The organism is Microbacterium sp. NPDC089321 (genome assembly GCF_040684935.1).
Lineage (GTDB): Bacteria > Actinomycetota > Actinomycetes > Actinomycetales > Microbacteriaceae > Microbacterium.
The window spans coordinates 228,514-282,413 of record NZ_JBFBGX010000003.1; the positions used below are offsets into that span (position 1 = coordinate 228,514).

The 53,900-nt window shown below is 69.7% G+C and carries 55 protein-coding genes, 1 tRNA gene and 1 riboswitch (1 of these 57 running past the window's edge); of the genes, 47 read left to right on the top strand and 9 right to left on the bottom strand.

What is annotated here, in order from left to right:
- Together AB0N59_RS14595 and AB0N59_RS14600 are read right to left on the bottom strand one after the other, a co-directional pair.
- Nucleotides 1-429, bottom strand: the 5' portion of a protein-coding gene (locus tag AB0N59_RS14595) for a VTT domain-containing protein (RefSeq protein WP_363484860.1). 336 nt of this gene lie to the left of the window's left edge; 429 of the gene's 765 nt are visible here — the first part of the coding sequence; the start codon lies at nucleotides 427-429; the stop codon falls past the left edge of the window.
- Between the two features lie 58 nt (nucleotides 430-487).
- A tRNA-Leu gene (locus tag AB0N59_RS14600) sits at nucleotides 488-569 on the bottom strand.
- 126 nt (nucleotides 570-695) lie between these two features.
- On the opposite strand from AB0N59_RS14600, the gene AB0N59_RS14605 reads away from it, so the two are divergent.
- The 7 genes from AB0N59_RS14605 to AB0N59_RS14635 are packed head-to-tail and all read left to right on the top strand — an operon-like array spanning nucleotide 696 to nucleotide 5,149.
- Nucleotides 696-1,838 (top strand): ATPase, T2SS/T4P/T4SS family, encoded by a 1,143-nt coding sequence (locus AB0N59_RS14605; protein ID WP_363484863.1) that lies wholly within the window; start codon nucleotides 696-698, stop codon nucleotides 1,836-1,838.
- Nucleotides 1,835-2,692: a type II secretion system F family protein gene (locus AB0N59_RS14610; protein WP_363484866.1), complete on the top strand. Its 858-nt coding sequence runs from the start codon at nucleotides 1,835-1,837 to the stop codon at nucleotides 2,690-2,692. The genes AB0N59_RS14605 and AB0N59_RS14610 overlap by 4 nt, the downstream gene beginning before the upstream one ends.
- A complete protein-coding gene (locus tag AB0N59_RS14615; protein WP_363484869.1) occupies nucleotides 2,689-3,627 on the top strand; it encodes a type II secretion system F family protein in 939 nt (312 codons plus the stop codon). The genes AB0N59_RS14610 and AB0N59_RS14615 overlap by 4 nt, the downstream gene beginning before the upstream one ends.
- A gap of 49 nt (nucleotides 3,628-3,676) precedes the next feature.
- Nucleotides 3,677-3,862, top strand: coding sequence for a hypothetical protein (locus tag AB0N59_RS14620; RefSeq protein ID WP_363484872.1), 186 nt, complete (start codon nucleotides 3,677-3,679; stop codon nucleotides 3,860-3,862).
- 12 nt (nucleotides 3,863-3,874) lie between these two features.
- A complete protein-coding gene (locus AB0N59_RS14625) occupies nucleotides 3,875-4,276 on the top strand; it encodes a TadE/TadG family type IV pilus assembly protein (protein WP_363484875.1) in 402 nt (133 codons plus the stop codon).
- Complete coding sequence (locus tag AB0N59_RS14630) at nucleotides 4,245-4,718, top strand: TadE family protein (RefSeq protein WP_363484878.1); 474 nt, start codon at nucleotides 4,245-4,247, stop codon at nucleotides 4,716-4,718. The genes AB0N59_RS14625 and AB0N59_RS14630 overlap by 32 nt, the downstream gene beginning before the upstream one ends.
- Complete coding sequence (locus tag AB0N59_RS14635; RefSeq protein ID WP_363484881.1) at nucleotides 4,715-5,149, top strand: hypothetical protein; 435 nt, start codon at nucleotides 4,715-4,717, stop codon at nucleotides 5,147-5,149. The genes AB0N59_RS14630 and AB0N59_RS14635 overlap by 4 nt, the downstream gene beginning before the upstream one ends.
- Nucleotides 5,150-5,162: 13 nt before the next feature.
- On the opposite strand, the gene AB0N59_RS14640 is transcribed toward AB0N59_RS14635, so the two are convergent.
- Entirely contained in the window at nucleotides 5,163-6,386 is a 1,224-nt protein-coding gene (locus tag AB0N59_RS14640; protein WP_363485016.1) for an MFS transporter, read from the bottom strand.
- Nucleotides 6,387-6,519: 133 nt separating this feature from the next.
- Between AB0N59_RS14640 and prfB the strand changes: the two genes are divergently transcribed.
- The gene (gene prfB, locus AB0N59_RS14645; protein ID WP_204974083.1) at nucleotides 6,520-7,629 is read left to right on the top strand and encodes a peptide chain release factor 2; all 1,110 of its coding nucleotides are present in this window, start codon (nucleotides 6,520-6,522) and stop codon (nucleotides 7,627-7,629) included.
- An 82-nt stretch (nucleotides 7,630-7,711) separates the two neighbouring features.
- On the opposite strand, the gene AB0N59_RS14650 is transcribed toward prfB, so the two are convergent.
- A complete protein-coding gene (locus tag AB0N59_RS14650) occupies nucleotides 7,712-8,752 on the bottom strand; it encodes a DUF2510 domain-containing protein (protein WP_363484884.1) in 1,041 nt (346 codons plus the stop codon).
- Between the two features lie 167 nt (nucleotides 8,753-8,919).
- Between AB0N59_RS14650 and ftsE the strand changes: the two genes are divergently transcribed.
- The 3 genes from ftsE to smpB all read left to right on the top strand — a co-directional run bounded on the left by ftsE (nucleotide 8,920) and on the right by smpB (nucleotide 11,402).
- Nucleotides 8,920-9,948 carry a cell division ATP-binding protein FtsE gene (gene ftsE, locus AB0N59_RS14655; protein WP_363484887.1) on the top strand — a complete coding sequence of 343 codons (1,029 nt, stop codon included), beginning with the start codon at nucleotides 8,920-8,922 and terminating at the stop codon, nucleotides 9,946-9,948.
- Nucleotides 9,945-10,859, top strand: coding sequence for a permease-like cell division protein FtsX (gene ftsX, locus AB0N59_RS14660; protein WP_363484890.1), 915 nt, complete (start codon nucleotides 9,945-9,947; stop codon nucleotides 10,857-10,859). The genes ftsE and ftsX overlap by 4 nt, the downstream gene beginning before the upstream one ends.
- Before the next feature lie 66 nt (nucleotides 10,860-10,925).
- On the top strand, nucleotides 10,926-11,402 hold the full coding sequence (gene smpB, locus AB0N59_RS14665) for an SsrA-binding protein SmpB (RefSeq protein ID WP_363484893.1): 477 nt from the start codon (nucleotides 10,926-10,928) through the stop codon (nucleotides 11,400-11,402).
- Between the two features lie 4 nt (nucleotides 11,403-11,406).
- On the opposite strand, the gene AB0N59_RS14670 is transcribed toward smpB, so the two are convergent.
- Nucleotides 11,407-13,272: a prolyl oligopeptidase family serine peptidase gene (locus AB0N59_RS14670; protein WP_363484896.1), complete on the bottom strand. Its 1,866-nt coding sequence runs from the start codon at nucleotides 13,270-13,272 to the stop codon at nucleotides 11,407-11,409.
- A gap of 116 nt (nucleotides 13,273-13,388) precedes the next feature.
- Here AB0N59_RS14670 and AB0N59_RS14675 point away from each other — a divergent pair, with 116 nt between their 5' ends.
- Together AB0N59_RS14675 and metE are read left to right on the top strand one after the other, a co-directional pair.
- Nucleotides 13,389-14,339 (top strand): methylenetetrahydrofolate reductase, encoded by a 951-nt coding sequence (locus AB0N59_RS14675; protein ID WP_363484899.1) that lies wholly within the window; start codon nucleotides 13,389-13,391, stop codon nucleotides 14,337-14,339.
- Nucleotides 14,336-16,648: a 5-methyltetrahydropteroyltriglutamate--homocysteine S-methyltransferase gene (gene metE / locus AB0N59_RS14680; RefSeq protein WP_363484902.1), complete on the top strand. Its 2,313-nt coding sequence runs from the start codon at nucleotides 14,336-14,338 to the stop codon at nucleotides 16,646-16,648. The genes AB0N59_RS14675 and metE overlap by 4 nt, the downstream gene beginning before the upstream one ends.
- 82 nt (nucleotides 16,649-16,730) lie before the next feature.
- Here metE and lexA read toward each other — a convergent pair whose 3' ends face one another.
- Nucleotides 16,731-17,417 carry a transcriptional repressor LexA gene (gene lexA / locus AB0N59_RS14685; RefSeq protein ID WP_363484905.1) on the bottom strand — a complete coding sequence of 229 codons (687 nt, stop codon included), beginning with the start codon at nucleotides 17,415-17,417 and terminating at the stop codon, nucleotides 16,731-16,733.
- A gap of 304 nt (nucleotides 17,418-17,721) precedes the next feature.
- On the opposite strand from lexA, the gene AB0N59_RS14690 reads away from it, so the two are divergent.
- Genes AB0N59_RS14690 through hisH form a run of 4 tightly spaced genes read left to right on the top strand, consistent with a single transcriptional unit; the run spans nucleotide 17,722 to nucleotide 20,461 of the window.
- Complete coding sequence (locus AB0N59_RS14690) at nucleotides 17,722-18,102, top strand: LysM peptidoglycan-binding domain-containing protein (protein ID WP_363484908.1); 381 nt, start codon at nucleotides 17,722-17,724, stop codon at nucleotides 18,100-18,102.
- 48 nt (nucleotides 18,103-18,150) lie between these two features.
- Complete coding sequence (locus AB0N59_RS14695; RefSeq protein WP_363484911.1) at nucleotides 18,151-19,233, top strand: histidinol-phosphate transaminase; 1,083 nt, start codon at nucleotides 18,151-18,153, stop codon at nucleotides 19,231-19,233.
- Nucleotides 19,230-19,832: an imidazoleglycerol-phosphate dehydratase HisB gene (gene hisB / locus AB0N59_RS14700; RefSeq protein ID WP_363484914.1), complete on the top strand. Its 603-nt coding sequence runs from the start codon at nucleotides 19,230-19,232 to the stop codon at nucleotides 19,830-19,832. Before AB0N59_RS14695 ends, hisB begins: the two co-directional genes overlap by 4 nt.
- Entirely contained in the window at nucleotides 19,829-20,461 is a 633-nt protein-coding gene (gene hisH, locus AB0N59_RS14705) for an imidazole glycerol phosphate synthase subunit HisH (protein WP_363484918.1), read from the top strand. The genes hisB and hisH overlap by 4 nt, the downstream gene beginning before the upstream one ends.
- 45 nt (nucleotides 20,462-20,506) lie before the next feature.
- Here the strand turns inward: hisH and AB0N59_RS14710 are convergent, their stop codons facing one another.
- Nucleotides 20,507-21,688, bottom strand: a complete 1,182-nt coding sequence (locus AB0N59_RS14710) for an AAA family ATPase (protein WP_363484921.1) — start codon at nucleotides 21,686-21,688, stop codon at nucleotides 20,507-20,509.
- Between the two features lie 182 nt (nucleotides 21,689-21,870).
- Here AB0N59_RS14710 and priA point away from each other — a divergent pair, with 182 nt between their 5' ends.
- Both priA and AB0N59_RS14720 read left to right on the top strand, forming a co-directional pair.
- Nucleotides 21,871-22,617, top strand: coding sequence for a bifunctional 1-(5-phosphoribosyl)-5-((5-phosphoribosylamino)methylideneamino)imidazole-4-carboxamide isomerase/phosphoribosylanthranilate isomerase PriA (priA, locus tag AB0N59_RS14715; protein ID WP_204974071.1), 747 nt, complete (start codon nucleotides 21,871-21,873; stop codon nucleotides 22,615-22,617).
- Nucleotides 22,601-23,404 carry an SseB family protein gene (locus AB0N59_RS14720; protein WP_363484924.1) on the top strand — a complete coding sequence of 268 codons (804 nt, stop codon included), beginning with the start codon at nucleotides 22,601-22,603 and terminating at the stop codon, nucleotides 23,402-23,404. Before priA ends, AB0N59_RS14720 begins: the two co-directional genes overlap by 17 nt.
- Nucleotides 23,405-23,568: 164 nt before the next feature.
- Here the strand turns inward: AB0N59_RS14720 and AB0N59_RS14725 are convergent, their stop codons facing one another.
- Nucleotides 23,569-24,000, bottom strand: a complete 432-nt coding sequence (locus AB0N59_RS14725; RefSeq protein WP_363484927.1) for a DUF1844 domain-containing protein — start codon at nucleotides 23,998-24,000, stop codon at nucleotides 23,569-23,571.
- Nucleotides 24,001-24,200: 200 nt separating this feature from the next.
- Between AB0N59_RS14725 and infC the strand changes: the two genes are divergently transcribed.
- The 28 genes from infC (at nucleotide 24,201) to AB0N59_RS14865 (ending at nucleotide 52,459) form a co-directional block, all read left to right on the top strand.
- A complete protein-coding gene (gene infC, locus AB0N59_RS14730) occupies nucleotides 24,201-24,824 on the top strand; it encodes a translation initiation factor IF-3 (RefSeq protein WP_204976633.1) in 624 nt (207 codons plus the stop codon).
- Between the two features lie 74 nt (nucleotides 24,825-24,898).
- Nucleotides 24,899-25,093 (top strand): 50S ribosomal protein L35, encoded by a 195-nt coding sequence (gene rpmI / locus AB0N59_RS14735; RefSeq protein WP_204974068.1) that lies wholly within the window; start codon nucleotides 24,899-24,901, stop codon nucleotides 25,091-25,093.
- A 33-nt stretch (nucleotides 25,094-25,126) separates the two neighbouring features.
- On the top strand, nucleotides 25,127-25,513 hold the full coding sequence (rplT, locus tag AB0N59_RS14740; protein WP_204974067.1) for a 50S ribosomal protein L20: 387 nt from the start codon (nucleotides 25,127-25,129) through the stop codon (nucleotides 25,511-25,513).
- A gap of 85 nt (nucleotides 25,514-25,598) precedes the next feature.
- Nucleotides 25,599-26,405: an RNA methyltransferase gene (locus AB0N59_RS14745; protein WP_363484932.1), complete on the top strand. Its 807-nt coding sequence runs from the start codon at nucleotides 25,599-25,601 to the stop codon at nucleotides 26,403-26,405.
- Nucleotides 26,406-26,415: 10 nt separating this feature from the next.
- Entirely contained in the window at nucleotides 26,416-27,090 is a 675-nt protein-coding gene (locus AB0N59_RS14750; protein WP_363484935.1) for a response regulator transcription factor, read from the top strand.
- Between the two features lie 3 nt (nucleotides 27,091-27,093).
- Entirely contained in the window at nucleotides 27,094-28,476 is a 1,383-nt protein-coding gene (locus AB0N59_RS14755; protein WP_363484938.1) for a HAMP domain-containing sensor histidine kinase, read from the top strand.
- Nucleotides 28,473-29,432 carry a TAXI family TRAP transporter solute-binding subunit gene (locus AB0N59_RS14760; RefSeq protein ID WP_363484941.1) on the top strand — a complete coding sequence of 320 codons (960 nt, stop codon included), beginning with the start codon at nucleotides 28,473-28,475 and terminating at the stop codon, nucleotides 29,430-29,432. Before AB0N59_RS14755 ends, AB0N59_RS14760 begins: the two co-directional genes overlap by 4 nt.
- A gap of 170 nt (nucleotides 29,433-29,602) precedes the next feature.
- The gene (locus AB0N59_RS14765; protein ID WP_363485019.1) at nucleotides 29,603-30,331 is read left to right on the top strand and encodes an amino acid ABC transporter ATP-binding protein; all 729 of its coding nucleotides are present in this window, start codon (nucleotides 29,603-29,605) and stop codon (nucleotides 30,329-30,331) included.
- A 41-nt stretch (nucleotides 30,332-30,372) separates the two neighbouring features.
- A complete protein-coding gene (locus AB0N59_RS14770; RefSeq protein WP_363484944.1) occupies nucleotides 30,373-31,278 on the top strand; it encodes a glutamate ABC transporter substrate-binding protein in 906 nt (301 codons plus the stop codon).
- Between the two features lie 61 nt (nucleotides 31,279-31,339).
- Nucleotides 31,340-31,996 (top strand): amino acid ABC transporter permease, encoded by a 657-nt coding sequence (locus tag AB0N59_RS14775; RefSeq protein ID WP_363484947.1) that lies wholly within the window; start codon nucleotides 31,340-31,342, stop codon nucleotides 31,994-31,996.
- Nucleotides 31,993-32,931 (top strand): amino acid ABC transporter permease, encoded by a 939-nt coding sequence (locus AB0N59_RS14780; RefSeq protein ID WP_363484950.1) that lies wholly within the window; start codon nucleotides 31,993-31,995, stop codon nucleotides 32,929-32,931. Before AB0N59_RS14775 ends, AB0N59_RS14780 begins: the two co-directional genes overlap by 4 nt.
- A gap of 119 nt (nucleotides 32,932-33,050) precedes the next feature.
- Nucleotides 33,051-34,100 carry a phenylalanine--tRNA ligase subunit alpha gene (pheS, locus tag AB0N59_RS14785; protein ID WP_363484953.1) on the top strand — a complete coding sequence of 350 codons (1,050 nt, stop codon included), beginning with the start codon at nucleotides 33,051-33,053 and terminating at the stop codon, nucleotides 34,098-34,100.
- Nucleotides 34,100-36,598, top strand: coding sequence for a phenylalanine--tRNA ligase subunit beta (gene pheT, locus AB0N59_RS14790; RefSeq protein ID WP_363484955.1), 2,499 nt, complete (start codon nucleotides 34,100-34,102; stop codon nucleotides 36,596-36,598). The genes pheS and pheT overlap by 1 nt, the downstream gene beginning before the upstream one ends.
- Nucleotides 36,599-36,691: 93 nt before the next feature.
- The gene (locus AB0N59_RS14795) at nucleotides 36,692-37,276 is read left to right on the top strand and encodes a pyridoxamine 5'-phosphate oxidase family protein (protein ID WP_363484958.1); all 585 of its coding nucleotides are present in this window, start codon (nucleotides 36,692-36,694) and stop codon (nucleotides 37,274-37,276) included.
- On the top strand, nucleotides 37,273-37,701 hold the full coding sequence (locus AB0N59_RS14800) for a cupin domain-containing protein (RefSeq protein WP_363484961.1): 429 nt from the start codon (nucleotides 37,273-37,275) through the stop codon (nucleotides 37,699-37,701). The genes AB0N59_RS14795 and AB0N59_RS14800 overlap by 4 nt, the downstream gene beginning before the upstream one ends.
- A gap of 64 nt (nucleotides 37,702-37,765) precedes the next feature.
- On the top strand, nucleotides 37,766-38,737 hold the full coding sequence (locus tag AB0N59_RS14805) for an NAD-dependent epimerase/dehydratase family protein (RefSeq protein ID WP_363484964.1): 972 nt from the start codon (nucleotides 37,766-37,768) through the stop codon (nucleotides 38,735-38,737).
- 51 nt (nucleotides 38,738-38,788) lie between these two features.
- A riboswitch (TPP riboswitch) is annotated at nucleotides 38,789-38,882 on the top strand.
- Nucleotides 38,874-39,737 carry a hydroxyethylthiazole kinase gene (gene thiM, locus AB0N59_RS14810; protein WP_363484967.1) on the top strand — a complete coding sequence of 288 codons (864 nt, stop codon included), beginning with the start codon at nucleotides 38,874-38,876 and terminating at the stop codon, nucleotides 39,735-39,737. Its footprint overlaps the riboswitch before it by 9 nt.
- A complete protein-coding gene (locus tag AB0N59_RS14815) occupies nucleotides 39,734-41,860 on the top strand; it encodes a bifunctional hydroxymethylpyrimidine kinase/phosphomethylpyrimidine kinase (protein ID WP_363484970.1) in 2,127 nt (708 codons plus the stop codon). The genes thiM and AB0N59_RS14815 overlap by 4 nt, the downstream gene beginning before the upstream one ends.
- 269 nt (nucleotides 41,861-42,129) lie before the next feature.
- Entirely contained in the window at nucleotides 42,130-43,182 is a 1,053-nt protein-coding gene (argC, locus tag AB0N59_RS14820; protein WP_363484973.1) for an N-acetyl-gamma-glutamyl-phosphate reductase, read from the top strand.
- Entirely contained in the window at nucleotides 43,179-44,336 is a 1,158-nt protein-coding gene (argJ, locus tag AB0N59_RS14825) for a bifunctional glutamate N-acetyltransferase/amino-acid acetyltransferase ArgJ (RefSeq protein WP_363484976.1), read from the top strand. The genes argC and argJ overlap by 4 nt, the downstream gene beginning before the upstream one ends.
- Nucleotides 44,333-45,235, top strand: coding sequence for an acetylglutamate kinase (gene argB / locus AB0N59_RS14830; protein WP_204974050.1), 903 nt, complete (start codon nucleotides 44,333-44,335; stop codon nucleotides 45,233-45,235). Before argJ ends, argB begins: the two co-directional genes overlap by 4 nt.
- Nucleotides 45,228-46,451, top strand: a complete 1,224-nt coding sequence (locus AB0N59_RS14835) for an acetylornithine transaminase (RefSeq protein ID WP_363484979.1) — start codon at nucleotides 45,228-45,230, stop codon at nucleotides 46,449-46,451. The genes argB and AB0N59_RS14835 overlap by 8 nt, the downstream gene beginning before the upstream one ends.
- Nucleotides 46,448-47,416: an ornithine carbamoyltransferase gene (gene argF / locus AB0N59_RS14840; protein WP_363484982.1), complete on the top strand. Its 969-nt coding sequence runs from the start codon at nucleotides 46,448-46,450 to the stop codon at nucleotides 47,414-47,416. The genes AB0N59_RS14835 and argF overlap by 4 nt, the downstream gene beginning before the upstream one ends.
- Entirely contained in the window at nucleotides 47,413-48,852 is a 1,440-nt protein-coding gene (gene argH, locus AB0N59_RS14845) for an argininosuccinate lyase (RefSeq protein WP_363484985.1), read from the top strand. Before argF ends, argH begins: the two co-directional genes overlap by 4 nt.
- A 77-nt stretch (nucleotides 48,853-48,929) precedes the next feature.
- A complete protein-coding gene (locus AB0N59_RS14850) occupies nucleotides 48,930-49,574 on the top strand; it encodes a SatD family protein (protein ID WP_363484988.1) in 645 nt (214 codons plus the stop codon).
- Nucleotides 49,571-50,320 carry a hypothetical protein gene (locus tag AB0N59_RS14855; RefSeq protein ID WP_363484991.1) on the top strand — a complete coding sequence of 250 codons (750 nt, stop codon included), beginning with the start codon at nucleotides 49,571-49,573 and terminating at the stop codon, nucleotides 50,318-50,320. The genes AB0N59_RS14850 and AB0N59_RS14855 overlap by 4 nt, the downstream gene beginning before the upstream one ends.
- A gap of 28 nt (nucleotides 50,321-50,348) precedes the next feature.
- A complete protein-coding gene (gene tyrS, locus AB0N59_RS14860) occupies nucleotides 50,349-51,650 on the top strand; it encodes a tyrosine--tRNA ligase (protein ID WP_363484994.1) in 1,302 nt (433 codons plus the stop codon).
- A gap of 2 nt (nucleotides 51,651-51,652) precedes the next feature.
- Nucleotides 51,653-52,459: a DUF4184 family protein gene (locus AB0N59_RS14865; RefSeq protein WP_363484997.1), complete on the top strand. Its 807-nt coding sequence runs from the start codon at nucleotides 51,653-51,655 to the stop codon at nucleotides 52,457-52,459.
- Between the two features lie 27 nt (nucleotides 52,460-52,486).
- Here the strand turns inward: AB0N59_RS14865 and AB0N59_RS14870 are convergent, their stop codons facing one another.
- A complete protein-coding gene (locus AB0N59_RS14870) occupies nucleotides 52,487-53,764 on the bottom strand; it encodes a CoA transferase (protein WP_363485000.1) in 1,278 nt (425 codons plus the stop codon).
- Between the last annotated feature and the right edge of the window lie 136 nt (nucleotides 53,765-53,900).

Sequence of the window (53,900 nt, forward strand, 5' to 3'; positions counted from 1 at the left end):
TGCCGCCACGGGCGCGAAGGTGCGCACGATGGGTACGAACCGGGCCAGGATGATCGTGATGCCGCCGAAACGCTCGAAGAACGCGTTCGTGCGCTCGACGTTCTTGACGCTGAACAGGCCGGATTCCCTGCGCTCGAACACCGCCGGCCCGCCCTTGTGGCCGATCAGGTAGCCGACCTCTCCGCCGACGAAGGCCGCGAGGGCGATGAGCAGCGAGACCGCCCAGATGTTGACGCCGAAGATGTCGTTGGTGTGCGTGAGCAGGCCCGAGATGATCAGCAGCGTGTCGCCCGGCAGCAGGAAGCCGACGAGCAGCCCGGTCTCGGCGAACACGATGAAGCAGACGACGGCGAGCGCCCAGGCGCCCGCACCGTGGATGATGTTCGCCGGGTCGAGCCACGGGATCAGCGCGGTCGGCGCCTGAAGCATGGTGTGAAGCAAGAGTGTTCCCGTCGTTCGATTTCGGCGGAGTGCATGGGGGATGCTGTGCGGAAGATGGGACTTGAACCCACACGCCCAGGGGCACAGGAACCTAAATCCTGCGTGTCTACCAATTCCACCACTTCCGCGCGCTTCTGAGTCTAGCGATGGGGTCGGTCTGGTTTTCCGTAGATCTGCCCTGTGCTCGGCCTGGTCGGCGAGCCGGCTGTGGATAACTTCCGAGCCCGTTCTCGGATCTCTGTCAGGATGCCCGCGTGAGAGACCCGTCCCCTGCCGTCGCCGAGAGAGTGCGACGTCGCCTGCGTCTCGAGAACACCGACCCCGGTGCACAGCCCGACGAGGCGCGACGCATCGCCCAGCTCGAGGTACGGCGGCATAACGACCTCGCGCTGCAGCGCGGCGAGGCTCTGATCGACGACGAGCAGGCGCTCGTCCGCGACGTGCTGGCGTCCGTGTCGGGCTTCGGGGCGCTGCAGCCGCTGCTCGACGACCCGGAGGTCGAGGAGATCTGGCTCAACGGACCCGACCGCATCTTCGCCGCGAAGGGCGGTACGTCGCACCGCGTCGACCTGCAGCTGACGGATGCCGTCATCCGCGACCTCGTGGAGCGCATGCTGCAGACCACGGGGCGGCGGGTCGACATCAGCCAGCCGTTCGTCGACGCCTCGCTGCCCGACGGGTCGCGCCTGCACGTCGCGATAGCCGATGTCGTGCGCGGGTCATGGGCCGTCAACATCAGGAAGTTCCTGAAGCGACACCGCACGCTCGAGGCGCTGATCGCCCAGGGATCGGTGCCACAGCACGTCGCGGACATGCTGCTCGCCGCGCTGCGCGACGGCCGAAGTATCATCGTCTCGGGCGCGACGCATGCGGGCAAGACGACTCTGCTCGGCGCATTGCTCGCGGCGACCGCTGCCGGGCAGCGGATCATCACTGTCGAGGAGACGTTCGAGCTCGCGGTCGACGGGCCCGACGTCGTCGCGCTGCAGGGGCGTCAGGCGAGCCTCGAGGGCACGGGGGAGATCACTCTGCGGCGCCTCGTGAAAGAGGCGCTGCGCATGCGCCCCGATCGCCTCGTGGTCGGCGAGGTGCGCGACGCCGAAGCGCTCGACCTGGTGCTGGCGCTCAACACGGGGGTCCCCGGCGCCGGAACGGTGCACGCCAACTCGGCCGTCGAGGCGCTCGAGAAGCTCGCGCTGCTGCCGCTGCTCGCGGGGCGCAACATCGACCGCGCGTTCATCGCTCCGGCGCTCGCCTCGTCGATCTCGTTCGTCGTGCACTGCCGTCGCGCCCCCGATGGGACGCGAGGCATCGGAGAGGTGATCGCACCGACTGGCGAGGTGGTCGATGGGCGAATTCTGAGCACGTCGGTCTACCGGGCCGAGGTGTCGGCGTGACCCTCCTCGTGGGTGCCCTGCTGGGTGCGGGGCTGCTGCTGTGCGCGTCGCCGTGGCTCTGGCCGCCGCGAGAGAAGCTCGCCCGCGAGGTGCGCAGCACCCGACTGCGTCGCCTGCTCGACGAGGCCGGGCATTCCCGCACGGCGACGCGCACGCTCGTGTCGGTGATGGTGGCGCTCGCTGCGGGGGCCGCAGCTCTGACGTGGCTTCTCACCGGCATCCCGGTGCTGGCCCTGCTCGCTTCCCTCGCCGCAGCCGCGACTCCCGTCATGTTCCTGCGGGGACGTCGCCTGCGGCTGCGCAAGGCGCGTCGACAGGTCTGGCCGGATGTGTGCGATCTGCTGGTCGCGGCCATCAGAGTGGGCCTGTCGCTGCCGGATGCCGTGGCAAGCCTCACCGAGTCCGCTTCGCCATCCGTGCGCCCGGCGTTCGCGGTGTTCGCGCGCGATCTGCAGCAGACCGGCCGTTTCGAGTCGAGCCTCGACCGGCTCAAGGCCACCCTCGCGGACCCGATAGCGGATCGCATCGTCGAGACGCTGCGGATGGCCCGTCAGGTCGGCGGCACCGAGCTGACCGGAGTGCTGCGCGCACTGTCGGCGTCGGTGCGCGCGGATGCGGCGCTGCGCGGAGAGGTCGAGGCTCGCCAGTCATGGATCCGCGGCGCAGCGGTGCTCGGTGCGGTCGCCCCGTGGGTGATCCTCGCTCTGCTCGCCATGCGACCCGAGGGCCGCGACGCGTACGGGAGCACGGAGGGCGTGCTCGTCATCCTGGTGGGTGCGGTCGTCTCGGTGATCGCATTCCGCATCATGCTGCGCATCGGGCGCTTGCCCGAACCCGAACGGTGGTTCGGATGACAGGGGTGACCGATGCCGCGATCGCGGTGCTGCTGGGCGGCTCGCTGGCGCTCGGGCTGCTCGGCGTGCTCTCAGCCCTGCCTCGATGGAGCGGACCGTCGCTCGAGCGTCGCATCGCGCCGTACGTGCGAGATGTCGTCGCTGACGATGCGCTGCCCTCCGGCGTCCTTCCTGCTGTCGGAGTCATGCCCGTCCGCGGGCGACGGCTCTGGAGCCGTCTGCAGGAGCTCTTCGATCGGATGCTCGGCGGAGGCGACACACTTCGGCTGCGCATCGCACAGGCCGGTATCGCCCAGAGCCCTGCTGCCTTCCGCGGCCGTCAACTCGCGTGGGGCGTGGGCGGTCTGCTGGCCGGTGCAGTCATCGTCGTGGTCATCGCGGTCTCGGGACGGATGACGCCACCGGCCGTCCTGCTGCCGGTCATCGCCGCCGCCGGGACCACGGTGGGCTATGACATGCAGCTCACCGGCCGCGCTCGTGCACGCCGCGCGCGGCTCGCCGACGAACTGCCCACGACTCTCGAATTCCTCGCGCTGTGCCTGTCGGCGGGCGAGTCACTGCTCGATGCGCTGCGTCGCGTGTCGGCGATCGGCACGGGCGAGCTCACGGAAGAGCTGCGTCAGACCGTGCTCGCCGTGCGCACAGGGTCTCCGCTCGCCGACGCGCTAGGCGAGACCGCCACGCGACTGCAGCTGCCCGGCCTCTCGCGGGCCACCGACCAGATCATCGCGGCACTCGAGCACGGCGCGCCGCTCGCCGCAGTGCTGCATTCTCAGGCGGCCGACGCGCGAGACGAGGCGAAGCGCGTGCTCATCGAGCAGGCGGGTCAGAAGGAGATCCTCATGCTGCTGCCGCTCGTGTTCCTGATCCTGCCGTTGAGCGTGCTGTTCGCGGTCTACCCCGGTCTGTTCATTCTGCGACTGGGGCTGGGCTGAGCGCGGTCTCGACGCACACACGATCCGCTATCCAATTGGGGGAGAAGAGATGAAGACGCTGAAGCAATGGCTCGCCGACGGTCGTGAGCTGGTCGACGACGAACGGGGGGACGTGCCTGGCTGGGTTCTGGTGACGCTCATGACGGCCGCACTCGTCGTGGTGATCTGGGCTGTCGCCGGCCCTGCCCTCGTCGACCTGTTCGAGCAGGCGATCTCGCGCGTCTCCGGCCTCTGAACCGAGCTGAGGATGCACGCGCGATCGGCCGAGGACGATGAGCGAGGGTCCAGTCCCGTCGAGTTCGTGCTCGTCGGCGCGCTGCTGACCGCCCTGACACTCGCGGTGCTGCAGGTGGCCCTGGCCGTGTACGTCCGCAACGTCGTGCACGACGCCGCGGTCGAAGGAGCGCACTATGCCGCGCTCGCCGACACGTCCCTCGATGAGGGCGCTTCGCGCACGAAGGCGGTGATCACCCGAGCGGTCGGGCCGGACTACGCCGGCGACGTAGCGGTCGGCGAAGACGACAGCCTCGGCTATCCCACCGTGAGAATGCGGGTACGCACCGCCCTGCCCGTTCTGGGGCTCGTCGGTGTGCCGCTCGGATTGGAGGTGGAGGCCCGTGCGCCCGTCGAATCGTTCGGAGACGAGTGAATCGCTGATCGGCGACGAGAGGGGCTCCGCGGCCCTGGAGTTCATGGTGGCGGGCGTGCTCATGCTGGTTCCGCTCGTCTATCTCGTGCTCGTGCTGGGCGCGGTGCAGGAGCAGACGCTCGGCGCCGAGGCCGCTGCCCGTCACACCGCTCGGGTGATCGGTCAGGCGCCGGACGCCGGCGCCGCGGCCGAACGCGGCGACGCGGTGCTTGCCGGGATCGTCCGCGAGTACGGGATGGATGCGGATGCCGTCGAGGTGAGGATCGCGTGCAGGCCTTCCGCGCGGGAATGCCCGACGGCCGGAGCCACCGTGGTCGTCACCGTGCGCACGCAGGTGCCGCTGCCCTTGCTGCCGCCGATACTCGGGCTCGACGACCTGACGGCGATCCCCGTCGAGGCGCAGTCGGCGCAGAAGGTGTCGCGCCAGTGGGGGAGCGGATGAGAACCCTCCGACGGATTCGCGTCGCGTCGACCGACGACGAGGGCAGCGTGCTGCCCATGATCCTGGGGTACGCGCTGCTCGCGGCCGCGCTCGTCTTCGTATGCGTGTGCGCCACCGACCTGTACATCGCGCAGAAGCGCCTCGACTCGCTTGCTGATGCGGCCGCGCTCGCCGGAGCAGACGGTTTCACCCTGCACGCCGAAGGAGCACAGGTGCGGGCAGAACTCACCGATGACGGAGTGCGGGATCAGGCCGACGCGGTGGTCGGTGCGATGGATTCGGAGGCGACTCTCGTGTCGGCGGACACTCCCGACGGCGTCTCCGCCCGGATCACGGTCGCCGCGGCCTGGCACCCGCCGCTCTTCTCGGCGTTCGTGCCCGACGGCGTAGCACTTGAAGCCACCGCGACGAGCCGAACCGCGCTGCGCTGAGACAGCAGAGAGCTCAGTCGTCGTGCCGCGACAGGAAACGCGGCGTCCACACGGCGAAGCCCGCCGCACCCAGCAGCGCCACGCCGCCCATCACGCCGGTCGCGAGCGGCAGCGAGGCCAGGGCGACGATAGACGCGATCACCACGGGGGCGGCCGCGCCGCCGGCATCCGTCAGCGTCCGCCATGCGCCGAGGAAGGTCGCAGGATCGTTCTCGGGCGCGAGATCGGCCCCGTAGGTGAGCAGGATGCCGCTCGAGAGGCCATTGCCCAGGCCCAGCACAGCGGCCATCAGCGCGAACCACATCGACGCCTGGTCGAGATCGTGCGTGAGGGAGAGGGCGATCAGACCGACGCCCATGAGCAGCATGGCGGGCAGCGCCGCCCAGATGCGACCGAAGCGGTCCATCACCTGACCGCTCGCGTAGAACAGAGCGAAGTCGATCGCGCCCGACACGCCCACGACGATCGCGATCGTGCTCGCATCGAGCCCCAGCGACACACCCCACAGCGGCACGATCACCTGGCGCGCAGAGCGCACGGCCGACAGCGCCGCCGCTGCGGTGCCGAGGCGCATCAGCACACCGCGGTAGTACGAGATGGTGGCGAGCACGCCGTACCGGTCGCGTGTCGGGATCGACCCCGTGACCACCTCTCCGGAATCCTCGGCGACGGCGGCACCGGTCGGCTTCAGCAGCACGGGGCTGCTCTTCTCGGGGTCGGGGCCGAACAGCACGAGCGGCACGATCGCCGCGCAGCACACGATGAGGGTCCAGATCGTCGACTGCTCAGAGCCGGTCAGCTGGATGAGCGCCGCCGCGACGAAAGGCCCGATGAAGATCCCGAAGCGGAAGCTGCCGCCGAGCAGCGACAGGGCCCGGGCCCGGAACCGCGGCGGCACCCTGGTGGTCATGAACGCGTGCCTCGCGAGACCGAACGCGGCGGCGCAGAAGCCGAGCACGAACACCGAGACCGCGAACAGCGCGAGAGCGTCGGCCAGCAGCATCACGACACCCGCCGCGATCGACAGCGCGCCCGCGACGACCATCGTGTAGCGCTCGCCGATCTTCGCCACCAGCGCGCCGGCCGGCAGGTTGCCGCACAGCTGGCCGATCACGAGCGCTGACGCCACGAGGGCGGCGAGCGACACGTCGGCGCCGAGACGGGTGGCGATCACCGGGATCAACGGAATGACCGCGCCCTCGCCGAGCGAGAAGAGCACGGTGGGCGCGTAGACCATCGGTCCGAACCGTCTCAGAACACTCGCCGCGCTGTCGCTCACAACGCTCACGCTAGCCCCGACGGCATACGACGGACGGCGGGACATACCGCGGTCAGAGAAGCAGGGCCGGGGCGCGATAAGGTTGACTGCCATGTTCGAACTCGATCTCTCCGCCGACATACAGGCCCTGCGACACACCTTCGGCGACATCCGCGAGGTCGTCGACGTCGATTCTCTGCGCGAAGACATCGCGCGACTCAGCGAGGAAGCGGGCGCCCCCGACCTCTGGGACGACCCCGAGAAGGCGCAGAAGGTCACGAGCGCGCTCAGCCACAAGCAGGCTGACCTCAAGCGCGTCACCGAGGTCGAGCGCCGTCTCGACGACCTCGACGTTCTCGTCGAGCTCGCGAACGAGATGCAGGACGAGGACTCCGCAGCCGAAGCGCGCGCTGAACTCGAATCGCTGACCCAGACCATCAACCAGCTCGAGGTGCAGACGCTGCTCGACGGCGAGTACGACGAGCGCAACGCGATCATCACCATCCGCTCGGGCGCGGGCGGCGACGACGCCACCGACTTCGCCGAGATGCTCATGCGCATGTACCTGCGCTGGGCCGAGCAGCACGGCTACCCCGTGAAGGTGCTCGACACCTCGTACGCCGAGGGAGCAGGCATCAAGTCGGCCACGTTCGAGGTCACCGCCCCGTACGCGTTCGGCACGCTGTCGGTCGAGGCCGGGACGCACCGCCTCGCGCGCATCAGCCCGTTCGGCTCCGCCGACAAGCGCCAGACGTCGTTCGCCGCGGTCGAGGTCATCCCGCTGATGGAAGAGGCGACCGAGGTCGAGATCCCCGAGAACGACATCCGCGTCGACGTGTTCCGCTCGTCGGGGCCGGGCGGGCAGTCGGTCAACACCACCGACTCGGCCGTGCGCCTCACCCACCTGCCGACCGGCATCGTCGTGTCGATGCAGAACGAGAAGTCGCAGATCCAGAACCGCGCGGCCGCCATGCGCGTGCTGCAGACCCGCCTTCTGCTGCTGCAGAAGGAAGAAGAGGCGGCGAAGAAGAAGGAGCTCGCGGGCAACATCACCGCCAGCTGGGGCGACCAGATGCGCTCGTACTTCCTCTACGGCCAGCAGCTGGTCAAGGACCTGCGCACCGGGCACGAGTCGGGAAACCCGGCCAGCGTGTTCGACGGCGACCTCGACGACTTCATCTCCGCTGGCATCCGCTGGCGCAAGCGCAAGGAAGAGGACTGACCCTCACTCCGACGCGCGAGACGCGACACGACAACGGGCCCGGGAGCAGTGCTCTCGGGCCCGTTGTCGTGTCTGCCTCGGATCAGCTGCAGGCGGATGCCGAATCCGTGAACGTCTTCGCGAAGTCGAGCGCATCCATGGGATCGGCGAAGTCGGTGCTGCCCTCGGCGACGGTCTGCAGGGCCTCGTCGCTCATCTCGGATGCGTAGAACTCATCGCTGAGGCACACGATCACCTCATCCGGGAACGGGCTGGAGCCGGTGTCGGCGACGATCGTCTCGATACCGGGAGCGAGCTCCTCAGGCGTCGGGCGCTCGGCGCTGCCCTCGGGCGCGGACGACTCGTCCGGCCACGGCTCCTGGCTCGAGTAGGGGCTCGACGGCGAGTTCCACGAGTTGTCGGCGTAGCTGGCGAAGAAGGTGACGGCGAGCACGATCGACGCGACGATGCCCATCACGACCGACAGGATCAGGCCGACGATGCCGGGCCACTTCGCGGTGTTCTTGATGAACAGGGCGATGATCGACACCACGAAGGCGGCGAAGAGCAGGAACGAGCCGATGCCGAACGTCACAAGGTTCGGGATGCACGCGATGATGCCGCCGACGACCGCGAGGCCGAGGCCGATGTAGCCGAGAACCGGCGTCTTGCGGGGTCCGGGCTCCGGTGCGGCGTACGCGCCGTAGCCGGCGTCGGTGCCGTACGGGGCCGGAGCGGAGTAGGGGCTCTGGGCGTCGTAGGCGCGGGCGCCGGGGTAGCCCGCCTGGCCGTAGGGGGCCTGCCCGTACGGCTCCTGCCCGTATGGGGCCTGCCCATACGGAGACTGGCCGTATGCGCTCTGCGGGTAGCCGTCGTCCGAGACCGGCGGGTAGGCGGCGGTGGGCTGCGCATCCTGCTGCGCTGCCGGGCTCTCCTGCGCGCCGGGTGCGACCGGAGGCTCGTAAGAGGCGGCGGATGCCTCGGCATCCGGTGCCTCGCCGGCCGTGTCGCCACCGGCGAGAACCGTGCCGCCCTCTTCGGGCTGGTCGGGCGTCTCAGGCGCGAAGTGATCGGTCCACTGCTCGCCGTCCCACCAGCGCTGCCGCCCCGATCCGTCGTCGTACCATCCTGCGGGAACGCTCATGGCGCCTCCTCGTCTGCGTGTGCGTCTGCGCCGCCGGCGGTGAGCCTGCGACATCCCCTCATGGCGCATCAGCGCCTCTACGTGTATATCAGTCGCCCTCGACGGGAAAGACACGGGGGAGTGTCGCTGAGCATCGGCGACGACCCCGCGCATAGGCTCGTATGGCCATGATCCGGTTCGAGAACGTCACCAAACGCTACCGCGGCACCACACGACCCGCTCTGTCAGAAGTCGACTTCGACGTCGAGGCGGGCGAGTTCGTCTTCCTCGTCGGGGCTTCCGGCTCGGGAAAGTCGACGTGCCTGCGGCTGATCCTCCGCGAGGATGTCCCCACCAGTGGACGGGTGGCCGTGCTCGGCCGCGACCTGCGCTCGCTCGCGAACCGCAAGGTGCCGTACTTCCGCCGGCACATCGGATCGGTGTTCCAGGACTTCCGCCTGCTGCCCTCGAAGACGGTCGCGCAGAACGTCGCCTTCTCGCTGCAGGTGATCGGATCGTCGCGCGGATTCATCCAGCAGGCCGTGCCCGAGGCGCTCGCACTCGTGGGCCTCGACGGCAAGGCCAAGCGGATGCCGCACGAGCTCTCGGGTGGTGAGCAGCAGCGCGTCGCTATCGCACGCGCCATCGTCAACCGTCCGAAGGTACTGCTCGCCGACGAGCCCACCGGAAACCTCGACCCCGCGACCTCGGTGGGCATCATGCAGCTGCTCACCCGCATCAACGCCGGCGGCACGACCGTCGTCATGGCCACGCACGAAGCGGCCTTCGTCGACCAGATGCAGCGCCGCGTCATCGAGCTGAAGAACGGCGAGATGGTGCGAGACGAGGTCGGTGGCGGCTACGGCGACACCTCCAGCATCCCTCGCCTCATGCCCGAAGCGGTGCCCGGCGCCGCCGCTGCGGCCGCCCTCACCGCCGTGCAGGAGGTGCAGCGCGAGACGGTCACCGCGGCCACCGTCGCGACTCCGCCCGTCGAGACGGCGTCCGCGCCGCCGTCCGGTGCGGATGCCCGAAAGGCGGCCCAACCCGTCGACCAGCAACCGCCTGCCGTGCCCACACCCCCCGAGGAACCGGCGACGGTCGGCCCCCGCACCAACCCGATCGTGATCCCGGAGGTGGAGGTCGCCGAGCTCGGCATGGCCGACCGCCTCGGACTCTCAGGCGACGACGACGAGGAAGTGGGCCCGACCTCATGAACTTCGGACTCATCGTCGGCGAGGCCCTGATCGGCCTTCGCCGCAACATCTCCATGGTCATCTCAGTGGTGCTCGTCACCTTCGTCTCGCTGACCTTCGTCGGCGCGGCCATCCTCATGCAGACGCAGATCCAGACGATGCGCGGCTACTGGGGCGAGAAGGCCGAGGTGACCATCTACATGTGCTCGCCGCTGTCGACCTCAGACAACTGCACGGCCGCCGAGGCGACCGAGGACCAGATCAAGACGGTGAAGGACGACCTGGCCGGGCCGGCGCTCAAGCCGCTCATCAGCGAGGTCGGCTTCGACGACAAGGAGACCACCTACGATAACTGGGTGGAGCGATTCGGTCAGGAGCAGGCCGATGCCTTCGGCGTCGAGAACATGGGGGTCGCGTTCCGCGTGACCATGAAGGACCCGCAGCAGTCCCGCGTTCTCACCGAGGCGTTCTCGGGCAAGGCCGGCGTCGACGAGGTGCAGGATCAGCGCCGCCTCCTCGACCCCCTGTTCTCCGCCCTCACGGTCGCGACCTACATCGCCGTCGGCGTGGCGGCGCTCATGCTCATCGCCGCCGTGCTGCTCATCGCGACCACCATCCGGCTGTCGGCATACGCGCGTCGCAAGGAGATCGGCATCATGCGCCTGGTGGGCGCGTCGAACCGGTCGATCCAGACGCCGTTCGTGCTCGAGGGCGTCTTCGCGGCGTTCCTCGGGTCGGTGTTCGCGAGTGCCGCCGTGCTCGCGGGGGTGAAGTGGGGCGTCGAGGGGTATCTCGCCGAACGGGTGCCCTTCATGCGACCGCTGGTCGACATGCAGGATGCCCTGTTCGTCGTGCCCGTGCTGATCGGCATCGGCGTCGTGCTCGCCGCCCTGTCGGCCGGGTTCGCGATCCGTCGCTGGCTGCGCACCTGACCGGTTCGCACTTCGGACGCCCGGCAGACGTTATGCTGGTGGGCTGTCTGTCGTCAGGAGAAGAACATGCCCAGGGAACGCGGGGAGAAGGTCGTCGCGACCAACCGTCGCGCACGTCACGACTACAACCTCGAGAAGTCGTTCGAGGCCGGCCTCGTGCTCACCGGCACCGAGGTCAAGTCGCTGCGCCAGGGGCGTGCCAACCTCAGTGACGGGTACGCCTACGTGAAGGGCGGCGAGGCGTACCTCGACGCCGTGCACATCCCCGAGTACTCCCAGGGGCACTGGACGAACCACTCGGCCAAGCGCATCCGCAAGCTGCTGCTGCACAAAGACGAGATCCGCAAGCTCGAGCACGCGGTGTCGGCGGGCGGCTACACGCTCGTCCCGCTGAAGCTGTACTTCTCCGACGGCCGCGCGAAGGTCGAGATCGCCCTCGCGAAGGGCAAGAAGGAGTACGACAAGCGGCAGACTCTGCGCGAGCGTCAGGACACGCGCGAAGCCGAGCGCGCCATGCGCCTGCGCAACCGCATGGGGGAGTGAGCGCTCAGACGTCGGCGGTGGGCTCCGGCTCGAAGCCGAACGTCCGTCCCAGGAAGCGCAGCTCCGCCTCGAGCGATGCGATGATCGTCTCTGCGGCGCGGAATCCGTGGCCCTCGCCCTCGAACAGCAGGTACTCGTGGGGCACCCCTCGGGCATACAGAGCGTCCCTGATCGCCTCCGACTGCGACGGCGGCACGACCCGGTCGTCCGAACCCTGCTGAAGCAGCACGGGAACGTCGATCCGGTCGACGTGCGACAGCGGCGAGCGCTCGATGTACACGCTCTCCGCCTCGGGAAGCGGCCCGACCAGGCCCTCGAGGTAGTGCGCCTCGAAGTCGTGCGTCTCAGCCGCCAGCATCCGCAGGTCGGCCACCCCGTACCGTGAGATGCCGGCGCTGAAGGTGCCACCGCGCACGAGCGCGCACAGCACCGTCCACCCGCCGGCCGATCCGCCGCGGATCGCTATCCGGTCGGGATCGGCGAGACCCGCGTCGGCCATGCCGCGAGCCGCGGCGATGACGTCATCGACGTCGACGAGACCCCACTGCCCGTCCAGGCGCTCGCGATACGCGCGGCCGTATCCCGTCGAGCCGCCGTAGTTCACGTCGAGCACGCCGATGCCACGGCTGGTCCAGTACGCATACGCGGTGGATGCCGCACCCGCGACGTGCGAGGTCGGACCGCCATGGACCATCACCACATACGGCGGCAGGTCGCCTGCAGGGGCCGAGGCGTCAGGATTCGTCGGCGGGTAGTCGAAGGCGTGCACGGGCCCGTGCGGCCCGTCGAATGTCACCGGGCGAGCACGCGGCACCCATCGGGCGTCGGCCTCGGCGCCGCCGGTGACCGTGGTGATCGTGCCGTCGTCGAGATCGACGCACCAGAGCCCTGCGCCCACCGTGCGCCCCGCACCCGAGATGAGCACTCGCGAACCCTGCGCGTCGTCGATGCTCGCTCCTGCCGTGATCGGCAGCGTCAGCAGCTCGACCGATGCGCCGTCGGCTGAGATCTGCACGATCTCGTCTGCCCCGTTCGTGCGAACCGCCACGGTGCGGCCGTCGTCGAGGCGCTGGTACCAGCGGTTGCCGAGCACCCACAGCCCACCGCCGGTGTCTGCGTCAGCTGCGGCAAAGGCGGTCGCGGTTCCGCCGAGGCGCACCCGCTGCAGGTTCCAGCGGCCGGACGGATCGTCGAGGTACAGCAGCTCGTCGTCGCTCACCCACTCGGGCTGGAGGGCCGCGCGCGTCGGCATCGACTCGACCTCGTCGCCGTCGACCCGGGCGACATGCAGCAGCGCCTGCTCCCAGGGCATCTGCACGGTGCTCCACTGCACCCACGCGAGACGCTCGCCGTCGGGGGAGAGCGCGGGATGCGCCACGAAGCCGCTGGTCGAGACGAACGTGCGCACAGCGGACTCGTCGTCGGCGGCAGTGCCGTCGAGGGGGATCTCGACGATCGCACGCTCATGCTCAGCGGGGCGAAGATCCTCACGCACGGCGAGCAGCCGCCCGTGCTGCAGCCGGAGACCGCCGTAGGAGACGCCCGCCGGAGTCAGCGGCTGGGGCTCACCACCGCGCGGCATGCGGTACACGCGCTGATCGGCGCCGTGCACGAAGCAGAGGGCGCCATCGGCGCCGGCAGTCCATGCGCCGCCGCCGTACTCATGAACCCGCGAACGGGCGTTCCACGGAGCGGGGAGCACCTCATCGCCGCTGGAGCTGCGCACCGTCACGCGACCGCCCTCGGCCGGCACCGATTCTCCCCACCAGATCTCGTCGCCGACGAAACGGGCTCCGTCGATGCGAGGCGACGCCTGCGCGATCATCTGCGCGGTGAACGGAGAGGGCCACGAGCCATGAGGTGCCGTCATGCCTCGAGCCTAACCAGCCCCGTACTCGACACACGGCGTCACACAGTGTGCGTCGCGATGAGGGGCTGTCCTACCTTCTGAGAACACCCCCGCCCCGAGCATCGAAGGAGAACACCGTGAGCACCACCCCCTTCTCCTTCGAGCTGTACCCGCCGCGCACGGCCGAGAGCGCGCGAGCGCTGCACGACACGATCGACCGCCTCGCGGAGGCCTGTCCGGAGTTCATCTCCGTGACCTATGGAGCGGGCGGCTCGACCGGCGGCCGCTCGCTCGAGGTGCTCAAGTACATCCGCAGCCACACCTCCACCGAGCCGCTCGCGCACCTCACCTGCGTGGGCAACACCTACGCGGGCGCCGCACGGCTGATCCGGGAGTTCCTCGACGCCGGAGTGCTGAGCTTCCTCGCGCTCCGCGGCGACCCGCCGGCCGGCCAGAGCGAGAACGACGTCTTCCTCGGCGACCTCGAGAGCTCGGCCCAGCTCGTGCAGCTGATCGACCGTGTGCAGGCAGAGCGCGCGCCGTACGAGGAGTCGCCGGTGCGCGGCAACCCCGGCGCCGTGCGCGTCGCCCCTCGGCGCAAGGTGAACATCGCCGTCGCCGCCTTCCCGAACGGGCACCCGCGTTCTGCCTACAGCAGTCAGCACGTCGATGCGCTGCTCGCCAAGCAGGCGGCCGGAGCCACGGTGGCCATCACCCAGCTGTTCTTCCACGCCGATCACTACCTCGCGTTCGTCGAGCGCGCCCGCCGCGCCGGTGTGACGATCCCGATCCTCCCCGGCATCATGCCGATCACCTCACCCGCCCGCCTCACCCGCGTGCTCGAGCTGACCGGCGAGGAGCTGCCGGGCGAGCTCGCGATCGAGCTCGAGATCGAGCCGACCACAGAGGGCCGCCGGCAGATCGGCATCCGCTGGGCATCAGACCTCATCCGCGCGGTCGTCGACGGCGGTGCGCCCGGGGTGCATCTCTACGCGTTCAACCAGCACGAGACCGTGCTCGACGTCCTCCAGTCCGCCGGGGTCATCCCCGGGCGCCAGCTCTCCGCAGCATCGAAAGGAATCTCATGACCGCTTTCCCCGCAGGGACGATCCTCGGCTACCCGCGCATCGGCCGTCGTCGCGAGCTGAAGAAGGCCGTCGAGGCCTTCTGGGCCGGCCGCACCGACCAGGCCGAGCTCGAGCGCACCGCCGCCGAGTTGCGCGCCGCGACCCGCGCGCGCCTGACCGAACTCGGCCTCGGTCGCGACGACTCGTCGATCCCCGAATCGTTCTCGTTCTACGACCAGGTTCTGGATGCCGCCGTCACCGTCGGCGCGATCCCCACCCGCTTCGACGATCTGCGCGACGCCGACGGCTCGATCGGGCTCGGCGCGTACTTCACCGTCGCCCGCGGAGAGGGCGAGCGCGCACCGCTCGAGATGACCAAGTGGTTCGACTCGAACTACCACTACCTCGTGCCCGAGATCGGCCCCGAGACCGTGTTCTCGCTCGCGAGCGAGCACCTCGTCGAGCAGGTCGCCGAGGCTGCCGACGCCGGGTACGTCACCCGGCCCGTGATCGTCGGACCCGTCACCCTGCTGGCGCTGGCGAAGGCCTCTGACGACGCGCCCGAAGGCTTCGACCCCCTCAGCCGCCTCGACGACGTGCTCCCGGTCTACGCGGAGCTGCTCGCGAGACTTCAGGCTGCCGGAGCGCAGTGGGTGCAGCTCGACGAGCCGGCGCTGGTCAGCGAGTCGCTGCCGGTCGACGTCGCCGCGCTCGCCGATGCCGTCACCCGGGCACTCGCCGTGCTGGGCGCAGCCGAGCAGCGCCCGGCGATCTTCGTCGCGGCTCCCTACGCCGCGCTCGGGGCGACGCTCGACGTGCTCGCCGCGGCGCCTATCGAGGCGATCGGCCTCGACCTGGTCCGTGGCGAGGTGCCGGCCGCACTCCCGGCGCTCGAGGGGAAGACCCTCGTCGGCGGCGTGATCGACGGGCACAACATCTGGCGAGGCGATCTCGACGCCGCCTTCGCGAAGCTCGAGACCCTGCGGGAGCTCGGCGCGGGTCCGGTCGCAGCATCCACCTCCACCTCGCTGCTGCACGTGCCGCACGACGTCGACGACGAGACCGCTCTCGACGAGCGACTCGTCTCATGGCTGGCCTTCGCCGACCAGAAGGTCGGACAGGTGGTCACCCTGGCCGCCGGTCTCGCGGAGGGGCGGGATGCCATCGCCGACGCTCTGGATGCGGCATCCGCCGCACTCGCCGACCGCCGCAGCGCACCCGGTGTGCGCGACGGGGCCGTGCGCGGCCACGCTGTCACCGAGGAGGAGTTCTCGCGCGTCGCGTACGAGGAGCGCGAGAGCGCTCAGCAGGCGCTGAACCTGCCCGCTCTGCCGCTCACCACGATCGGATCCTTCCCGCAGACCGGCGATATCCGCCGTGCGCGCGCGCAGTTCCTGCGCGGTGAGCTGCCCGCCGACGACTACGACGACTTCCTCCGCCGCGAGATCGACCAGGTCGTGGCGCTGCAGGAGGAGCTCGGCCTCGACGTCCTCGTGCACGGAGAACCCGAGCGCAACGACATGGTGCAGTACTTCGCCGAGCACCTCGACGGATTCGCGGTCACGCAGCACGGCTGGGTGCAGTCGTACGGATCGCGTGCGACCCGCCCGTCGATCCTCTGGGGCGATGTGTCGCGTCCTGCGCCGATCACCGTCTCGTGGGCCACGTACGCCCAGTCGCTGAGCGTGAAGCCGGTCAAGGGCATGCTCACCGGCCCGGTGACGATCCTCGCCTGGTCGTTCGTGCGCGACGACCAGCCGCTGGGCGAGACGGCCAACCAGGTGGCGCTCGCGCTGCGCGACGAGATCACCGACCTCGAGGCTGCGGGCATCGCGATCATCCAGGTCGACGAGCCGGCGCTGCGCGAGCTGCTTCCGCTGAAGATCGCAGACCAGGCCTCCTACCTCGACTGGTCGGTGCGCTCGTTCCGTCTCGCCACCGGCGGCGCTGCGCCGGGCACGCAGATCCACACGCACCTCTGCTACTCGGAGTTCGGCGTGGTGATCGATGCCATCCGCGCTCTGGATGCCGATGTCACCTCGATCGAGGCCGCTCGAAGCCGCATGGAGGTCGTCGCCGACATCGCCCGCTTCGGATTCGACCACGGCGTGGGACCCGGCGTCTACGACATCCACTCTCCCCGCGTGCCGAGCGTCGAGGAGGTCGAGGCACTGTTGCGCCGCGCGGTCGACGAGCTGCCTCTGCGCCAGCTGTGGGTCAACCCGGACTGCGGCCTGAAGACCCGCGCGTACGAGGAGACGGTGCAGTCGCTGCGCAACATCGTCGAGGCCACGCGCCGCGTGCGTGAGGACGTCGTCGTCCCGGCCTGATACCGGATGCCGAAGGGGCTCCCCGTCCAGTGGACGGGGAGCCCCTTCGTCGTGCGTTCGCGCTCGAACGCGCGGGTGGGCGTCAGACCGCGCGCAGCACGGCGACGACCTTGCCCAGGACGACGGCCTCGTCGCCGAGGATGGGCTCGAATGCGGAGTTGCGCGGCAGCAGCCAGGTGTGGCCGTCGCGGCGTCTGAAGGTCTTGACCGTCGCCTCGCCGTCGATCATGGCTGCGACGATCTCGCCGTTCTCGGCGTTGTTCTGGGTGCGCACTACGACCCAGTCGCCGTCGCAGATCGCCGCGTCGATCATCGATTCGCCGTTCACCTTCAGCATGAAGAGGTCGCCCTTTCCGACCAGCTGCCTGGGGAGAGGGAAGATCTCCTCGACCTGCTGGTCGGCGGTGATGGGGATGCCGGCCGCGATCTGACCGACGAGGGGAACCAGAGCCGCATCCCCGACCGCGGGGGCGCTGTCGGCCGGGTTCTCTGCGCTCGTGCCGGGCAGGTCGATCAGCACCTCCATCGCGCGGGTCTTGCCGGGGTCGCGACGCAGATAGCCGCTGAGCTCGAGCTGGCCGAGCTGGTGGGTGACGCTGGAGAGCGACTTGAGCCCGACGGCGTCGCCGATCTCCCGCATGCTCGGCGGGTAGCCGTGGCGGGCGATCGAGGTCTGGATGACCTCGAGGATTGCCATCTGCTTGGGGCTGAGGTTCCTGCGGCGCCGCGTGCGGGGAGCCTCGGCTGCCGTCTCGGGGGTCTCGCTCATCGGTGGCTCCTTCATGCCCTCATGCGGTGCGATCCGCGTCATCGCGGGGATCGGATTCGAATGTCGGTGGCCCGTGGTGGGCTGACTTCATCGAAACCGTATCCGAGTTCTCTCGGAAATCGGAAGATCTGTTCGAGCGTGTCTGCGAAGTCGCGCCCGAGTATTCGAAGAATCCTTGACAGATGTTCGATATCGAAGATACATTCGGAACGTAGCTTCGCATCCGGCGTCCCCGGCCGGATGCCGGATGCGAAAGCTGCACCACTTCCGCCCGACGGGCGGGGAGAGTGAAGAGGAGCATCACATGAGCACCATCAGCATCCAGGCCCCCCTGACCGTCCCGGTCGCGGCCGCTGCCGGGCGTTCTGTCTCGACGCGGCTGCGCCTCACCGCGCGAGGCCGTCGCCTGCTCGTCGCCCTCGCCGCCGCGCCCGTCCTCGGCGCCATCGCGTTCTCGCTGCTCGCGGGCGGCTCGGCCGTCGCGTCCGGAGAGAGCGCCGAACCGGTCGCGTTCGAGACCGTCACCGTGCTTCCCGGCGACACTCTGTGGTCGATCGCCGCCGATGCCGCGCCCGGGGTGGACCCGCGCGAGGTCATCGACGACATCAAGAGCCTCAACAACCTGAGCTCGGGCATGATCCAGGTCGGCGCCTCGATCGCCATCCCCACCGCGTACTCCGACTGAGTCGTCATCCGCGACGGTGCCGGCGATGCGCGGCCTACGATGGATCATGTGACATCCCTCGATGAGCTGCCCCTCCGCGACGATCTGCGCGGGCTCACACCGTACGGCGCGCCGCAGGCGCCGCTGCCGGTCGCTCTGAACGTCAACGAGAACACGCATCCCGTTCCCGACGAGGTCGCGAGTGACATCCTCGACGACATCGCCCTCGCGCTGCGCGACGTGAACCGCTATCCCGACCGGGAGTTCACGGCCCTGCGCGAAGGCTTCGCCGAGTACCTGGGCCACGGTCTGACGGCAGATCAGATCTGGGCGGGCAACGGCTCCAACGAGGTGCTGCAGCACATCATGCAGGCGTTCGCGGGACCGGGCCGCACGGCCTTCGGCTTCGCGCCCACCTACTCGATGTATCCGCTCATCACACAGGGCACGGGTGCGCGATGGGTCGCAGGCACACGCCACGACGACTACACGATCGATCCGGATGACGCCGCGCGCCAGGTCGCCGAGATCGACCCCGACGTCGTGCTGCTGTGCTCGCCGAACAATCCCACGGGCACTCCGCTCTCGCTCGAGGTGATCGAGTCCGTCTACGACGCCGCGCGGGGCGTCGTCATCGTCGATGAGGCGTATCAGGAGTTCGCCCCGCACGATGCGCCGTCGGCGCTGAGCCTGCTCGACGGACGCCCGCGCCTCGCTGTCTCGCGCACGATGAGCAAGGCCTTCGCCTTCGCCGGCGCGCGCGTCGGCTACCTGGCCGCCGACCCCGCGTTCATCGATGCGCTGCGCCTCGTGCGCCTGCCGTATCACCTCAGCGCGCTCACCCAGGCCGCCGCCGTCGCGGCGCTGCGCAACTCCGCCACCATGCTGCGCATGGTCGACGAGATCGTCGAGCAGCGCGAGCGGATCTCGGCGACTCTCGAGGCTCTCGGCTACACGCCGCACGCGTCGTGGTCGAACTTCGTGCTGTTCGGCGGAGTCGACGACCCGCGGGCGGTGTGGCAGGCGCTGTACGACCAGGGCGTGCTCATCCGCGACGTGGGCATACCTCACCACCTTCGGGTCACGGCCGGTACCGAGGCCGAGACCACCGCATTCCTGGAAGCCCTCGCGTCGATTGGATCGCCGGCATGACCGACCGCACCGCACGCCGTACCCGCAGCACCTCCGAGTCGACCGTCGAGGTCGAGGTGAACCTCGACGGCACCGGCCGCAGCGACATCGACACCACGGTGCCGTTCTTCGACCACATGCTGACGGCGTTCGCCAAGCACTCGCTCACCGACCTCACGGTGCGCGCCACGGGCGACACGCACATCGACGCCCACCACACGGTGGAGGACATCTCGATCGTGCTCGGTCACGCCATCCGAGAGGCTCTCGGCGACAAGGCCGGCATCTCCCGCTACGGCGACGCGCTCGTGCCGCTCGACGAGGCGCTGGCTCAGGCCGTCGTCGACATCTCCGGCCGACCGTTCCTCGTGCACGAGGGCGAGCCGGCCGGGTTCGAGTTCCACCTCATCGGCGGGCACTTCACCGGATCGCTGGTGCGTCACGTCTTCGAGGCCATCACCTTCAACGCCGGTCTGACCGTGCACGTGCGGGTCATCGGGGGTCGCGACCCGCACCACATCGCCGAGGCCGAGTTCAAGGCGTTCGCCCGTGCGTTCCGGCAGGCCAAGGCCCACGACCCGCTCGTGGACGGCATCCCGTCGACGAAGGGCGCGCTGTGACCGGTCGCCGCGTCGTCGTCTTCGATTACGAGTCCGGCAACGTCCACTCCGCCGTCAAGGCACTCGCCGCCGCGGGCGCCGAGGTCGAGCTCACTCGTGACCGGGGGCGTGCGCTCGAGGCCGACGGCCTGCTCGTGCCCGGCGTCGGCGCATTCGCCGCGGTGCGCGACGCACTCGTCGCCCACGGGGGTGATGAGATCGTCGACCGGCGGCTCGCCGGCGGTCGCCCCGTGCTTGGCATCTGCGTGGGGATGCAGGTGATGTTCGAGCGCGGTGTCGAGCGCGGACAGCCGGCCGAAGGACTGGGGGAGTGGCCGGGTACGGTCACCGAGCTTGACGCCCCTGTGCTGCCCCACATGGGGTGGAACACCGTCGAAGCCGGCGAAGGCAGCGTGCTGTTCCGCGGCATCGAGCACGAGCGGTTCTACTTCGTGCACTCCTTCGCGGCCAAGACCTGGGACCTCGACGTCATCCCGCCGTTCCCGCAGCCCGCGGTGACCTGGGCGACGCACGGCGAGCGATTCCTCGCCGCCGTCGAGAACGGGCCCCTCTCTGCGACGCAGTTCCACCCTGAGAAGTCGGGCGACGCGGGCATCCGGTTGCTGCGCAACTGGGTCGACTCGCTCTGAGCGCGGACTCCGCGGCATGGCCCACGTGTGGGCCCGGCGGAAGGGTCAGAGTCCGCGTGCGACGGCGGCTCCGGCCGCCAGCCAGGCTGTCTGGGTCGCTGAAGCGAGGGCTCCGAGCCGGAGGTGACCGTCGACCATCTCGCGATCGAACGGGATCGAGACGACTTCGCGCGCCAGGTCGCGGTATCCGCTGACCACCTGGTCGACATCCGCCGCCGTCGCCTTCGGGTCGGCCTGGGTCACGACGACCACCGACCGGCGAGCGAGATCGGCTGATCGCTCGTCCCGGTCCTCCAGAGCCTCGAGCAGCAGCGCGCCGGCTTCGGCGTGATCGTCACGGGTCGTGGTGGCGACGACGATCTGGTCGGCATGATCGATCATCCGAAGCCACATGGGATCCGACTCGTCGTTGCCGGAGTCGATGATGATGAGGCGGTAGTACTTCGCGGCGACGGCGTGGATGGCGTCGATGTCCGACGAGTGCAGCCGGTTCTCCTGTGCGAGCCGCATCGGCTTCGAACGCAGCACGTCGTACTTCTCGCGGGCCTGGTGATGCACGAAGTGAGCGAGGTCGGCCGACTGCGCACCCGCTCCGAGAAGACGATCTGCCTCTGGCAGGAGTTCGAACAGCGTCCGGTCGTGGGGTCCGGTGTCGGTGCGCCAACCAAGGGTGCCGCGGGTCTGGTTGTTGTCCCAGGCCAGCACGCCGGCGCCTCCGAAGCGCGCGAACACGGCCGAGAGCAGCACTGTTGTCGGGGTCTTGCCTGCGCCGCCTTTGCCGTTGACGACGGCGATCGTGCGCGGCCCGGGCCAGTGCTGGCCGACCAGCAGCTCGTTGTCGCGTATGGCCCGCTCGGCGGCGCCGGGCGGGAGCGAGAACCCGACGCGGTTCAGCATCCCGCGTGCGCCGGTTCGCGCCGGCTCCTCACGACGCTCCTGCTGGAGGAATGACGGACGCTCGCGCTGCTCGCGCCTCGAGGTCGTCGGCGTCGGTGCGGGCGTGGCGGTGGGCGCAGCCGACTCGCGGTGATAGCGGGGCGGCTCGGCGAGGGCGGCGGAAGGCACGAGCGGCACCTCGGAGACCACGGGCACCTCGGAGACCAGCGGCGTCTGGGAGAGTTGTGCCTCCTCGGAGGCGAGCGGTGCCGCCTGGACTCCGCCACGGCGGGTCGCGGTCGCGCGCCGGCGCAGCGGAGCCGCCTCGGTCTCGTGGTGCGCATCAGCCATGCGTTACGTCCCTCCTGTCGACGGGCACGCGCGAGGACAGCGCTGCGCGTGCGCATCCGATGGTACCGGCGGGGTATGCGAGAAGTCCGATGACCGACACAGGGTTTGATGACTCCGCCGTGCGGGACTAGTCTCGTCTCTCGTGCCCGCTCGGGCCGCCACCATCCCCCTCGAAGGACGACATGAACGACTTCGCACAGTCCCCCTCGCTGATCCTCCTCCCGGCGGTCGACGTCGCCGGCGGCAAGGCGGTGCGCCTGACGCAGGGTGAGGCCGGCACCGAGACCAGCTATGGCGACCCCGTCGACGCGGCCGGCGAGTTCGTCGATGCCGGCGCGCAGTGGATCCACCTCGTCGACCTCGACGCGGCGTTCGGTCGCGGAAGCAACACCGCCATCCTCCGCAAGGTCATCAAGCAGTACCGTGGCGTGAACATCGAGCTCTCGGGCGGCATCCGCGACGACGCCAGCCTCGACGCAGCTCTCGAGGCCGGCGCCACGCGCATCAACCTCGGCACGGCAGCCCTCGAGAATCCCGAGTGGTCCGCCGACGTCATCAGCCGTTACGGCGACGCGATCGCCGTCGGTCTCGACGTCCGCGGCACGACCCTCGCGGCGCGCGGCTGGACGAAGGAGGGCGGCGACATCTGGGATGTGCTCGAGCGCCTCGAAGAGGCGGGCTGCAGCCGCTACGTCGTCACTGACGTCACCAAGGACGGAACGCTGCGCGGACCGAACCTCGAGCTGCTGCGCGAGATCACCTCGCGCACCCCGAAGCCCGTGATCGCATCGGGCGGTGTCGCCTCCCTCGATGACATCGCCGCGCTCCGCGAACTCGTGCCGCTGGGCGTCGAGGGCGCGATCGTGGGCAAGGCCCTCTACGCCGGACAGTTCACGCTGGCAGAGGCGCTGGATGTCGCCGGCGACTGACGACGCCTGCGACCACGGGCACGGCGCCGCGAACAGCGGCGACTCGGCCGGTGTGCCCTGGGAGGGCCGCAGCTTCGAGTCGAATCCGCACGCTGCGGACGACGGCTCGGCCGATCCGGCGCTGCATGCCGCTCTGCTGCGCTTCCGCTCCGGTGAGGGCTCGCAGGTCGAGGTGGTCGACGCCTTCCGCGCTGCGCGCGTGCTGGTGCCGCTCATCGCCGAGCGGGGCGATGAGGGCATGGGGCCGACGGGGCTGAAGGTCGACAAGACGCAGGAGCTGTCGATCGTCACGGTCGCCGCTCCCGATGGTCGCCGCGTGCAGCCGGTGTTCTCCTCCGTCGACACGATGCGACGCTGGGACGCCACCGCGCGGCCGATCCCGGTCGAGGCGATCCGGGTCGCGCTGTCGGCGTCCAGCGAGCAGACCGACCTGATCGTCCTCGACCCGGCATCCGAGACCGAGTTCGTCTTCCGTCGACCGGCGGTCTGGGCGATCGCCCAGGCTCAGCGCTGGGAGCCGAGCTTCCACTCGCCCGAGGTGTTCACGGCGCTGCGCGAGAGCATCGCGCACGAGCTCGCCGTGATCGACGTGTCGGTCGCCTCGGGGGACCCGGATGCCAGGATGCGCGGACCCGAGCTCATCGTGACCCTCGAGCTGGTCGACGGCCTCGAGCGCGAGACGCTCGACGCGGTGCTCGCGCGACTCGCACAGCGCTGGGCGGCCGACGACCGGATGGCCGTGCTCGTCGATTCCCTGACGGTGAAGCTCACCCGCTCCGCCGGCTGAGACGCGTACGCCTCGCGCGGGAATGTGCGCTTCGCGCGGACGGATCCCGCGAATTCCTCCGCGCGAAGCGCACATCTCCGCGGCAGGCGCCTGCAGGGGTGCCTCCGGAGATGCGTTCGACGGAACTGTGCGCAGGTCCGTCGAGCGCTGTCACGGGGTGCTGGTCAGTTGACCGGCCCGGTCCACTTCTCGCCGGGTCCCTTGCCGATCGGGTCGGGGATGACGGACGCCTCGCGGAAGGCCAGCTGAAGCGAGCGCAGGCCGTCGCGCAGCGAGCGCGCGTGCATGTCGCTGATCTCGGGGGCGCCGGCCGTGATGAGGCCTGCCAGGGCGTTGATGAGCTTGCGGGCCTCGTCGAGGTCGGTCTGCTCGGCGGGGGAGTCGGCGAGGCCGACCTTCACGGCCGCGGCGCTCATCAGGTGCACGGCCGTGGTGGTGATCACCTCGACCGCGGGAACGTCCGCGATGTCGCGGGTCGCGGCGCTCGCCGCGTGCTCCTGCTGCTCCCAGCGCTCGTGGCGGTCATCGTGGTGCTCGGCAGGAATCGTCACTTCGGGTTGCTTTCTGGTAGACTTCTGCGGGCTTCGGAGTGTCATGCTCCGATACGAAAGAGGATTCTCAATCCCACCCGCGCTTGCCGTTCCAGGCTACCGGGTTCAGCACCCCGCCGGTTCCGGTGGAAAGGGTGTCACAAGCCGGTGTGTCTGAATGCGCCGGCGGGTGGGGAGAACTCCGATTTCGCCCGAGACGCGGCCCGCGTCCCGGTGGCCTGGAAATCACGTCTTAGGAGCTCCGCATCAGCGATCCCCGTACCAATGAGCGCATCCGCGTCCCCGAGGTCCGCCTCGTCGGTCCCGCGGGTGAGCAGATCGGTGTTGTCCGCATCGAGGCAGCACTGCGTCTTGCCCAGGAGGCCGACCTCGATCTCGTCGAGGTGGCACCCAACTCGAAGCCGCCCGTGGTCAAGATCATGGATTACGGCAAGTTCAAGTACGAGGCCGCGCAGAAGGCCAAGGAAGCACGCCGCAACCAGGCGAACACCATCCTCAAAGAGGTGCGCTTCCGCCTGAAGATCGAGGCCCACGACTACACGACCAAGCTCAAGCGCGCTGAGGGCTTCCTCAAGGCGGGCGACAAGGTCAAGGCGATGATCCTCTTCCGCGGTCGCGAGCAGTCTCGGCCCGAGCAGGGCGTGCGCCTGCTGCGCAAGTTCGCCGAGGATGTCGCCGAGTTCGGCACGGTCGAGTCGAACCCGACCATCGACGGACGCAACATGGTCATGGTCGTCGCTCCGCTGAAGAACAAGTCCGAGGCGAAGGCCGAGCAGAACGCGGTCCGCACCGCGAACAAGCAGGCCGCCCGCGAGGCGAAGAACGGCGCCAGCGCCGACTCCGCGCCGACCGACGAGTCCGCGGCGTAAGCCGCCCCACCAGCTCCCGCTTCCGGGCGGGTACCCACCGTCGCCCGCCAGGGCGCCACACGAAGGAAGAGAAGATGCCGAAGCAGAAGACCCACTCGGGTGCGAAGAAGCGCTTCAAGATCACCGGCAGCGGAAAGCTGAAGAAGCAGCAGGCCGGCATGCGCCACAACCTCGAGGTCAAGCCGAGCCGTCGCACCCGTCGCCTGAACCAGGACCAGGTCCTCTCGAAGGCCGACACCAAGGTCGCCAAGAAGCTTCTCGGTCGCTGAGCGCGACGCCCGTACGAAAAGGAACACACGAAAATGGCAAGAGTCAAGCGCGCAGTCAACGCGCAGAAGAAGCGTCGCGTCATCCTCGAGCGCGCGTCCGGTTACCGCGGCCAGCGTTCGCGCCTGTACCGCAAGGCGAAGGAGCAGGTCACCCACTCGCTCGTCTACGCGTACCGTGACCGTCGCAAGCGCAAGGGCGACTTCCGCCGTCTGTGGATCCAGCGCATCAACGCCGCTGCCCGCCAGAACGGCATCACCTACAACCGCTTCATCCAGGGCCTCGGGCTCGCGGGTGTGCAGGTCGACCGTCGCATGCTGGCCGACCTGGCCGTGACCGACGCCGGTGCGTTCGCCGCCCTCGTCGAGGTCGCCAAGAACGCTCTGCCTTCGGACGTCAACGCGCCCAAGGCTGCTGCCTGATCCTCGCGATCCGAACGTCCCGAACGGGCGTCTCCCCTCGGGGAGGCGCCCGTTCGCGCATTCTGCGCCCCGATAGACTGGGCCGGTGCTCGAGAACCCCCGCTCTCCCCGCGTCCGTGCCGTCGCCAAGCTGACCAAGCGCAGCGCGAGGGTCGAGACCGGGCTGTTCCTGCTCGAGGGGCCGCAGTCGGTGCGCGAGGCGCTGCACTACCTGCCCGAGGCGATCGTCGAGCTGTTCGCGACCCCGACCGCGTGGGAGAAGCACGCCGACGTGCGCGCGCTCGCGGCCGAGCACGACGTCGAGGTCGAGTACGTGACCGAGGCCGTGCTCGCGGCGATGGCCGACACGGTCACGCCGCAGGGTCTCGTCGCCGTGACCCGGCAGACGCCGACCTCGGTGCGCGACATCTTCGCGGCCTCGCCGAAGCTCATCGCGATCTGCGAGGAGGTGCGCGATCCCGGCAACCTGGGCACCATCATCCGCGCCGCGGATGCGGCCGGGGCGGATGCCGTGGTGCTCACCGGCCGCACGGTCGACCCGTACAACCCCAAGGTCGTCCGGTCGACGACCGGCTCGCTGTTCCACCTGCCGGTCTCGGTCGGCGGCGAGCTCGACGACGTGATCCGCCGTGCGCACGACGCGGGCATGAACGTGATCGCAGCCGATGTGAAGGGCGATGACCTGCTCGCCGCTCGCGCCCAGGGCGTGCTCGCGCAGCCGACGGCATGGCTCTTCGGCAATGAGGCGCGGGGTCTGGAGCACGATGCTCTGGCACAGGCTGATCGCGCGCTCCGTCTGCCCATCTTCGGCCGCGCCGAGTCGCTGAACCTCGCCACCGCCGCGAGCGTCTGCCTGTACGAGTCGGCCTTCGCCCAGCGCGCTGACGTCTGAACGGAGACGGATGCGCATCCTGATCGTCGAGGACGACGACCGCGTCGCAGAGGCGCTCGAGGCCTTCCTCAGCCGCTCGGGCTATGCCACGGTCCGCGCGGAGGACGGCGCTCAGGCGCTCGGGCTGCTCGGCTCCGACACCGAGGCGGTTCTGCTTGATCTTGGCCTGCCTGATGTCGACGGCGTCGACCTCTGCCGGCGCATCCGCGCGCAGAGCGGGGTGCCGGTGATCATCGCGACGGCCCGCACGGACGTGCATGAGCGCATCCGCGGCCTGCGTGCGGGTGCGGACGACTACATCGTGAAGCCCTACGACGTGCGAGAGCTTCTCGCCAGGATCGAGGCGGTCACGCGTCGTCTGCATCCGCTCGACGCTCACGCGGGTCCTGCCGACCGTTCGCTCATCGCCATCCACGACGTGCGGATCGACCTCGTCGCGCGTCGGGTGATGGTCGGCGAGCAGCCGATCGACCTCACGCGCAAGGAGTTCGACATCATCGCCGTGCTCGCGAGGTACCCCGGCGTTCCGGTGCCGCGCGATCGCATCATCCGCGAGGTGTGGAACACCGACTGGCAGAGCTTCGCGCGGTCGCTGGAGGTCCACGTCGCCTCCATCCGCCGCAAGATCGGCCGCGCCTCGCTCATCGAGACCGTTCGCGGGGTCGGCTACCGCTTGGAGGGGTGACGGGTGCGCCGGCGACTGTTCATCGTCTTCCTCCTGCCGCTCGTGCTGGTGGTGACGGTGCTCGGCGGCGGTTTCGCATGGAGCGCTGCCAGGGGGGTGCAGCAGGAGTTCTACGCCGAGCAGCTCGGCGATCTCAGCTACTTCGTCACCAGCGCTCGGCAGGCTCTGATCTCCGGCAGCAGCGAGGTCTTCGACGGTGAGGCCGAGCGCTACCGCTCGCTGTACGGCACGAGCATCGTGATCGTCGATCGCGCGGGGCGCCCATGGGCTCCGCGCGACGAGAAGCCGCTGCTCGAGGCGGACGACATAGCCGCGCGGATCGCGCTCGCTCTCTCTGGGCGCCGCGGTGAGCTTCCGCAGGATGTCATGCCGTGGCAGTTCCGCGACCTGTCGCTGGTCGAGCCGGTGTACGAGGGCGGAGACGTGATCGGGGCGGTGGTGATGTCGGCGAGCGTCGATGTGCCGCGCGCGGAGATCGCGAGGCTGTGGCTGCTCACCGCAGCTGTCGTCATCGCGGTGATCGCCGCGGGGCTCTTCGTCGTCTCCCGCCTCGCGGGCTGGGTGCTGCGGCCGCTGCGCCGGCTGGACAAGGCGATGGAGGCCATCGAGCGCGGCGACATGGACGCGCGGATCGCCGATGAGACCGGGCCCGAGGAGCTGCACCGGATGATCGTCATGTTCAACCGCATGGCGGACGAGATCGAGCGGGTCCTGTCGCGGCAGCAGGAGTTCGCGCTGAACGCGTCGCATGAGCTGCGCAATCCTCTGAACGCCCTGCTGCTGCGCGTCGAGGTCCTCGCCGCGGATCTCGGTGACAGCGGCGTCGGCGCCGCCGATGTCGAGAAGATCCGCGAAGAGGGCCGGCGGATGACCAGGATCCTCGACACCCTGCTCGGCTTCGCGCGGCGAGGCGGTCAGCCCTCGACGTTCGTCGACGTCGACCTGTCGGCTCTCGCGCGGCGGCGCGCGGCAGCGTGGCAGGGCGTCGCCTCTCGCAGGGACGTCGCGTTCCGCGTCAGCGGGGGCGCAGAGGTGCGGAGCCGCACAGATGAGGCCATCGTCGAGAGCGCCCTCGACGCGGTGATCGACAATGCGGTGAAGTTCTCGCCTCGCGGCGGACGGATCGAGGTGTCGGTCGACAGGACCGATGACGGATGCCGGATCGCCGTGCGCGATCACGGCCCCGGCCTCGAGACGGCCGAGCTCGAGCAGGCCACCGACCGTTTCTGGCGCAGCGCCCGCGACCAGAACAGTCCCGGCTCCGGGCTCGGCCTCGCTATCGCGACCGATCTGCTGCGCTCGGTCGGGGGACGTGTCACGGTCGACCGCGCGGAGGGCGGAGGTCTCTGCGTGTCGTTCGGCCTTCCAGGGGCGGGGGAGCGGTGAGCAGGCTTCTCAGGGGCCCGATCGCGGCGCTGCTCCTCGTCGCCGTGCTTCTGGCATCCGGATGCGCGCCGCCGCAGCCGTCATGGGCACAGCGGCCGATCCGCCTCGCCGGCGGCAGTGCGACCGGGGTGTACTACGACTACGGCCAGCGCCTGGCGGAGACTCTGTCGGCCGACGTGGACGCCGACGTGCGCTTCCTCGAGACCAACGGCTCGGTCGACAACCTCCGCCGCATCGGCGCGGGCGACGCCGAGCTGGGCTTCGCGCAGAGCGATGTCGTGGCCGACGCCGTGTCGGGCACGGGTGAGTTCGACGACCCGTTGCCGATCCGTGCGGTCGCGCGCCTCTATGACGAGTACGTGCACGTGGTGGTGCGTGCAGACTCCGACATCCGGTCGATCTCCGGACTCGCCGGTCGCCGCGTCTCGCTGGGAGCGCGCGGCTCCGGTGTGAGCGTCGTCGCGAAGAGGGTCCTCGCGGCATCCGGAATCGGCGACGAGGCGATCGACGATCGCCAGCTGGGTCTGGATGCCTCCATCGCCGCGCTCGACGGGTCGCGGATCGACGCCTTCTTCTGGGTCGGGGGCCTGCCGACGCCCGGGATCGAGCGGTTGGCTGCCGAGCGGGAGATCAGGCTGCTGTCGATCGATGCGGATGCCGTCGAACGGGCCGGCCTCGCCCACCCCGGTGTGTACCGGCCGGCGGAGTTCCCGGTCGGAGCGTATGGCAGCGAGCAACCGACGAGCGCGATGACGGTGCCGAACTACCTCGTCGGGTCCGCCGATGTGCCGGATGATCTGGTGAGGGAGGTGCTGGACGTCCTCTTCTCGGCGCGGGTCGAGATCGCCGGGGATGTCCCCGCTGCGGCGCTTCTCGATCGACGCCTCGCCATCTTCACCGATCCGATACCGCTGCACCCCGGGGCGGTCGAGTACTACCGCGACGCGCACGGCTGAGCATCGCACGCTCAAGAATCACTCAAGAGGCTGGCCCCCTTGTGCAGGGCTGAATATCCTGAGACGGTCAGTGGATTCGATGGGGATCCTGTCGCGTCACGCCCTAACGGCGCGTCGCACTCCATCGGAGCCCTCGTCCCGAAGGAGACAGCATGAGCACACCCGAACCGCTGGTTGTGGTCGAGAGCGTCGAGAAGCACTACGGCGAGTTCCACGCGCTCAAAGACATCGACCTGCAGGTCGACAAGGGCGAGGTGGTCGTCGTCATCGGTCCGTCCGGCTCGGGCAAGTCGACGCTCTGCCGCACGATCAACCGTCTCGAGACGATCACGAGCGGCGAGATCCGCATCGACGGCAAGACGCTTCCCGCCGAGGGCAAGGGCCTCGCGAAGCTGCGCGCCGAGGTCGGCATGGTGTTCCAGTCGTTCAACCTCTTCGCGCACCTGACGATCCTCGAGAACGTCACGCTGGGGCCCATCAAGGTGCTCGGCAAGCCGAAGGCCGAGGCCGAGAAGGAGGCGATGGCGCTCCTCGAGCGCGTGGGCGTCGCGCAGCAGGCGTCCAAGCTTCCGGCGCAGCTCTCGGGCGGACAGCAGCAGCGCGTCGCGATCGCGCGCGCCCTGGCCATGCACCCCAAGGTCATGCTCTTCGACGAGCCGACCAGCGCGCTCGACCCCGAGATGATCAACGAGGTCCTCGACGTGATGGTCGAACTGGCCAAGGAGGGCATGACGATGATCGTCGTGACTCACGAGATGGGCTTCGCGCGCAAGGCCGCCAACCGGGTCGTCTTCATGGCCGACGGTCAGATCGTCGAAGAGGCGACGCCGGAGGAGTTCTTCACGAACCCGAAGAGCACCCGCGCCAAGGACTTCCTCTCGAAGCTCCTCACCCACTGACCCGCACACCGAACAGCACCACAGCACAGAAGGAGACGCACATGCGACGCACACGAGTTCTCGCAGGCATCGGAGTCGCCACGGCGGCGCTGCTCGCCCTCACCGGCTGCAACAGCGGCAGCCCCAGCAACCCGGGCGGCGGCGACGCCGGTGACGGCGGCGACAAGCCGCTCTTCGAGGTCGCCAAGGACGTCAAGCTCGACGGCAGCCCCACCTTCGACAAGATCGAGGAGGCCGGCAAGGTCACCATCGGCGTCAAGGAGGACCAGCCGAACCTGGGTTACCTCGACGCGACGACGGGTGAGCGCACGGGCTTCGACATCGACATCGCCCGCTGGATCGCCGCCTCGCTCGGCTACGACGAGGACAAGATCGAGTTCAAGCCGATCGCGTCCGCGAACCGCGAGCAGGCGATCGTGAACGGCGACATCGACTACTACGTCGGCACGTACTCGATCAACGACAAGCGCAAGGAGCAGATCGACTTCGCCGGTCCGTACTTCATCACCGGTCAGGGACTGCTGATCCGCAAGGACGACCCCGAGGCCGACAAGCTCGAGGACTTCAACGGCAAGACCGTCTGCTCGGCCACGGGCTCCACGCCGATCCAGAACATCAAGGCGAACTTCAAGGAGATCAAGACGCAGGAGTACGACCTCTACTCCGCCTGCGTGCAGGACCTGATCGACGGCAAGGTCGACGCGGTCACCACCGACCAGGCCATCCTGATCGGCTACGCCGCGCAGTACCCGGACGAGGTCAAGGTCACCGGCGGTCTCTTCACCGAGGAGCGCTACGGCGTGGGCCTCACCAAGGGCGACGACGTGCTGCGCAAGCACATCAACGACCTGTTCACCGAGAACAACGACATCTGGCAGGCCATCTTCGACAAGAACCTGGGCGAGTCGGGCATCGAGGTCGAGCAGCCGAAGGTCGACGCGTACTGATCACCTCTCGGGGCGGCCCTGAACGGGCCGCCCCGAACACCTCCTGAGAAGGGAAGACGGCGTGGACGTCATCTTCGGAAACCTCGACCTGTGGGGAGAGGCGATCGCGAACACCCTGCTGGTGTTCTTCATCGGCGGTCTGATCGCCCTCGTGCTCGGCATCATCGTGGGCGCCATGCGCGTCTCGCCCGTGCCGATCGCGCGCGGCGTCGGCACCGCGTACGTGAACATCGTCCGCAACACCCCGCTGACGCTGGTCTTCTTCTTCTTCGTGTTCGGCTACCCGCAGCTGGGGCTGCCCGACCTGTCGAACACGGTCCTCGGCATCCTGGCCATCGGCATCTACACCGCGACGTACGTCGCCGAGGTCCTTCGTGCCGGCATCAACACGGTGCCGGTGGGGCAGGCCGAGGCCGCCCGCGCGATCGGCCTGCCGTTCGGCCAGGTCATGACCCTGGTCGTGCTGCCGCAGGCGTTCCGGTCCGTCGTGCCGCCGATGATGAGCGTGTTCATCGCCCTGCTGAAGAACACGACCGTCGCCGCGGGCTTCTCGATCGGCGAGCTCGCCGCCCTGCGGGCCACGATCAACGACGCACCGGGCCGACCCGGCAACCCGATGGAGGTCCTGCTCTGGGTCGCCGTCGTCTTCGTGGTGCTGGTGCTCGCGATGAGCGCGGTGCAGCGCCACCTCGAGAACAAGTGGAGGATCGCACGATGACCTCAGTGCTCTACGACGTGCCCGGTCCGCGGGCGATCGCCCGCAACCGCATCCTCGCCGTCGTCACCATCCTCGTCGTCCTCGGGGCGATCGGCTTCGTCGTCTACCGCATGTACGCCAGCGGACAGTTCGAGCCGCAGAAGTGGTACGTCTTCTCGTTCACGAACGTGTGGATGGGAATCCTGGGGGCCCTGGGCAAGACGCTGGGTGCGTTCGCCCTCGCCGCCGTCCTGAGTCTGATCCTCGGCTTCGTGCTCGCCATCGGGCGTCTGTCGGACCACGCCTGGGTGCGCATCCCGGTCGGGGTGATCATCGAGCTGTTCCGCGCCGTGCCGGTGCTGGTGTTCATGATGCTGCTGTACTACGGCTTGCCCGTGGTCGGCGTCGACATGGACCCGTACTGGGCCGTGGTCATCGGCCTCATGGTCTACAACGGCTCGGTGCTCGCCGAGGCGCTGCGTGCCGGCATCGAGTCGCTGCCCAAGGGCCAGAAGGAGGCCGGCTACGCGATCGGTCTGCGCAAGAGCGGCGTCATGCGCCTGATCCTGCTGCCGCAGGCCGTGCGTGCGATGCTGCCCGTGATCGTGGCGCAGCTCGTGGTGACCCTCAAGGACACCGCACTCGGCTTCATCATCACCTACCCCGAGCTGCTGTACTACGCGAAGCTGCTCAGCTCGCAGCAGGGTCGCCCGATCCTCCAGTCGGCGTTCGTCATCGGCGGCATCTACATCGCGCTCTGCCTGATCCTCGCAGGCATCGCGAAGTGGGTCGAGGTGCGCACACGGCACTCGCCCAAGCTCAAGGGATACACCCCGGATGCCGGTGGCGCCGACCCCCGCATCCACGGCGAGTCGACCGTGACCGAGGTCATCGCCATGCAGCGCGGCGCGGGCAGGTTCGACCCCGGTTCGGGCATCCCGCCCGCACAGCCCTGACCCGCGACACGGCAGAGAAGGCGTCCCCGACAGGGGGCGCCTTCTCTGCTACCCGCCCTTCGATCACGCCGCCGGCAGCGGGCGGGGCGGCGGCCCGTCCGCCGGTAGACTCTTCTCTCGTGTCAGACTCGCCCGAAACACCCCAGATCACACCCGAGGCGGTGGAGTCGGCGGTCGACGCCGCGCTCGCCGCGATCGGCGCCGCAGCCGACACGGCAGAGCTGAAGGCCGCCCGCGCCGCCCACGTCGCCGAGGGGTCGCCGCTGGCCGTTCTCAACGCGTCGATGCGCCAGGTCGCGCCCGAGCACAAGGCGGCGTTCGGAAAGCTCATCGGGCAGGGGAGGGGCCGGGTCACCCAGGCGCTCGCCACCAAGGAGGCCGGGCTCGCCGAAGCCGAGACGGCGGCTCGTCTCGAGGCCGAGCGAGTCGACATCACCGCGATCGCGTCGCGCTCTCGGGTCGGCGCCCGCCACCCGCTGCCGCTCATGCAGGAGCAGATCAGCGACATCTTCGTCGGAATGGGCTGGGAGATCGCGGAAGGGCCCGAGCTCGAGCACGAGTGGTTCAACTTCGATGCGCTCAACTTCGACGAGGATCACCCCGCCCGCCAGGAGCAGGACACGTTCTACGTCGACCCGACCTCGCGTCACCTCGTGATGCGCACGCACACGAGCCCCGTGCAGGTGCGCTCGATGCTCGACCGCGCGGTGCCGATCTACGTGCTGTGCCCCGGACGCGTGTACCGCACCGACGAGTTCGACGCGACGCACCTTCCGGTGTTCACCCAGGTCGAGGGTCTCGTGGTCGACAAGGGCATCACGATGGCTCATCTCAAGGGAACGCTCGATCACCTTGCCAAGCAGCTGTTCGGAGCCGAGGCGAAGACCCGTCTGCGCACGAACTACTTCCCGTTCACCGAGCCTTCGGCCGAGTTCGACCTGTGGCACCCGACGTTCAAGGGCGGCGCGCGCTGGATCGAATGGGGCGGCTGCGGCATGGTCAATCCCAACGTGCTGCGCGCGGCGGGAATCGACCCCGAGGTGTACAGCGGATTCGCCTTCGGCATCGGCGTCGAGCGCGCCCTGATGTTCCGCAGCGATGTGAAGGACATGCGCGACATGGCAGAGGGCGATGTGCGCTTCAGCGAGCAGTTCGGGATGGTGGTGTGATGCGCGTTCCTCTCTCATGGCTGCGCGAGTACGTCGATGTGGCACCGGATGCCACGGCTGAAGACGTCCTGGAGTCGTTCGTGTCGGTCGGCTTCGAAGAGGAGGACGTCCACCGCTTCGAGATCTCGGGCCCGGTCGTCGTCGGCCGGGTGCTGTCGATCGAGCCGGAGCCGCAGAAGAACGGCAAGACGATCAACTGGTGCCAGGTGGATGTCGGCGAGGCCGAGCCCCGCGGCATCGTCTGCGGCGCCCACAACTTCGTGGTCGGCGACAAGGTCGTGGTCACGCTGCCCGGCGCGGTGCTGCCCGGCCCGTTCCCGATCGCGGCGCGCAAGACCTACGGTCACGTCTCCGACGGCATGATCGCCTCGGCGCGCGAGCTGGGTCTCGGCGATGAGCACGACGGCATCATCGTGCTCTCGACGCTGGGGCTCGACCCCGAGGTCGGCACGGATGCCATCGCACTGCTGCACCTCGACGACTTCGCCGTCGACGTCAACGTCACGCCCGACCGCGGCTACGGCTTCTCACTGCGCGGACTCGCTCGCGAGTACTCCCACGCGACAGGAGCGGAGTTCCGCGACCCCGCCGATCGCGACTTCGCAGAGCTGCAGCCTGGGTCTGGTTTCGAGGTCCGCGTCGACGACCGGAACCCGATCCGCGGTGCTGTCGGCACGAGCGAGTTCGTCGTTCGCGTCGTGCGCGGCGTCGACCCGTCGCGCCCCACTCCGCCGTGGATGGTCGCGCGACTGAGCCTGGCCGGGATGCGGTCGCTGGGCGTGCTCATCGACATCACCAACTACGTCATGCTCGAGCTCGGCAACCCGATCCACGGCTACGACCTCGACAAGCTGCAGGGCGGCATCGTCGTGCGCCGTGCGACCGACGGGGAGCGGATGACCACGCTCGACGGCCAGGAGCGAGCACTGCACGTCGAGGATCTGCTCATCACCGACGGTTCGGGTCCGATCGGCCTCGCCGGCGTCATGGGCGGCGGCACCACGGAGATGAGCGGGGAGACCCGCAACGTGCTCATCGAGGCCGCGACGTTCGACCCGGTGACGATCGCCCGTTCGGCCCGTCGGCACAAGCTGCCCAGCGAGGCGTCGAAGCGCTTCGAGCGTGGTGTCGACCCGCTGATCCCGTTCGTCGCCGCGCGCCGTGTCGCCGACCTCATGGTCGAGCTGGCCGGTGGCACGCTGACCGACGAGGGCGGTGCGCTGTACGCCGAGGTCGAGATCGCGGGCATCGATCTGCCGCGCGGCTTCACCCAGGGCGTCGTCGGCGTCGACTACACGGACGACGAGATCACGGGCGCGCTGGAGATGATCGGCGCAGAGGTCTCGGAGGTCGACGGCGGATGGTTCGTCATCCCGCCGAGCTGGCGGCGCGACCTGACCGACAAGTGGACCCTTGTGGAGGAGGTCGCGCGCATCCACGGGCTCGACCGCATCCCGTCGGTCCTGCCCACCCCGCCGTCGGGCCGCGGCTACACCGCCCTTCAGGTGGGCCGCAAGCGCGTCGCGGATGCCCTGGCCGCGGCCGGCTTCGTGGAGACGCCGTCGTTCCCGTTCACCACGCAGGAGCAGAACGATCTGCACGGCTCGCCGACCGGAGCGCAGCTGTCCAGCATCCGGCTGGCGAACCCCCTCGACGGACAGGCGCCGTTCCTGCGTCGCTCGCTCGTGCCGGGCCTGATGCAGACCGCCCACCGCAACATCTCGCGTGGACTCGTCGATCTCGCGCTGTTCGAGGTCGGGTCGGTGTTCACGCCCGAAGAGGGCGTCGTGTACGGCACCGAGATCGTCCCGCCACTGGGGCAGCGCCCCTCGGACGAGACGCTCGCCGAGCTGAACGCGTCGATCCCGCCGCAGCCTCGACTCGTGTCGGCGCTGCTCACGGGCAGCATCACCACCCGCCAGCCCGGCCGCGCCGCCGAGCACGTCGACCTGTCCGACGCCCTCGACGCCGTGCGTGTGATCGCCGTCGCCGCCGGTGTCGAGATCGCGGTCGAGCAGACGCAGCGTGCCGCCCTGCACCCCGGCCGTGCCGGAGCGCTGACCGTCGCCGGTGAGCAGGTCGGCTACGTCGGGGAGCTGCACCCGCAGGTCTCTGCCGACGCCGACCTTCCTGGTCGCGCCTACGTGCTCGAACTGGACCTGGATCGCGTGCTGACCCTCGCCGGTCATCGCGTGGTCGCCGAGTCGCTCTCGACCTTCCCCGCCGCGACTCAGGACGTCTCGCTCGCCGTGGGTGTCGAGGTGCCGGCATCCGAGGTGCGCGACGCTCTCGTCGAGGGCGCCGGCGATCTGCTCGAGTCGGTGCGTCTCGTCGATGACTACCGTGGCGAGGGCCTGGGCGAGGGGCAGAAGAGCCTCAGCTTCGCGCTGCGCTTCCGGGCATCCGACCGCACCTTGACGGCCGCCGAGGCGAGCGAGGCGAAGATGGCCGGCGTCGCTCTCGCGGCGGAGCGCGTCGGAGCGAGCATCCGCGACTGATCCTGGTGCCAGCAGCCCTCCTGAGCCGATCGGCTCAGGAGGGCTGCGGCGATTGCGGACCCCCGCAGCACCGGCGGTGCGTAGGCTCAGAGCATGACCACAGCCGCCCGCCTCAGGGCCGTGCCGAGCCTGACCGGAGACGCCCCCGCCTTCGACCCCCGCGATGCTCCGGCCGACCCGGTGGCGCTGTTCCTGAGCTGGCTCGACGACGCACTGGATCGCTGCGTGGCCGAGCCTCTTGCGATGACGCTGGCGACGGTCGACTCCGCGGGGATGCCCGACGCCCGCACCCTGATCCTGAAGGACGTGAGCGAGTGGGGCTGGGCATTCGCGGGGAACCGCGGTTCGGCGAAGGGCATGCAGCTGGCCGGCCGGCCCAGAGCGGCGCTCGCATTCTGGTGGCAGCCGCTCATGCGCGCGGTTCGGGTGCGCGGCCGAGTGGTCGAGGCGACGGCGGAAGAGAGCGCCGCCGATCTCGCCGCGCGTTCCCGGTCGGCGCGCGCCCGCATCTCGCCGGGGGAGTGGATGCTGTGGCGCGTCGTTCCCGAGCGCGTCGAGTTCTGGCAGGGACGCCCCGATCGCGACCACGTGCGACTGATCTACCGGCGGCAGGACCGGGCGTGGGTTCACGGCGTCGAGCGCGCAGAGACGACCGGCGATATCGAGGAGCAGAGATGAGCGACTACCAGGTGATCGAGATCGGCGCGCAGCAGGACTGGCGTGCCTTCCACGGCGGCTTCGACGAGGCGCGTTCGCGCGACGGACGACGCGTCGTCGACCACGAGCTGACCATGCAGTACATCGGCATGACGGCCAATGCCCTCGTTCCGGGCGAGCAGGCCGGCTACTGGCATGTGCACGAGAAGGTCGAGGAGCTGTACGTCTTCCTCGGCGGCCGTGGCCAGATGGGACTGGACGACGACGTGATCGATGTCGCCGAGGGCACGGTGGTGCGCGTCGGCCAGGGCGTGTGGCGAACCTGGAGGGCGCTGCCGGACAGCCCTGCGGCGCTGCGCTGGCTGTGCATCCGCTCCGGCGGTGAGAGCCTTCCGCACATGCCGGACGACTCCCGGCGCGGCCCGGACCGTTCCCTGCCGTGGTGAGCGCCGTCTGACGCTCTGAGCGGAATCGCTTCCGTCGCATCCCGCCGAGTGGTGTCATTGCCGCATGACGAAGGTGCTCGTGCTCGGCGGAACAGGTTGGCTCTCGGGGCGCATCGCGCGTCGATGGCGGGATGCCGGAGCGGCGGTGACGTGTCTTGCCCGCGGTGACCGGCCGGCAACCGACGGCACCGTGCTGCTCCGGGGCGACCGGGATGCACCCGGCGTCTACGACCGCCTCGCCGAGCACCGCTGGGATGAGATCGTCGACATCTCGTCGCGCGCAGAGCACGTCGCGCAGGCGGTCGGGGCGCTCGGCGATCGCACCGAGCACTGGACATACGTCTCGTCGATGTCGGTGTACTCCGACGATGCGAGCGAGGGTCTCGACGAGTCGGGGGAGCTGCACGCGCCGGCGCGACCCGGCGACGAGTACGAGTACGGTGCGCAGAAGGTCGCGGCCGAGCAGGCGGTCGCGGCTCTCGGCGAGCGGGCCCTCATCGTGCGACCAGGACTGATCGTCGGCCCCGGCGACCCGAGCGATCGGTTCGGGTACTGGGCGGCGGCCTTCGCAAGGGCGGGCACCGGGCCGGTGCTGGTGCCGGAGCTCGCCGGGCGCTCGGCCCAGGTGATCGACGTCGACGACCTTGCGGAGTTCCTCTCGGGCGAGCCGCGCTGGGGCGTCGTGAACGCCATCGGCGACGTGCATCCGCTCGCCGATCTGCTCAGTCGCGTCCGTGCGGCAGCCGGCCACACCGGCGAGCTGCTCGAGGCGGGCGACGACTGGCTCGAAGCGCATGATGTGCAGTACTGGATGGGCGAGCGCTCGCTGCCGCTGTGGCTGCCCGCCGACATGCCCGGCTTCATGCGCCGCGACAACTCCGCCTACCGCGCCGCCGGGGGACGCCTCACCACCCTGGACGACACCGTCCGCGGCGTGCTCGCCGACGAGCGCGCCCGCGGTATCGACCGTGAGCGGAGGGCAGGGCTGAGCCGCGACGAAGAGCAGGCGCTGATCGCGCAGCTGACGTCGTCCTGACATCCGGCGACTCGCAGGCCGGCGCAGGACGCCCGCCTGGCTAGACTCGCGTGCAGTGACACGGGGTGCCGCATCCGCGGCTGAGATCACACCCGTCGAACCTGATCTAGTTCGTACTAGCGAAGGGATGTCGCCCATGAGCGATCCTCTGCGTCCGTCCACCCGAGTCCCGGCCTTCTCCGCCGCGCTCCTGACACGCGTGAGGGAGGAGCCACCGCTCACGCACTGCATCACCAACGCGGTGGTCACCGGCTTCACCGCGAACGCCCTGCTCGCCGTCGGAGCCTCGCCGGCGATGGTCGACATCGTCGGAGAAGCCGGCATGTTCGCCGGAGTAGCCTCGGGGCTGCTGGTCAACCTCGGCACGCCCACCCCCGAGCAGCGTGCGGCGAGTCTCGAGGCCGCCGCCGCAGCGAACGCCGCCGGCACCCCATGGGTGCTCGACCCGGTTGCGATCGGCGCCCTGCCTGTGCGCACGGCGCTCGCCGCCGAACTCGCGTCATTGCGTCCGACGGCGGTGCGCGGCAATGCCAGCGAGATCCTCGCGCTGGCAGGCACCGGGGCAGGCGGGCGGGGTGTGGATGCCGTCGATGCGCCGGATTCGGCCCTCGATGCCGCTCGCGCGATCGCCGACCGGTACGGCAGCGTGGTGGCGGTGTCCGGTCCGGTCGATCTGCTGACCGACGGCGACCGCCTGATCCGCATCGCGAACGGCGACGCGCTGCTCACTCGCGTCACCGGCGGAGGCTGTGCCCTCGGCGCGCTGATGGCGGCGCTCCTCGGTGCCGCACGCTCGGTCGGAGCGGATGCGCTCGACGCGGTCGCCTCCGCGACGCTGGTGTACACGATCGCGGCCGAGCATGCCGCCCGCGTGGCAGACGGCCCAGGCAGCTTCGCCGTCGCTCTGCTCGACGCACTCGCCGGGGTCGACCCCGCGGACATCGAGGCCGAAGCGCGCGTCGACGAGAGCGCCGGCCGCATCGAGGCGGGTGCGCTGTGAACCCGGATCTGTCGACGTACCTCGTCACCGATGCACACCTGTGCGGCGATCGGGGCGTCGTCGAGACGGTCCGCGATGCAGTGGCCGGCGGTGTCACCGTCGTGCAGCTGCGCGACAAGGACGCCCCGGACGCCTCGATCATCGAGCAGCTGATCGCGCTGAGCGAGGCGATCGCCGGTCGCGCCCTGCTCGTGGTCGACGATCGCGTCGATGCGGTGGTCGAGGCCCGACGGCGGGGAGCGCGCGTCGACGGCGTGCATGTGGGCCAGTCCGACATCCACGTCGCCGACGCCAGACGTCTGCTGGGTCCCGACGCGCTGATCGGGCTCACCGCGAACACCGATGCGCATCTCGATGCCGTCCGCGCCCTGCCCGCGGGAACGGTCGACTACATCGGCGTAGGGGTGATCCGCCCTACCGCCACGAAGCCGGATCATCCTCCGGCTCTGGGCGTCGATGGTTTCCGCGCGCTCGCCGCAGGCAGCCCAGTCCCCGCGGTGGCTATCGGCGGCATCGGCATAGACGACATCGCGCCCCTCCGCGAGGCGGGCGCTGCAGGCGTCGCGGTCGTCTCTGCCATCTGCGCCGCCGACGATGCCAGGCACGCGGCGCAGGAGATCCGGCGACGGTGGACGGGGCGCACAGCGCCGCGGGTGCTGAGCATCGCCGGCAGCGATCCCTCCGGCGGCGCCGGAATCCAGGCAGATCTCAAGTCGATCGCCGCGCACGGCGGCTACGGAATGGCGGCGATCACCGCGCTGACCGCGCAGAACACCCAGGGCGTGCGTGGTGTGCACGTGCCACCGGCCGAGTTCCTGCGCGACCAGTTGAGCGCCCTCTCGGACGACATCCGGATCGACGCGGTGAAGATCGGGATGCTGGCTGACGCCGAGATCGTCGAAACCGTCGCCGAATGGCTCGCCGCGCACCGCCCGGCCACGGTCGTCCTCGACCCTGTGATGGTCTCCACCAGCGGCGACCGGCTGCTCGATGCACGGGCCGAATCGGCCCTGCGAGATCTCGCGGCGCTCGCGGACGTCGTCACCCCGAACCTCGCCGAGCTCGCCGTGCTCGCAGGGCGATCGATCGAGGGCTGGGACGACGCCCTGTGCGCCGCGCAGCGGGTCTCGGCCGAGACCGGCGCCCTCGTGCTCGCCAAAGGCGGTCACCTCGGCGGCCCGTCCGCGCCGGATGCCCTCGTCGGCGAAGACGGCGTCATCGCCGCGTTCGACGACGCGCGCATCGAGACCGGCAGCACGCATGGCACCGGGTGCTCGCTGTCGTCGGCGCTGGCGACGCTGCGCGCAGCGGGGAACGAGTGGCCGGATGCCGTGCGCGGGGCGCGCGCGTGGCTGCGGGAATCGCTCCGCGCCGGCGATGCGCTCGACGTGGGCCGGGGTCATGGTCCGGTGAACCACTTCGCCGGACTGTGGCAACGGGGCGGTGTGACAACGCGCCCTACGGCCCACGAGGTCCGCGACGAGTGGTGGCACAGCATCGTTGACGTCCGCGGGGCGATCGACGAGCTGCCGTTCATCCGCGCGCTGGCGGACGGCTCTCTCGACCGCGAGCGGTTCCTTCGCTACCTCGCGCAGGACGCGCTGTACCTGCGCGACTACGCGCGGGTTCTCGCCGAGGCCGCACGCCTCGCGCCGACTCCTGAGGAGCAGGCCTTCTGGGCGGAATCCGCGAGGGGCTGCATCGACGGCGAGCTCGAGCTGCACGCGTCCTGGCTCACAGCGGAGACCGGCGTCACGGCCGGGACGTTCGACGCCGAGCCCAGCGCCGTGACGACCGCCTACCTCGACCACCTGCGGGCGACGGCGTTCTCCGGCGAATACGCGGTGCTCATCGCGGCGGTGCTGCCCTGCTTCTGGCTGTACGCCGATCTCGGCGCCCGCCTGCACGCGGGTGAGTTCGGGACACGCGCTCTGGATCCGCAGCATCCCTATGCATCATGGCTCGCGACATACGCCGACCCCGGGTTCGCCGAGGCGAGCGAGCAAGCGATCGGCTTCGTCACGTCGGCGGCGGCCACTGCCGACGAGCGGGTCAGACGGCGGATGCAGCGGGCGTTCATCCTCGCGTCGGAGCACGAGCGGGCGTTCTTCGACCTGCGCTGAGCGGTGGCGTCGGGGACACGTCGATTTGCCATCGTCGCGTCCCCGGCGCTACTGTCGCGGCATGCCCTCGGTCGCACACCACGTAGCTCAGCGCCTCCTGAGCGCTGCTCCTGTGCGCCGACGCCGCGGCGGCCGCCGACTCTAGGCGACCCCGCGCTTCCCGTCATGCTCGGCGGGCACGGCGCCGGTGTCGCCGCCCCGGCCCCGTTCTCCGCTCTCGCCCGCGTCATCTCCCGGGACGACCGAGCACCGACCGTTAAGGTGGAAGCATGACGTACTCCGTCGCCGTCTCCGGCGCATCCGGCTATGCAGGAGGCGAGATCCTGCGGCTTCTCGCCGCCCATCCCGACATCGAGATCCGCACCGTGACGGCGCATTCGAACGCCGGTCAGCCGCTCATCGAGCACCAGCCGCACCTGCGCTCGCTCGCGCACCTCACTCTCCAGGACACGACGCCCGAGATCCTCTCCGGCCACGACATCGTCGTTCTCGCCCTGCCGCACGGGCAGTCGGGTCAGTACACGGACGCCCTGGGCGACGTTCCCCTCGTGATCGATGCCGGCGCTGACCACCGGCTGACCTCGGAGGCCGCGTGGGACGCCTTCTACGGCGGTGCGTTCCACGAACCCTGGACCTACGGCGTGCCCGAGCTGCTCGTCGAGGGCGGCAAGCAGCGCGAGAACCTGCGCAGTGCGCGGCGTATCGCAGCCCCCGGCTGCAACGCCTCCACCGTCAGCCTGAGCCTCGCACCCGGCGTGGCGGCGGGGGTGATCGAGCCGTCCGACATCGTCAGCGTGCTGGCTGTGGGGCCGTCCGGCGCGGGAAAGAGCCTGAAGACGAACCTGCTCGGCAGCGAGATCCTCGGCACGGCCAACCCCTACGCGGTCGGCGGCACCCACCGGCACATCCCCGAGATCCGTCAGGCGCTCGCCGCGGCGTCCGGAGCGGCGCCCGACGGCATCCGGATCTCGTTCACCCCGGTGATCGTGCCGATGGCGAGGGGCATCCTGGCCACGTCGACCGCGAAGATCGCCGAGGGAGTGAGCGACGCCCAGATCCGCGACGCGTGGCAGAGCGCGTACGGCGACGAGACCTTCGTGCAGCTGCTGCCGGCCGGGCATTTCCCTCGCACGGCAGACGTGCTCGGCGCGAACACCGCGCTGATCGGCCTGGCGATCGACCGCGCGGCCAACCGCGTGACCGTCGTCACCGCCGTCGACAACCTCGTCAAGGGCACCGCCGGTGCCGCTGTGCAGTCCATGAACATCGCGCTCGGCCTGCCCGAAGGCCGCGCCCTCACCGTGAACGGAGTCGCCCCGTGAGCGTCACCGCCCCCCAGGGTTTCGAGGCGGCAGGAGTCGCCGTCGGTCTGAAGAGCACCGGCAAGCCCGACGTCGCCGTCGTCGTCAACCGCGGCCCTCGCAAAGTGGGCGCTGCCGTGTTCACCACCAACCGTGCCAAGGCGAACCCGATCATCTGGTCGCAGCAGGTGATCGTCGACCGGGTGGTCGAGGCGATCGTGCTGAACTCCGGCGGTGCCAACTGCTTCACCGGCGCCTTCGGGTTCCAGACCAGCCACCTCACCGCCGAGAAGGCCGGTGAGCTGCTGGATGTCAGCTCGGGAGACGTGCTGGTGTGCTCCACCGGACTGATCGGCACCGGCGACGAGGTCTTCCGCGCCAAGGTGCTCGACGGCGTCGAGCGCGGCATCGCGGCTCTCAGCGCAGACGGAGGCGACGACGCGGCCGCCGCGATCATGACCACCGACACCGTGCCGAAGACCGCCGTCATCAGCCGCGACGGATGGACGATCGGCGGCATGGCCAAGGGAGCGGGCATGCTCGCACCGGGGCTCGCCACCATGCTGGTCGTGATCACCACCGACGCCGATCTCGAGGCATCCGAAGCCGACGCGGCGCTGCGCAAGGCGACCGGGGTCAGCTTCGATCGACTCGACTCCGACGGATGCATGTCCACCAACGACCAGGTGACGCTTCTCGCCAATGCCGCCAGCGGCATCCGGCCCGACCTCGACGACTTCGCCGACGCGCTCGCCGAGCTGTGCCGCGACCTGGCTGTGCAGCTGCAGGCCGACGCCGAAGGCGCGAGCCACAGCATCGCGATCGAGGTGAAGAACGCCGTGACCGAGGCCGAGGCCGTCGAGGTCGGCCGCTCCGTCGCCAGGAACAACCTGTTCAAGGCCGCGATCTTCGGCAACGACCCCAACTGGGGGCGCGTGCTCGCCGCGATCGGCACCACCTCCGCCCAGTTCGACCCGTACGACGTCGACGTGTCGATGAACGGCGTGCGGGTGTGCACCGCGGGCGGACCCGACCGACCCCGTGAGGAGGTGGATCTGACGCCTCGCGACACGCACATCGAGATCGACCTCAAGGTCGGCGACGCCACGGCGACGATCCTCACCAACGACCTGACCCACGACTACGTGCACGAGAACAGCGCCTACGCCTCATGACGGATATTCAGGACACCGCCCCCGAGGAGGCCGCCGTCAAGGCCGCCACCCTCATCGAATCCCTGCCCTGGCTGAAGAAGTTCCGCGACCAGATCGTCGTCGTCAAGTACGGCGGCAATGCGATGGTCTCGGACGAGCTGCAGGAGGCCTTCGCCCAGGACATCGCCTACCTGCGCTACGTCGGCGTGCAGCCGGTCGTCGTGCACGGCGGCGGTCCGCAGATCTCGAACATGCTCGACAGGCTCGCCATCCCCAGCGAGTTCAAGGGCGGGTACCGGGTCACGAACACCGAGGCGATCTCGGTCGTGCGCATGGTGCTCACCGGCCAGGTGAACCCCCAGCTGGTCGCCAAGATCAACTCGCACGGCCCCATCGCCACGGGCCTGAGCGGCGAGGACGCCGGTCTGTTCGGCGGTCGCCGCCGCGGGGTCATGATCGACGGCGAGGAGGTCGATCTCGGTCGCGTGGGCGACGTCGTGCAGGTCGACCCCACGCCCGTGCTCGATCATCTCGCCGCAGGGCGCATCCCTGTGGTCTCGTCGATCGCGCCCGACCTCGACCACCCCGGTCAGTCGCTCAACGTGAACGCGGATGCCGCGGCATCCGCCCTCGCGGTCGCGCTGAACGCCCGCAAGCTGGTGATCCTCACCGACGTGCCGGGTCTCTACGCCGACTGGCCCAACCGCGACTCGCTGGTCTCGCACCTCACGTCGCACGACCTGACCGCCATGCTGCCGCAGCTCGAGTCGGGCATGATCCCGAAGATGCGCGCCTGTCTCGACGCCGTCGAGGGCGGCGTCGACGCTGCGGCCATCATCGACGGACGCGTGCCGCACTCGGTGCTCGTCGAGCTGTTCACGAGCAAGGGAATCGGCACGGAGGTGGTCAAGGATGCGTGAGTGGAGCGAAGACGCCGCGCGTGACCTGATGAGCCTGGGCGGGCGCCTGGCGCTGCTGACCCGTGGCGAGGGATCCTGGGTGTGGGACGCCGACGAGAACCGCTATCTGGACTTCCTCGGCGGCATCGCGGTGAACTGCCTCGGGCACGCCCACCCTGTGTTCGTCGACGCCGTCTCCCGCCAGGCCGCGACGCTGTCGCACGTCTCGAACTACTTCGCCTCGCCGGCGCAGCTCGAGATCGCCGCACGGCTGAAACGGCTCGCCGGCACGGGTGAGCAGGGGCGCGTCTACCTCGCGAACTCCGGCGCCGAGGCCAATGAGACGGCCATCAAGCTCTCGCGGCTGCACGGTGCGCGCTTCGCCGAGACCGAGGGCCGCGCACGCACGACGATCCTCGTGGTCGAGGGCGCCTTCCACGGGCGCACGATGGGCACGCTCTCGCTGACGCCCAAGGCCGCGTACCGCGATCCGTTCCAGCCCGCCCTCCCTGACGTCGTCACGGTCGAGCGCTCGATCGAGAGCCTCGAGTCGGCGTTCTCGTCGCACGCCGTCGCGGCGATGGTGGTCGAGCCGATCCAGGGCGAGGCAGGCGTGGTCGAGCTGCCGGCCGGGTTCCTCGGACGAGCCCGCGAGCTCACGACCGAGCACGACGCGCTGCTGATCCTCGACGAGGTGCAGACCGGATCGGGTCGCACGGGGGAGTGGTTCGCGTTCCAGCGCGAGGCCGTGACCCCGGATGCCGTGACCGTGGCCAAGAGCATCGGAGCCGGCTTCCCGCTCGGCGCGCTCATCACCTTCGGCGCCGCCAGCGATCTGTTCTATCCCGGCACGCACAACTCCACGTTCGGCGGCAACCCGCTCGCGAGCGCGGTCGCGAACGCCGTCCTCGGTCACATCGAGAGCGAGAACCTGCTCGAGAACGTCAACGCTCGCGGCGCGCAGCTGCGCGAGGCCGTGCTGTCGCTCCCGCTCGTGGGCGGCACGTCGGGCGCAGGCCTGCTCATCGGCATCCGGCTCACTCAGCCGGTCGCCGGCCAGGTCCGAGCCGCCGCGCACGAGCGTGGCCTGATCGTCAATGCGCCGACGGACGACGTCATCCGCATCGCACCCGCCTACACGATCGGCGACGACGAGATCGACGAGTTCGTCACGCGCTTCGGCGCTGCTCTCACCGCCGTCGCCCAGAATCTTCCCGACATCAAGGAGCCGAAGTGACCCGCCACCTGCTGCGCGACGACGACCTGACCCCCGCCGAGCAGGCGGAGATCCTCGACCTCGCGATCGAGCTCAAGAAGGACCGCTGGGCGAGCAAGGCGCTGGCCGGTCCGCAGACCGTAGCCGTGATCTTCGACAAGTCGTCGACCCGCACGCGCGTCTCGTTCGCGGTCGGCATCGCCGACCTCGGCGGGTCGCCGCTGATCATCTCGACCGCGAACAGTCAGCTCGGCGGCAAGGAGACCCCCTCCGACACCGCGCGCGTGCTCGAGCGCCAGGTCGCGGCCATCGTGTGGCGAACCTACGCGCAGGCGGGGCTGGAGGAGATGGCGCGCGGCACGCGCGTGCCCGTCGTGAACGCCCTCTCCGACGACTTCCACCCCTGTCAGCTGCTCGCCGACCTGCTCACCATCCGCGAGCACAAGGGCGACCTGCAGGGGCTGACGCTCACCTTCTTCGGTGACGGCCGCAGCAACATGGCACACTCGTACGCGCTGGCCGGCGTCACAGCCGGCATGCATGTGCGCATCGCGTCACCCGACTCCTACGCACCGCGCGCCGATGTGGTCATCGCCGCGCAGAAGCGTGCGGCGGAGACCGGCGGATCCATCACTCTCGTCACCGACCCGAGCCAGGCAGCGCAGGGCGCGGATGTGATCGTCACCGACACCTGGGTGTCGATGGGCAAGGAGGAGGAGAAGATCGAGCGTCTCCGTGAACTCGGCGGGTACAAGGTGACCACGGCGATCATGCAGCAGGCGGCATCCGATGCGATCTTCATCCACTGCCTTCCCGCCGACCGCGGCTACGAGGTCGATTCCGAGGTCATCGACGGCCCGCAGAGCGTCGTCTGGGATGAGGCGGAGAACCGCCTTCACGCGCAGAAGGCGCTGCTCGTCTGGCTGCTCGGCAAGCAGGACGACGCAGCGGGCGGTGCGCTGAGCGACGCGAGGGAGACGAGATGAGCGCGGATGCAGGTGCAGATGCACACGGCACGAATGAGGGAGCTCTCTGGGGTGCCCGGTTCGCCGGTGGACCGTCGCCCGAGCTGGCGGAGCTGAGCCGGTCGACGCACTTCGACTGGATCCTCGCGCCCTACGACATCGCCGGATCGCACGCGCACGCCACGGCGCTGGAGGCGGCCGGGTATCTCGAGGCCGACGAGGCCCGCATCATGCATGACGGACTCGACGCTCTCGCCGCCCGCATCGCAGACGGCACGCTGCTGCCGGATCCGGGTGACGAGGACGTGCACGGCGCGCTCGAGAAGGCTCTGATCGCCGAGGTCGGCGCCGAGGTCGGCGGTCGCCTGCGCGCGGGTCGCAGCCGCAACGACCAGATCGCGACGCTCGTGCGCATGTACCTCATCGATCACGCCCGAGTGATCGCCAAGCATCTGCTGCGCGTGATCGATGCTCTGGTCGCCCAGGCCGAGGCCCACCCGAACGCCATCCTGCCCGGCCGCACCCATCTGCAGCACGCCCAGCCGGTGCTGCTCGCCCACCACCTGCAGGCCCACGCCTGGCCGCTGGTGCGCGAGCTGGAGCGCATCGTCGACTGGCGTCGTCGCGCCGGCGTCTCGCCGTACGGCGGGGGAGCGCTGGCCGGTTCCACGCTCGGTCTCGACCCGGCGCTCGTCGCCAGGGAGCTGGGTCTCGACCGTCCTGCGGAGAACTCGCTGGACGGCACGTCCGCCCGCGACGTGGTCGCCGAGTTCGCCTTCATCGCTGCGATGACCGGGATCGACCTGTCGCGTCTGAGCGAGGAGATCATCCTCTGGAACACCCGCGAGTTCGGATTCGTCACGCTCGACGACGCGTACTCGACGGGGTCGAGCATCATGCCGCAGAAGAAGAACCCCGACATCGCCGAGCTGGCGCGAGGCAAGTCGGGTCGGCTGATCGGCAACCTGTCGGGCCTGCTGGCGACGCTCAAGGGGCTGCCGCTGGCCTACAACCGCGACCTGCAGGAAGACAAGGAGCCGGTCTTCGACTCGGTGCAGACGCTCGAGGTGGTGCTGCCCGCGTTCGCCGGCATGATCGCGACGCTGCGCTTCGACACCGAGCGGATGGCAGAGCTCGCGCCGCAGGGCTTCTCGCTCGCGACCGATGTCGCCGAGTGGCTCGTCAAGCGCCGCGTGCCGTTCCGCGACGCGCACGAGATCTCGGGTGCGCTGGTGCGCGCGTGCGAGCAGCGCGGCATCGGGCTCGAGGATGCCGACGACGAGCTGCTGCTGTCGGTGTCGGATCGGCTCACTGCCGACGTGCGAGAGGTGCTGTCCATCGAGGGGTCGGTGGCCTCGCGCTCGGGCGTCGGGGGAACCGCGCCGGAGAGGGTGGCCGAACAGCGGGCAGAGCTCGTCGCCCGGGCTCAGGCCGCTGCGCACGCCATCGGCCTCTGATCGACGTCTGGCCGGAATAGTCTGCACTTATAACCAATTAGGGCATAATACGAGACTATTCGTGCTATGGTAATGCCATGGTCGTCGCAGTGATCGCCGACATCGTCGGTTCACGTCGACTCCGCGACCGGGCCGCAGCCCAGCGGATGTTCGACGAGACGATCGCGCGCGTCCAGCGCGAGCACCCGCTCGCCGATCAGCCGCTGCAGCCGACGGTAGGCGACGAGCAGCAGGGCGTGTACAGCACGCTCGATGATGCCCTGGCCGGCGTTCTGCTGCTGCAGCTCGCGCTGCCTGAGGGCATCGAGTTCCGCTACGGGCTGGGCATCGGCGAGATCCGCGCGATCGAGTCCGCGCACCGCGAACTCACCGACGGCCCGGGCTGGTGGGCCGCGCGAGAGGCGATCGAGACGGTGCACGCCCGTCAGGAACGAGCCGTGCCGACGGCCCGCAGCTGGATTGTCGCCGCCCCCGGGCAGGATGAGGGCATGGAATCCAGGGTGTCGACGAGCAACGCCTATCTGCTGGCGCGTGACGCGATCGTCGTGCGCATGACAGAGCGCGAGCGGCGCCTCGCCTACGGCCGCATCGGCGGACTCTCGCAGAGCGCACTCGCCGAGCAGGAGGGCATCACGCAGCCCGCGGTGTCGAAGGCACTGCGCAGCTCGGGCGCTGCCGCGCTCCTCGATGGCCTGGCGCTCATGACGGGCGAGCGCTCATGATCCTCGCCGGGCTGGCACTTGCAGGGGTCGGCGCCGCAGACCTGATCCGGCGCTTCGCCACCCGGTCGGTCCTCCGCGTGATCCTGCTGATCATGCTGGGGATCGCGATCGTCGTGGCCGGCATTCTCAGCGACGCGGTGGTGCAGGCGGCCATCGCTGTCGTCGTCGGTCTCGCCTGGATGCGGTCCATGCCCCTTGACGCGACGGGCCGGGCATCCTTCTGGCCCGCTGTGCTGCTCGCGGTGCTGGCTGGCGCGACCACCGCGCTGATGCCCGAGCGCGATGCCCCCGGAATCATCGGCACGGTGTGGCATCTGCCTTCGCCCGAGGGCGAGATCGGCTTCGACGCAGCGGTGCTCGCCGTCGGAGTGCTGCTGGTCGCCGCAGAATCGGGGAACCTCATCGTGCGGGCCGCCCTCGACCGGGAGGGCACATGGCGTCCCGTCGAGTCTGGCGGGCGTTTCCGCGGTGGGCAGCTGCGTCAACCTCAGCAGGGTGCGTCAGGTTTCCAGGGCGGCAGGCTGATCGGCCCGCTCGAACGCCTGCTCGTCGTCGTGCTGACCCTCGCCGGTGCCTACTCGCTTCTCGCTGCGATGCTCGCGGCGAAGGGCATCGTCCGGTTCCCGGAGATCTCGAAAGATGGAGAGACCGGCGCGCGTGCCGAGTACTTCCTCGTCGGCAGCCTGGTCAGCTGGGTCGTCGCCCTGAGCGCGGCCTTCCTGCTGTGGTGGGGTGTGCACAGCTGAGCCGAGCGCCGCTGATAGCCTGGAAAGCGTGTCGAATCCCGCTCTGACGACCGCCTCCGTGGCGCTCGATCCCACGTTCGAGAACGTGTGGGACGAGCTGCTGTGGCGCGGCCTCGTCCACGTGTCCACCGATCAGGAGGCGCTGCGCGCCCTTCTCGCCGGGGATCCGATCACGTATTACTGCGGATTCGATCCGACCGCGCCGAGCCTGCATCTCGGCAACCTCGTGCAGCTGCTCACCCTGCGCCGGATCCAGCTCGCCGGGCACAAGCCGCTCGGCCTCGTCGGCGGCTCGACCGGACTGATCGGCGACCCGCGCCCCACCGCCGAGCGCACGCTGAACACGCGTGAGACGGTCGAGGAGTGGGTGCAGCGTCTGCGCGCGCAGGTCGAGCGCTTCCTGAGCTTCGAGGGCGACAACGCGGCTCGGATGGTCAACAACCTCGACTGGACGGCGCCGATGAGCGCCATCGACTTCCTGCGTGAGATCGGCAAGCACTACCGCGTCGGCACCATGCTCAAGAAGGATGCGGTCGCGGCTCGGCTGAACTCCGAAGCGGGCATCAGCTACACCGAGTTCAGCTACCAGATCCTGCAGGGCATGGACTTCCTCGAGCTCTACCGCCAGTACGGCTGCGTGCTGCAGACCGGCGGAAGCGATCAGTGGGGCAATCTCACCAGCGGAACCGATCTCATCCACCGTGTCGAGGGCGTGTCCGCGCATGCGATCGGCACCCCGCTGATCACCAACAGCGACGGCACCAAGTTCGGCAAGAGCGAGGGCAACGCCGTCTGGCTCGACTCCGAGATGTGCAGCCCGTACCGGATGTACCAGTTCTGGCTCAGCACTGCCGACGCCGATGTGATCGAGCGGCTCAAGGTCTTCACATTCCTGACGCGCGCCGAGATCGAGGAGTACGCGGCGCTGGTCGAGAGCGAGCCGTTCCGCCGGGCCGCGCAGAAGCGTCTCGCGCTCGAGGTGTGCGCCACGGTGCACGGCCTCGAGGCGACGGCCGCGGTCATCGCCGCGTCCGAGGCACTGTTCGGACAGGGCGACCTGCACGAGCTCGACGCGGCGACGCTGCGCACGGCTCTCGACGAGCTGCCGAACGCGACGGTGTCTGCCGGCGCATCCGTGGTCGAGGTGCTCGTCGCGACGGGATTGGTCTCCAGCGCATCTGAGGCGCGTCGCGCCATCGCGCAGGGCGGTGTGACGCTCGACGGAGCGAAGGTCGCCGACGACGACGCGACCGTGCACGGCACCCTGCCGGGCGGGGTGTCGGTTCTGCGCCGCGGCAAGAAGACTCTCGCCGGCGTCTTCATCGGCTGAACATGCCGTTCACGCCGAGCCATGCGGTGATCGCGCTGCCGTTCGCGCGGTCACCGCTGGTTCCGGCGGCGATCGCGGTCGGCGCGATGACCCCCGACCTGCCGCTGTTCCTGCGCGGCGCCGGCCTGTCGTACGGGTTCACCCACGGCTGGTCGAACATCGCCTGGACGACGCTCGTCGCATTCGTGCTGCTGCTGGTATGGCGCCTGGTGCTTCGACCGGCAGCAGTGGAGCTGGCCCCGGACGCCATCGCCGACCGGCTTCCCGACGAATGGCGACGTAGCGGCTCCGAGGCCGCTCGGGAGATGCTCTCCCCGCCGGGGAGGCGCTGGTACCCGCTGCTGCTGGTGGTCTCGCTCGTGCTCGGCGTGCTCTCGCACATCGCCTGGGATCTGTTCACGCATGAGGGGCGCTGGGGTGTGCAGGCGGTTCCGGCGCTGCAGCACATGTGGGGCCCGCTGGCGGGATACAAGTGGCTGCAGCACGGGTCGAGCGTGGTGGGGCTGCTCATCATCGGCGTCTTCGCGGTGCACTGGCTGATCCGGCGTCCCGCGGTCCGGCGAGTCCGGATGCTGCCCGCCTGGGTTCGCTGGGTGTGGATGCTGAGCCTTCCCGCACTGCTGGTGGCGAGCTGGATCCTCGGGCTGGCGATGCTGGGCCCGCTCGACAGCTCGTTCACCGTGCAGCACCTCGCCTATCGGGTGCTCCCGCCGGCGTCGGGACTGTGGGGCGCTGCGACGATCATGCTGTCCGTGGCGCTGGTCCTCATCGCGGGTGGCCGACGGAAGGCATCCGAGAAGCAGGCCTGACCGCTGCTGTCACCGCCCGCCGGCTTGTCACCACCACTCGGCGGCATCGCCGCCCCACGGGCGAGGCGGGTCGAAGACCTCCGGCGAACCGGGCCATCGCACGGCCGGAGCTACCGTGGTGATGCGCTGTCCGGCCACCTCGAACTCCTGCGTCCGTGCGGTGTAGGGCCCCTGTCCCGGCGACCCCTGGTCGCCGGCCGCGACGGGGGCGGCGTCGCGGGGCATCCCGAGCAGCTTCGCCGCGACCCGGCGCAGAGAGGTGCGCACCAGCCATCCGCCACCCACCTCGCCTCGGCGCCGCAGTGCGGTGGCCACACCGGCGGCCAGCAGGTAGCCGGCGGAGTGATCGAGCGCCTGTGCCGGAAGGGCACCTGGGGTCGCGCCATCCGGAGATTCGATCCACGAGATGCCCGAGTCGGCCTGCACGAGACTGTCGAAGCCGCGGGGTGAGCCGTCGCCGGGCCACGCACTGAGCTGGCCGATGACGAGATGCGGATGCCGCGCGGCCAAGGATTCGGGGGAGAGGCCGAGCCGTGTGAGACCACTCGGACGGTAGCCGAGCACGATCGCGTCGGCGTCCGCGAGCAGCGACTCGAACAGCGGCCGGTCGGCGACGATGTCGAGCAGCGCGGATCGCTTGCCGTGACCGACGTCCAGATGCTGCCAGGCGGGCTCGGGCAGCAGCGGTGAATCGATGCGCAGCACATCGGCACCGGCGAAGGCGAGGGTGCGGGTCGCGACCGGGCCGGCGATCACCCGCGTGAGATCGAGCACCCGCACGCCCGCGAGCGGAGCGTGCGCCGAGACCGCGCGCAGACGACGAGCCGAGGAGTCGGCGAGTCGGTGCGTCTCGACGACCGGATGCGCGCGCAGGGCGGCATCGTCCGGAGCATGCTCCCGTCGCACGGGTACGCACAGGCCGCCGGCTGACGCGATCATCCGCGTCGCGGTCTCGGCCGTCATGCGCGAGAGACGCTCGCCTATGTCGGGGGCCGATGCATCCTGCGGTGCGCCGATACCGGAACGCAGCGCGGCCGCGTGATGCGGATAGTTGCCGTGCGTGCGCACCCAGCCGTCGGTCACGCGCCAGAACCGGGACAGCGGTGACCACACATCGGGCGCTTCGCCGTCGATGAGCAGATGGCGGTCGCTGCGATAGGCCGCGGCGACCTGCTCGGGATCCGGCGCAGCCGATGCGCCGGGGGAGAGGGCGGCGCCCGCGGCGCAGACGCTGCTCCAGGCGAGCTCGCCCACGGCGAGATGCGAGGGCAGCGGCACGACGTGACCGGAGGCGGACTGTCTCATGAGCCGACCCTACGCCCGCAGAACCGCGGAATCACGCGGAAGCGGGGGTGCGACACGCCCGGGGTGTGGTGGTGATTTGCGGGGGTGGTGGGTGGCGCGTAAATTATTACTTGTTCGCCCCAAGCGGTTGAGCGGA

Bases quoted from the DNA above. Each gene is read 5' to 3' on its own strand.
- AB0N59_RS14615 (WP_363484869.1), top strand. From the start codon at position 2,689: ATGACAGGGGTGACCGATGCCGCGATCGCGGTGCTGCTGGGCGGCTCG.
- AB0N59_RS14620 (WP_363484872.1), top strand. From the start codon at position 3,677: ATGAAGACGCTGAAGCAATGGCTCGCCGACGGTCGTGAGCTGGTCGAC.
- AB0N59_RS14625 (WP_363484875.1), top strand. From the start codon at position 3,875: ATGCACGCGCGATCGGCCGAGGACGATGAGCGAGGGTCCAGTCCCGTC.
- AB0N59_RS14635 (WP_363484881.1), top strand. From the start codon at position 4,715: ATGAGAACCCTCCGACGGATTCGCGTCGCGTCGACCGACGACGAGGGC.
- AB0N59_RS14640 (WP_363485016.1), bottom strand. From the start codon at position 6,386: ATGGTCTACGCGCCCACCGTGCTCTTCTCGCTCGGCGAGGGCGCGGTC.
- prfB (WP_204974083.1), top strand. From the start codon at position 6,520: ATGTTCGAACTCGATCTCTCCGCCGACATACAGGCCCTGCGACACACC.
- AB0N59_RS14650 (WP_363484884.1), bottom strand. From the start codon at position 8,752: ATGAGCGTTCCCGCAGGATGGTACGACGACGGATCGGGGCGGCAGCGC.
- ftsE (WP_363484887.1), top strand. From the start codon at position 8,920: ATGATCCGGTTCGAGAACGTCACCAAACGCTACCGCGGCACCACACGA.
- ftsX (WP_363484890.1), top strand. From the start codon at position 9,945: ATGAACTTCGGACTCATCGTCGGCGAGGCCCTGATCGGCCTTCGCCGC.
- smpB (WP_363484893.1), top strand. From the start codon at position 10,926: ATGCCCAGGGAACGCGGGGAGAAGGTCGTCGCGACCAACCGTCGCGCA.
- AB0N59_RS14670 (WP_363484896.1), bottom strand. From the start codon at position 13,272: ATGACGGCACCTCATGGCTCGTGGCCCTCTCCGTTCACCGCGCAGATG.
- metE (WP_363484902.1), top strand. From the start codon at position 14,336: ATGACCGCTTTCCCCGCAGGGACGATCCTCGGCTACCCGCGCATCGGC.
- lexA (WP_363484905.1), bottom strand. From the start codon at position 17,417: ATGAGCGAGACCCCCGAGACGGCAGCCGAGGCTCCCCGCACGCGGCGC.
- AB0N59_RS14690 (WP_363484908.1), top strand. From the start codon at position 17,722: ATGAGCACCATCAGCATCCAGGCCCCCCTGACCGTCCCGGTCGCGGCC.
- hisB (WP_363484914.1), top strand. From the start codon at position 19,230: ATGACCGACCGCACCGCACGCCGTACCCGCAGCACCTCCGAGTCGACC.
- AB0N59_RS14710 (WP_363484921.1), bottom strand. From the start codon at position 21,688: ATGGCTGATGCGCACCACGAGACCGAGGCGGCTCCGCTGCGCCGGCGC.
- priA (WP_204974071.1), top strand. From the start codon at position 21,871: ATGAACGACTTCGCACAGTCCCCCTCGCTGATCCTCCTCCCGGCGGTC.
- AB0N59_RS14720 (WP_363484924.1), top strand. From the start codon at position 22,601: ATGTCGCCGGCGACTGACGACGCCTGCGACCACGGGCACGGCGCCGCG.
- AB0N59_RS14725 (WP_363484927.1), bottom strand. From the start codon at position 24,000: ATGACACTCCGAAGCCCGCAGAAGTCTACCAGAAAGCAACCCGAAGTG.
- rpmI (WP_204974068.1), top strand. From the start codon at position 24,899: ATGCCGAAGCAGAAGACCCACTCGGGTGCGAAGAAGCGCTTCAAGATC.
- rplT (WP_204974067.1), top strand. From the start codon at position 25,127: ATGGCAAGAGTCAAGCGCGCAGTCAACGCGCAGAAGAAGCGTCGCGTC.
- AB0N59_RS14750 (WP_363484935.1), top strand. From the start codon at position 26,416: ATGCGCATCCTGATCGTCGAGGACGACGACCGCGTCGCAGAGGCGCTC.
- AB0N59_RS14770 (WP_363484944.1), top strand. From the start codon at position 30,373: ATGCGACGCACACGAGTTCTCGCAGGCATCGGAGTCGCCACGGCGGCG.
- AB0N59_RS14780 (WP_363484950.1), top strand. From the start codon at position 31,993: ATGACCTCAGTGCTCTACGACGTGCCCGGTCCGCGGGCGATCGCCCGC.
- pheT (WP_363484955.1), top strand. From the start codon at position 34,100: ATGCGCGTTCCTCTCTCATGGCTGCGCGAGTACGTCGATGTGGCACCG.
- AB0N59_RS14795 (WP_363484958.1), top strand. From the start codon at position 36,692: ATGACCACAGCCGCCCGCCTCAGGGCCGTGCCGAGCCTGACCGGAGAC.
- AB0N59_RS14800 (WP_363484961.1), top strand. From the start codon at position 37,273: ATGAGCGACTACCAGGTGATCGAGATCGGCGCGCAGCAGGACTGGCGT.
- AB0N59_RS14805 (WP_363484964.1), top strand. From the start codon at position 37,766: ATGACGAAGGTGCTCGTGCTCGGCGGAACAGGTTGGCTCTCGGGGCGC.
- thiM (WP_363484967.1), top strand. From the start codon at position 38,874: ATGAGCGATCCTCTGCGTCCGTCCACCCGAGTCCCGGCCTTCTCCGCC.
- argC (WP_363484973.1), top strand. From the start codon at position 42,130: ATGACGTACTCCGTCGCCGTCTCCGGCGCATCCGGCTATGCAGGAGGC.
- argB (WP_204974050.1), top strand. From the start codon at position 44,333: ATGACGGATATTCAGGACACCGCCCCCGAGGAGGCCGCCGTCAAGGCC.
- AB0N59_RS14835 (WP_363484979.1), top strand. From the start codon at position 45,228: ATGCGTGAGTGGAGCGAAGACGCCGCGCGTGACCTGATGAGCCTGGGC.
- argH (WP_363484985.1), top strand. From the start codon at position 47,413: ATGAGCGCGGATGCAGGTGCAGATGCACACGGCACGAATGAGGGAGCT.
- AB0N59_RS14850 (WP_363484988.1), top strand. From the start codon at position 48,930: ATGGTCGTCGCAGTGATCGCCGACATCGTCGGTTCACGTCGACTCCGC.
- AB0N59_RS14855 (WP_363484991.1), top strand. From the start codon at position 49,571: ATGATCCTCGCCGGGCTGGCACTTGCAGGGGTCGGCGCCGCAGACCTG.
- AB0N59_RS14865 (WP_363484997.1), top strand. From the start codon at position 51,653: ATGCCGTTCACGCCGAGCCATGCGGTGATCGCGCTGCCGTTCGCGCGG.
- AB0N59_RS14870 (WP_363485000.1), bottom strand. From the start codon at position 53,764: ATGAGACAGTCCGCCTCCGGTCACGTCGTGCCGCTGCCCTCGCATCTC.